Below are 57,671 nucleotides of genomic sequence, written 5' to 3' on the forward strand. Positions count from 1 at the left end.
CGCCCCCTACCGGGCGGCCCGCTACACTTGGCCCCTTGCTGCGAAAAGTGCCCGCGCCCACGCCCGGCACTGCGCGCCGGCGCGCCGCAGCCCAAGAGCCTGTTCATTCAAAGAGAGAGGGACCCGATCTATGCGCAAGACTTCACTTCAGATGATGCTGGCCGCCGCGCTGGCCCTGGGCGCCCTGGGCGCCGTGCAGGCCCAGCCCCAGTGGCAATGGCTCGATGCCAGCGGCCGCAAGGTCTACAGCGACCGCCCGCCCCCGCCGGACGTGCCGCAAAACCGCATCCTCAAGGCGCCGCGCGATGCTGCCCCGGCTGCGCCCGCAGCGGCCGCGCCGGCCGGCGCCGAGGACGGCGATGGCGCCCAAGCCCAGAGCAGCGCCGGCGAGGACGCCGAGCTCAAGGCCCGCGTCGACGCGCAAGCCAAGGCCAAGGCCGAAGCCCAGGCGCGCGAGCAGACGGCGCAAGACGAGGAGAACGCCAAGATCAAGCAAGAAAACGAGCGCATCGCCCAGGAAAACGAGCGCATCCGGCGCGAGAACGCCGAAAAGCGCAAGGCCCAGTGCGCCGCCGCCCAGGCCACGCTCAAGCGCCTGGAGCCTGGCCGCCGCGTCATGACCACCGACGCCAAGGGCAACGCCGGCTACATGGACGACGCCACGCGCGAGGCCCAGCGCCAGCGCGCCCAGACCATCGTGCGCGAGAACTGCTGATGCACCACCGCCGCCAGGCCGCAACGCGCGCCACCACATCGGCATGACGGCCGCTGCCGATGCCGCTGCCCCGCCGCTGGCCCTGCGCCTGCCGCTGCAGGGCAGCCGCCTGATCGAGGCCAGCGCCGGCACGGGCAAGACCTGGACGATTGCCGCGCTGTACCTGCGGCTGGTGCTGGGCCACGGCGGCGCGGCCCATGCCCCCTGCGATGCGCCGCCCTTCGGGCCGCTGACGCCGCCGCAAATCCTGGTGCTGACCTTCACCCGCGCCGCCACCCAGGAGCTCAGCGCCCGCATCCGCGAGCTCCTGCACGAGGCCACGCGCTTTTTTCGCGGCCAGCTCGACCAGGCCGACGCGCTGCTGCAGGCGCTGCGCGCGCATTACCCGCCCGGCGCGCAGCGCGAGCTGGCCGCCTGGCGGCTGGAGCTGGCCGCCCAGAGCATGGACGAGGCGGCCATCCACACCATCGACGCCTGGTGCCACAAAGTCCTGCAAGACCACGCCGCGCTCACCGGCCAGCTCGGCCAGGCCCAGCTGGGCAGCGACAGCGCCCAGCTGTGGGACGTGGCGGCGCTGGACATCTGGCGCAACCACGTCTATCCGTTGCAGGGCGAGACGCTGCAGTACGTGCAGGCCCTCTGGCCTGACGCCCAGCATTGGCTGGCACAAAGCCGCCGCCAGCAAAAAGCCCCCCTGCCCCCGGCGCCCCCATACCAGCCCGCTGCCAACGCCGCGCTGGCCAGCCAGGCCCTGGGCGACTGGCTGGCGCAGGCCCTGCAAGAGCAGCAGGCGCTGCTGACGCAATGGGCCGCCGGCTGGGACGAAAAAGCCGATCGGCTGCAGGAATGGCTGGACGCGCAAATCGCTGCGGGCAGCCCCCACAAAAGCCACTGGGATGGCCGCAAGCTGCAGGCGCGCTTTTACCAGCCCTGGCTGCAAGCGCTGCGCCAATGGGCGCGGCAGCAGCCACCGCCGCCGCACATTGCCGGCCTGAGCGACTCCGCCGCTGCCCGGTATCGCCTGAGCCTCGAAGGCTTGCAGCAGGCGCGCCGCCCGCAGGCCCCGCCGCTGACACCGCAAGAGCTGCCCGAGGAAATCGCGCAATTGCAAGCCCTGCTGCAGCGCCTGGAGCAACTGCCCAAACTGGACTTGGCCACGCAAACCTTTGCGCTGGCGGCCACGCACCAGCGCTGGCAGCAGCTCAAGGCCCAGCAGGGCGTGATGGATTTTGACGACCTGCTGCTGCGCGTGCAGCAGGCCCTGGACAGCGCGCATGGCGCGGCGCTGCGCGCGCAACTGCTGGCGCAGTACCCGGCGGCCATGATCGATGAGTTCCAGGACACCTCGCCCGGCCAGTACCAGATCTTCAACACCCTCTACCAGCCCGAGCGCGACCTGGCCGAGCACGCCCTGCTGCTGATTGGCGACCCCAAGCAATCCATCTACGGCTTTCGCGGCGCCGACATCCACAGCTACCTGGCGGCCAAGCGCCAGACCCAGGGCCGCCACGACGCGCTGGACACCAACTTCCGCTCCAGCCAGGCGCTGGTGCAGGCCGTCAACCACGTCTTCAGCCAGGCCGAGCAGCGCCCCGGGCCGGGCGCATTTCGCTTTCGCGACCATGAGGGCGACCCGCCCAGCCCGCTGCCGTTCGAGCCCGTGCAGGCCCAGGGCCTTGCCCAGTGGCTGGGGCCGCAGCAGAGCGCAGGCGCGCAGGCGCTCGCCGCGATGACGCTGTGCGCGCCCGAGCAGGCCCTGCCCAAGGACGAGGCCTGGGAGCACTTCGCCCAGCTCTGCGCCGAGCAAATCGTCACCTGGCTGCAACGCGAGCGGCTGACGCTGTACGAGGCCGGCGCTGACGGCCCCCCCCGCGCCGTGCGCCGCCTGCAGCCCGGCGACATCGCCATCCTGGTGCACAACCAGAAGGACGCGGCGCTGCTGCAGCGCGCCTTGCGCCAGCGCCAGCTGCATGCGGTGTACCTCTCCGGGCGCGAATCGGTCTATGCCAGCGCCCAGGCGCGCGACCTGCTGCTGTGGCTGCAAGCCGTGGCCCAGCCCGGCGACGTGGCCCGCGCGCGCGCGGCCTTTGCCACGGCCCTGCTGGGCTGGCCCCTGCCCAGCCTGCTGGCCGGCGCCGAGCAGGAGGCGCTGCTGGACGCGCAACTGCAATTGCTGCAGCAGCTGCAGCACATCTGGCGCCGCCAGGGCGTGCTGCCCATGCTGCGCCACAGCATCCACCAGCTGGGCCTGGCGCGCCAATGGCTGGCCGCCGAGGACGGCCGCGGCGAGCGCACCCTCACCAACGTGCTGCACCTGGCCGAGCTGCTGCAGCAGGCCAGCGCCGGCTGCGAGACCGAGCACCAGCTCATCCGCCACTTCACGCAGCAAATCCAGCAGGCGCAGCAGGGCGCGAGCGGCGCCATGCAGGCCGAAGAGCAAATCGTGCGGCTCGAAAGCGATGCCCAGCTGATCCAGATCGTCACCATCCACAAAAGCAAGGGGCTGGAGTACCCGGTGGTCATGCTGCCCTTTGCCTCGCACGGCGAACGCGCGCCCAGCGCCTCCAGCGCCCGCACGCCCGCCGCGCCCGGCCCCGCCGGGCAGGACGCGGGCGAAGAAGAACGCCGCGAGGCGCTGCGCCTGCTGTACGTGGCGCTGACGCGGGCGCGCCACGCGCTGTGGCTGGGCGTGCCCATCTACCCCGGCACGCGCGCCAAGGTCAACGCCTTGCACCGCAGCGCCCTGGGCTATCTGGTGCACGGCGACAGCGAGCTGGATGACGCGCAATGGCTGCCGCAGCTGCGCGCCTGGGCCGCGCCCTGCGCCGCCATCCAGGTGCAGGCCGCCGCCGCGCAGGCGGACTGCACGCGCTACCAGCCCGAGCAGCCCCAGCGGCACTGGCGCGCGCCGCAGCCCTACCCCGGCCACACCGACCAGCACTTCGCCATCGCCAGCTTCAGCGCGCTGGTGCGCGAGCTGCAGCCGCCAGGGCCTGCCGCCGCCGAGGCAAAAGCGCAGGCTCAGACACAAGCACAGGCCGGGGCGGAGGCAGCGCCACATGCCCCGGCCGACACCCTGGCCCTGCTGGCACCGCCGGCCATCCCAGGCGCCCAGGACGAATGGCCCGCCATGCCGTCCAACCCTGCATGGGCCGCGCCAGCGCAGCCTACCGCCCCAGCCTGGCATGCACTGCGCGGCAGCGCCCAGCTGGGCACCTGGATGCACGAGGCGCTGCAATGGCTGCAGGCCGAGGGCTTTGCCGCGCAGCTGAGCCCGGCCCAGGCCGCGCGCCTGCAGCGCCAGGCCACGCTGGCGGGCATGCCGCAGCACTGGCCGGCGCTGCAGCAATGGCTCAACCGCCTGTTGGCCACGCCGCTGCCGCTGCAGGCCGCGGCCGCGCCGCGCCTGTGCGAGCTGGAGCACAGCCTGCCGGAAATGGAGTTCTGGCTGCCCGTGGCGCAACCGCCGCAGCTGGCCAGCGCCCAGGCCATCGACGCCATTTGCCGCACCCACCTCTGGCCCGGGCTGGATCGCCCCGCGCTGCAGCCACGCCAATGGCACGGCATGCTGATGGGCGCGGCCGACCTGGTGCTGCAACACCGCCAGCGCTTTTGGGTGCTGGACTACAAGAGCAACCGGCTCGGCCCCGGCCCGGCCAGCTACCACGCCGCGGCACTGCGCGAGGCCATGCTGGCGCACCGCTACGACGTGCAGGCCCTGATCTACGGCCATGCGCTGCACCGGCTGCTGCGCCAGCGCCTGCCCGGCTACGACAGCAGCCAGCACCTGGGCGGCCTGCTGTACTGGTTTCTGCGCGGCGCCGACCACGCCGATGGCGGGCTGCTGCACCTGCCGCTGCCAGCTGCGGCGCTGGCCGAGATGGACGCCCTGCTGGCCGCGCCCGAGTCGGTCTGAATCAGTCCGAATCAGTCCGAATCAGTCCGAATCGGCCTGGGCAGGCCTTGCCCCAAGGGAGCTCTGCCGCCTCCGGCGGTAGCACGGCGTGATACGCCCCGGGCCTGGCCGCGCCGCGCCGGGGCAGCTCTGCGATAAACCCCTCATTGACGCACAGGCGGCGCCCTGGGCACCATGCCCTGCGCCGCCTGCCTGCAAACTCAGCAAAACAGCCAAGAGGGCCAACGCCATGCAGCACCAGCTACCGCAGCAACCACAACCGGACCTGCCCCACCTGCCCAGCGACCCGGCGCAACACGATGCCCGCCCGACGGCGCGGCCCGTGCAGGAGCGGCGCTTTACCACGCACGACGGGCTGTCGCTGTTCTACCGGCACTGGCCGGCCGTGCAGCCTGCCGCGCCCGTGGCACAGGGCGATGCGGCCTACGGCGTGCAGGCCGCGGCGCCCACGCCCACCATCGTGCTGCTGCACCGCGGCCATGAGCATTCGGGGCGCATGGCGCACCTGGTCGAGGAGCTGGCGCTGCCGCAGTTCCAGTTCTTCGCCTGGGATGCGCGCGGCCATGGCCTGTCAGGCGGCGAGCGCGGCGACAGCCCGGGCTTTGCCACCAATGTGCGCGACCTGCAGGACTTTGCCCAGCACCTGCAGCAGCAGCACGGCGTGGCCCCGCAGGACATGGCCCTGGTGGCGCAAAGCGTGGGCGCGGTGCTGGCCGCCACCTGGGTGCACGACTACGCGCCGCCGATCCGCGCCCAGGTGCTGGCCGCGCCGGCCTTCGACATCAAGCTGTACGTGCCCTTTGCGCGCCCCGCGCTGAAGCTGCTGCACAGGCTGCGCGGCAAGTTCTTCGTCAACAGCTACGTCAAGCCGCGCTTTCTGACGCATGACCGCGAGCGCGCTGCCAGCTACGCCAGCGATGCGCTGATCACCCGGCCCATTGCCGTGAACGTGCTGCTGGATTTGTACGACACGGCCGAGCGCATCGTCGCCGACGCCCAGGCCATCCGCGCGCCCACGCAATTGCTCGTCTCGGGCAGCGACTTCGTGGTGCGCACCGGCGTGCAGCAGCGTTTTTTCGAGCGCCTGGGCGCCAGCCTCAAAGAGCACATCGTGCTGCCGGGCTTCTACCACGACACCCTGGGCGAGCGCGACCGCGCCCACGCTGTGGCCCAGGCGCGGCGCTTCATCCTCGCCGCCTGGGATGCGCCCGCGCCGCCCAGCCTGCGCCAGGCCGACCGCGCCGGCCCCGGCTGCGCCCAGGCCCAGGCGCTGGCCGCGCCGCTGCCGCCAGGCTCGCTGGCGCAGCGCTACTGGCAGCTGCAGCGCGCCGCGCTGCGCTGGGGCAGCCGCTTCTCCAACGGGCTGAAGCTGGGCTTCGAGACTGGCTTCGACTCCGGCAGCACGCTGGATTACGTGTACCGCAACCGGGCCGACAGCCCCAGCGCGCTGGGCCGCCTCATGGATCGCAACTACCTGAACTCCATCGGCTGGCGCGGCATCCGCCAGCGCAAGCGCCACCTCGAAGAGCTGCTGCACCTGGCCATGCAGCGGCTGCACGAGGCCGGCCAGCCGCTGCGCATGGTGGACATCGCCGCAGGCCACGGCCGCTACATGCTCGAAGCCATTGCCCAGCGCCCGGCCGGGATCGCGCTGCCCGAGCAGGTGCTGCTGCGCGACTACAGCGACATCAACGTGCGCGACGGCCAGGCCCTGATCGCCGCCAAGGGCTTGGCGGACGTGGCGCGCTTTGCCAAGGGCGACGCCTTCGACGAGCAGGACCTGGCCCAGCTGCAGCCGCGCCCCACGCTGGCCGTGGTCTCCGGCCTGTACGAGCTGTTTGACGACAACGCGCTGGTGGCGCGCTCGCTGGCCGGGCTGGCCCAGGCCGTGCCCCCAGGCGGCTACCTGATCTACACCGGCCAGCCCTGGCACCCGCAGCAGGAGCTCATCGCCCGGGCCCTGAGCAGCCACCGCGGCGGCCAGCCCTGGGTGATGCGCCTGCGCAGCCAGGCCGAGATGGACGAGCTGGTGGCCGCCGCCGGCTTTCGCAAGCTGACCCAGCGCATCGACCGCTGGGGCATCTTCAGCGTCTCGCTGGCGCAGCGCCTGGGCTGAGAGCCTGCTGCCAAGGACGCGCCATGGGCCACGCCATCACCCACAACGCCATCCCCAAAGCCACCCCCGCCGCCCTGCCGCCGCGCCCGCCCGGCCTGTGGCGGCAGGCGCTGTGGCGCCTGCTGGCGCTGGCCGTGTTGTTCTATACCAGCTATGGCCTGGCCAACTACGCGGCCGAGCAGCGCGCCCTGGGCCACTGGGGCAGCCAGGGCGTGGGCAGCGTGGTGTTCGACTGGGAGCGCCACATCCCGCTGTGGCCCTGGACCATCGTGCCCTACTGGTCCATCAACCTGCTCTACGCGCTGTCGCTGTTCGTCTGCCGCTCGCGCCAAGAGCTGCTGACGCACTGGCGGCGGCTGCTGACGGTGCAGGCCGTGGCCATCGCCTGTTTCTTGCTGTGGCCGCTGCGTTTTGCCTGGCAGCGCCCGGCCATCGACGGCGCCTTCGGCCTGCTGTTCGATGCGCTGATGGGCTTTGACAAGCCCTTCAACCAGGCGCCCTCGCTGCACATCGCGCTGCTGGTGGTGCTCTGGCTGCTGTACGGGCGCCACCTGCAGGCGCGCTGGGCCCGCTGGCTGCTGCACGGCTGGTTTGCGCTGATCGGCCTGTCGGTGCTGACCACCTGGCAGCACCACTTCATCGACCTGCCCACCGGCGCGCTGCTGGGCCTGCTGGCCGCCTGGCTCTGGCCCATGCCGCCACTGGCGCACGTCGCCCCCGGCCCGGCCCCGGCCGACGCCGCCCGGCGCCGGCTGGCGCGGCGCTACCTGCTCGGGGCGCTGGCCTGCGCGGCGCTGGCCGCGCTGCTGGCCCGCCTGGGCCAGCCCGCCGCCCTGTGGCTGCTGTGGCCGGCCACGGCGCTGCTGCTGGTGGCCGGCCATTACGCCCGGTGGGGCAGCGCGGGCTTTCAAAAGCGCCCCGATGGCCGCCACAGCACGGCCAGCCGCTGGCTGCTGGCCCCGTACACGCTGGCGGCCTGGCTGAACCGCCGCTGGTGGACGCGACGCCACCCGCAGCCGAACGCCATCGCCCCGGGCCTGTGGCTGGGCCGCATGCCGGCGCGGCCCGGGCCCGAGCTGCCGCCGCAATGCGCCGCGCTGATCGACCTGTGCGCCGAGCTGCCCTGCCCGCGCGCCGTGCACCGCCAGCTGGCCCATTACACCGCCCTGCCCTGGCTGGACTTGCTGACGCCCACGGCCGAGCAATGCCTGCAGGCGGCCGACGCCATCGAGGCAGCGCGCCGCCAGGCGCCCGGCCAGGCCGTGCTGGTGTGCTGCGCGCTGGGCTATTCGCGCAGCGCCATGGCCGTGGCCGCCTGGCTGCTGCGCTATGGCCACGCCGCCACCCCGGCCGAGGCCGTCGCCCGATTGCAGGCGGCCCGCACCCAGGCCGTGCTGCACGCCAGCCACCGCGCCGTGCTGGCGCAATTGACCATCAAGTTGGCCGGCAAGTTGGCCAACGAACCGGCCATCCGCCCGCAACCCAGAGCCTGTGCACATGACTGAAGAAAAGCCCGCCATGCCATGCCCGCCGTCATGCCCGCCATCGGCCCCCAGCGCTGCGGCCGAGGCCAGCGCGCAACGCTACCAATGGGCCGTGCTGGCGGCCGTGCTGCGCCAGGGCCGGCTGATCGATGGCTGCAGCAACGCCCTGGCCGCGCTGGCGCTGCTGCTGCTGGCGGCGCAGGCGACCACCGCCTGGCCCTGGCCCAGCCAGCCTGGCCTGTGGGCCGCGCTGGGCCTGGCCGTCAGCCTGTTGGCCGCATGGGCGCAAAAGCTCAGCGCCGCGCGCACGGCCATCGACGCGCAGCTGCTGCACTGGCTGGCCTGCCACGCCAGCGATGCGCAGCAAGCGGCCAGCCAGCTCGATGCCGCCCTGCAGGCCCTGGGCCTGCACCCCGGCCATGCCGCTGCGCCGCCGCGCCCCTGGCCGCAACGCCAGCGCGCCTGCCTGCAGCTGCTGCGCCGGCAGGCCGGCTGGCTGCTGCTGCAGGGCGCAGCCCTGGCGCTGGCGCTGCTGGCAGCGCGCATCACTTGATGGCTGCGCGGGGCCGGTGGCCGCCCGCCGATACAATCGCGCCCCATGCAAGCGACACTGAAACTGCTGCTGTGGCTGATCGCCGCAGTGGCTTTGCTCATGGCCGGGTTTGCCTTTCGCGGCTGGCCCGGCTTCATGCTGGCGCTGGGCGCGGTGGTGTTTTTCGTGCTGCTGCACCTGAGCCGGGTACTGCGCGTGCTGCGCGCGGCGGCCAGCTCGCCCAAGGGCTTTGTCTCCAGCGCCGTGATGCTCAACAGCCGCTTGCAGGCCGGCATGACGCTGCTGCAGGTCGTGCAGCACACCCGCGCGCTGGGCGAGCCGCAAGGCCCGCTGGGCCAGGCCGAGGAGGTCTACCGCTGGCAAGACCCGGGCGGGGCCTGGCTGGATTGCCGCTTTCGCGCCGGCCGCCTGCAAAGCTGGCAACTGGGCCGCGCGACCGACGTTGATGCCGGTGCGGCCACCGCAAGCGCAGCGCCATGAGAGCCTGCTCACGCGCTGGGCGCGCGCCGAAAAATTGCGGCCCGGCACGGGCCGCCGCTTGGCGGCGCGCCGATAATGGCGGGTTTTTGACGATGGTCGCGCCTGCGCTGCCGCCCCGCTGGCGGTTTGTGCCCTGCGCGCCCAGCCTTGCCACCGCCACTGTCCGCTAGCCCCTCGCCTTGCCTGCCCCACCATGGACCGCGAGCTGCCACATCCCCACGCCGCCCCCCTGGCCCCTGGCCGGGCACCTGCAGGTGCCCAGCGGCCCCGGCTGACCATCGCGGTACTGGCCTGCAATGAAGAGCGGCACATCGGCCAATGCCTGCAAAGCGCCGCCTTTGCCGACGAGGTGGTGGTGGTGGACGCCGGCAGCACCGACAGGACGGTGGAGATCGCCCGCAGCATGGGCGCGGCCGTGCATGTGCACGCGGACTGGCACGGCTTTGCCGTGCAGCGCAACCGCCTGCTGGAGCACGCCAGCGGCGATTTCGTCTTCTTCCTCGATGCCGACGAGGTGATCTCGCCGGCCTTCCAGCAAGAGCTGCTGGCCATCGTCGCGCAGGACGACCGGCAGGCCGTCTGGTGCATCCGCTGGCAGCTGGTGGCATTCGGCCGCGTGCTGCCGCGCAGCATGTCGCGCACCCGGGTCGTGCGCCTGTTCCCGCGGCAATTGATCGAACGCTTCGAGGGCGTGGTGCACGAGCAGGCCCTGCTGCGCGCGCCCGCACCGCGCAAGGACATCCAGGCCCTGCTGGTGCACTACACCAACCCCGACGTCAGCACCTCCATGGCCAAGGTGATGCAGTACGCCATGCTGGGCGCGACCAAGCGCAAGGCGCAGGGCAAGCGAGGCGGCGTGCTGCGCGGCCTGGCCGCGGCGCTGGTGGCCTTTGTGCGCTATTACCTGCTGCGCCTGGGCCTGCTGGGCGGCGGCGCGGGTTTTCTCTACTGCTTCTTCAAGGCGCTGGAGAGCTTTTTGCGCTATGCGGCGCTGCGCTACGACTACGAGCGCCTCAGTGACGATGTCCAGCGCCGCCGCCACTGAGCCCAGGCCACGCGCGCCGGCCGGGCGCTGGGAGCGCGCCAGCAGCGCAGCGGCCTTCCTGGTGCCGGCGCTGGCGCTGGCGCTGCCCTCGGGCTACTCCTGGGGGGCGCTGCTGCTGCTGCTGCTGGCGCTGGGCAATCTCTACCACTGGCCCAGAACCCTGCCGCGGCTGGATGCCGGCAGCTGGCTGCTGGCGGCCACCATCCTGGCCATGGGGCTGATGTGGGCCATCCAGGGCGATGCCCAGGCCGGCGCGGCGCGCTGGGACCGGTTCAGCAAATACGCCCTGGCCCTGCCCTGCCTGGGCTATGCGCTGGCCCACCCGCCCAGCGCCCAGGCGCTGGAAAAAGGCCTGCTGGCCGGCTGCCTGGGGGCCGGCGGCATCGCGCTGTGGCAGGTCTATGGCCTGGGCATGGCCAGGGCCGCGGGCCACACCAATGCCATCCAGTTCGGCAACCTGGCGCTGCTGCTGGCGGTGCTGGCGGGCATCGTGCTGGCCTGCCATTACCAGCGGCTGCGGCCGGGCATGCGGCTGGGGCTGGTGCTGGCCATTGGCGCGGCGTTCGGCGCCTCGGTGCTCTCGCTCACGCGCGGCGGCTGGCTGGCCTTGCTGCTGTTGCCGCTGCTGGCCTGGCCGCTGCTGCGCCGGCCCGGGCGGCCCGCCAGGCCCGCTTGGCCGGCTTGGCAATGGGCGGCCCTGCTGCTGGCCTTGCTGGCGCCGCTGGCCGTCAGCCTGCCGCAGGTCGTGCAGCGCCTGCAGCTGATGGGCACGGAGGTGGCCGCCTACCAGACCCAGGGCGATGCCAGCACCTCCATCGGCCACCGCCTGGAGCACTGGCGCCTGGCCTGGCACATGGGCCAGCAAAAGCCCTGGCTGGGCTGGGGCGACGCGGGCTACAAGCAGGAAAAGCTGCGCCTGGCGCAGGCTGGCCAGTTCGACATCAACACCACCTACTTCGACCACGCCCACAACGAGGTGCTGGATCTGTTCTCCAAGCGCGGGCTGCTGGGCGTGGCGCTGCTGCTGGCGTTCTACGGCGTGCCGCTGGCCTTGTTCTGGCCCAGCCGCGCGCGCCAGGCAGCGCTGCTGGCCGCAGCGCCGCCGCCATGGCAGCAGGCACAATGGTGGTCGCTGCGCCTGATGGGCTCGGCCATCGCCCTGATGTACATCGGCTTTGGCTGGACGCAGGTGTTCTTCGCGCACAACAGCGGCACCATGTTCTATCTGTTCATGCTCATGCTGTGCTGGGCCGCGCTGCGCCGCCTGGAGCAGCGCGCATGACCCTGCACATGCACTGGCCGGCCCGTTTTTCTTTTCGCTGCACTGCATCCCTGCCATGCACCACACCAAAGGCGCCCAGACCCTGACCCTGACCGGCCTGCGCTTTGATGCCAACCTGGGCATCCTGGCGCATGAGCGCAATGCCCCGCAGCCCATCCAGGTTGATGCAGAGCTGCACCAGGGCACGCAGCCGCTGCTGCCCGCCGACGACGACATCCACAGTGTGCTGGACTACCGCAAGGTGCGCCAGATCATCATCGACGAGTGCACGGCCGAGCACGTCAACCTGCTGGAGACCCTGATCGGCAAGGTCTCGCACCGGCTGATGCAGCTGCCCGGCGTCATCGGCGTGCGCGTGCGCATTGCCAAGCTGGCCATCTTCGACGACTGCGAGGTGGCCATCCGCATGGAAACCGGCCAGTGGTAACGCCGCCGCCCGGGCGCTGATCGCCGGGCGCCGATTGCAACCAATTGCAACATGGCGCCCAAAAGCCGTGGCACCCCATGGCGCGGCAGGGCACATGCGGCGCGGCTTGGGCCTGCCGGGGCCTTGCCAGCACAGGCCCCGCGCCCCGATGTGGCCGCGCAGGCCGCGCCCAGCCAGCATCTTGCAAAAAATCAACAAAGCGGCCAAAAACACTAGATGTAGTGTTTTGCTTGCAGAATGCCACTACATCTAGTGGCTGGGCCGCCGGGCTATGGTAGCATCGCCCGGTTTGCATCGGCGGCCCCAACGGGGCCACGCCACAGGCCCTGGCAAGGACCGCTGGATGGCCGCCCGCCATGCAATTTCGAGGGAGGAGACCCGCCGCACGGCCCGGCATGGGCAAACCGCTGCCGCGACCTGAGGGACGCCCCCTTGCGCACGCCACCCCATCGTCTGAAAGAAGGAGAGCCACCCATGCAGGTCACGGTCTACAGCACGCCCTCATGCGTCCAGTGCACCGCCACCTACCGCGCCCTCGATCGCCAGGGCATTGCCTATGAGGTCGTCGACCTGTCCCAGGACAGCGCCGCCATGGCGATGGTGAAAAACCTGGGCTATACCCAGGCGCCGGTGGTCGTTGCCAACGACATGCACTGGAGCGGCTTTCGCCCCGACAAGATCGCCAGCCTGACGGCCACGGCCTGAAGCGCCCATTCACGCTCTGCGCGCCGCTGCGCCGCCTCTTGCGCGCCGCCCCCCGGCTGCTTGCCCGGGGCTGCCACGACCGCATTGCCGTTGCCGCATGATCGTTTACTTCTCCAGCGTTTCAGAGAACACGCACCGCTTCGTCGAGAAGCTGGCCCTGCCCGCGCAGCGCATCCCGCTGAAGGCGGCGCAGGCCGAGCAGTGCCAGGCCAGCGGGCCCTATGTGCTGATCGTGCCCACTTACGGCGGCGGCAGCCTCAAGGGCGCCGTGCCCAAGCCGGTCATCGCGTTTCTGAACCAGCCTGAGAACCGCCGCCTGCTGCGCGGCGTGATCGCTGCGGGCAATACCAACTTCGGCACAGCCTACGGGCTGGCCGGGGCGGTGGTGGCGCAAAAATGCCAGGTGCCGCTGCTCTACAAGTTCGAGCTGCTGGGCACCAGCGACGATGTGCAGCGCGTGCGCCAGGGCATCAGCGCCTTCTTGCAGCAGGCCGCCCAGCAGCCCGCGCCTTTGCCGGAACCTGCGCCCGAACCTGCGCCACACCCGTAGCGCAACGGCCACGCGCCGCGGCCGCGGCCGCGGCTGCGGCTGCGCTGGGGCATGCGCCGCCCGCCTGCCTGCCTTTGCTCTTTTTGTTGACCCCTTTTTGACCCCTCTTTCCCGCCGAGCCCGCCATGCCAGCCACCTCTACCGAGACCGCCTACGCCCCTGCCCCCAAGACACAGGCCCCCGCCGCCCAGCCGCCCCAGCCCAGAGCGCCGCTGCAGGCCACGCCGGTGCACAAGGCGCCGGCGGCCACCAAGGAGGAGCTGGAGCTGGACTACCACGCGCTCAACGCCATGCTCAACCTGTTCGGGCCGAGGGGGGAAATTCAGCTCGACAAAGACCGGCTGGCCGCGCGGCAGTACTTTTTGCAGCACGTGAACCAGAACACGGTGTTTTTCCACAACCTGAAGGAAAAGCTCGATTACCTGGTGGAGAAAGGCTATTACGAGGGCCAGGTGCTGGCGCAGTACGACTTTGCCTTTCTGCAAAAGCTCTGGGATGCGGCCTATGCGCACAAATTCCGCTTCCCAACCTTCCTGGGCGCCTTCAAGTACTACACCAGCTACACGCTGAAAACCTTTGACGGCAAGCGCTATCTGGAGCGCTACGAAGACCGCGTGTGCATGGTGGCGCTGACGCTGGCGCGCGGCGACGAGGCCATGGCCATGGACTTGATGCACGAGATCATCAGCGGGCGCTTCCAGCCGGCCACGCCGACCTTTCTCAACTGCGGCAAGCAGCAGCGCGGCGAGCTGGTCTCGTGCTTTTTGCTGCGCATCGAGGACAACATGGAGTCCATCGGCCGCTCCATCAACTCGGCGCTGCAACTGTCCAAGCGCGGCGGCGGCGTGGCCTTTTGCCTGAGCAACATCCGCGAGGCGGGCGCGCCCATCAAGCACATCGAGAACCAGTCCTCGGGCGTGATCCCGATCATGAAGCTGCTCGAAGACGCCTTCTCCTACGCCAACCAACTGGGCGCGCGCCAGGGCGCGGGGGCGGTGTACCTCAACGCCCACCACCCCGACATCCTGCGCTTTCTGGACACCAAGCGCGAGAATGCCGACGAGAAAATCCGCATCAAGACCTTGTCGCTGGGCGTGGTCATCCCCGACATCACCTTCGAGCTGGCCAAGAACAACGAGGACATGTATTTGTTCTCGCCCTACGACATCGAGCGCGTCTATGGCCAGCCCATGGCCGACATCTCCATCACCGAGAAATACCGCGAGATGGTGGACGACCCGCGCATCCGCAAGAAGAAGATCAACGCGCGCGAGTTCTTCCAGACCCTGGCCGAGATCCAGTTCGAATCGGGCTACCCCTACATCATGTTCGAGGACACGGTCAACCGCGCCAACCCCATCAAGGGGCGCATCAACATGAGCAACCTGTGCTCGGAGATCCTGCAGGTCAACGAGCCTTCGCACTACGTGGACGATCTGGGCTACGAGAGCATCGGCAAGGACATCTCCTGCAATCTGGGCAGCCTGAACATCGCCAAGACCATGGACTCGCCCGACTTCGCCAAGACGGTGGAGATGGCCATCCGCGCGCTGACGGCCGTCTCCGACATGAGCGACATCCGCTGCGTGCCCTCCATCGCCAAGGGCAATGACGACTCGCACGCCATCGGCCTGGGGCAGATGAACCTGCACGGCTACCTGGCGCGCGAGAAAATCTTCTACGGCAGCGAAGAAGGCATCGACTTCACCGACATCTACTTCTACACCATCACCTACCACGCGCTGCGCGCCTCCAACCAACTGGCCATCGAGACCGGCAAGACCTTCAAGGGCTTCAAGGACTCCAAATACGCCAGCGGCGAGTATTTCGACAAATACATCTTCCAGAAGTGGGAGCCCAAGACCGCCCGCGTGCGCCAGCTGTTCGAGCAGGCCGGCATCGCCATCCCCACGCAGGAGGACTGGAAGGCCCTCAAGGCCAGCATCCAGCAGCACGGCATCTACAACCAGAACCTGCAGGCCATCCCGCCCACCGGCTCGATCTCCTACATCAACAACTCCACCAGCAGCATCCACCCCATCGTCGCCAAGATCGAGATCCGCAAGGAAGGCAAGGTCGGCCGCGTGTACTACCCCGCACCCTATCTGGCGCAGGACAACCTGCAGTACTACCAGGACGCCTACGAGATCGGCCCGGAGAAAATCATCGACACCTACGCCGCCGCCACGCGCCACGTGGACCAGGGCCTGTCGCTGACGCTGTTCTTCCGCGACACCGCCACCACGCGCGACGTGAACAAGGCGCAGATCTACGCCTGGCGCAAGGGCATCAAGACCATTTACTACATCCGCCTGCGCCAGATGGCGCTGGAGGGCACGGAGGTCGAGGGCTGCGTCTCCTGCACGCTGTAAGCGCCTGCTCCAAGAGCATTCGCTCTGACCATGCGAGAAAGCGCCAGCGGCATGTGCACCGCTGGCGCTTTTTGCATGGCGCCACAGGCCCGCGCCGGGCCCGTGGCGCAGGCCGATCACGAGCGGATCAGGTGGTCAAAAGCGCTCAATGCGGCCTTGGCGCCATCGCCAGCGGCAATGACGATTTGCTTGTAGGGCACGGTGGTGCAGTCGCCCGCGGCAAACACCCCGGGGATGCTGGTGCGGCCATGGGCATCGACGACGATCTCGCCCATGGGCGAGAGCTCCAGCGTGCCCTTGAGCCAATCGGTATTGGGCAGCAGGCCGATCTGCACGAAGATGCCCTCCAGCGCCAGCGTGCTTTCGGCACCAGTCTCGCGATTTTTGTACACCAGGGCGTTGACCTTGCCGCCCTGGCCCTGCACCTGCGTGGTCTGGGCGTTGAGCAGCACGTCAACGTTGGGCAGCGAGCGCAGCTTCTTCTGCAGCACGTCGTCGGCGCGCAGCTGCGGGGCGAACTCCAGCAGGCTGACGTGCTCGACGATGCCGGCCAGGTCGATGGCGGCCTCAACGCCAGAGTTGCCGCCGCCGATGACGGCAATGCGCTTGCCCTTGAACAGCGGGCCGTCGCAGTGCGGGCAGAAAGTCACGCCCTTGGTGCGGTACTCCTCCTCGCCGGGCACGCCCATGGCGCGCCAGCGCGCGCCGGTGGAGAGGATGACGGTCTTGGCCTGCAGGCGCGCGCCGCTTTCGAACTGCACCTCGATCAATCCGCCCGGCGCGCTGGGCGGCACCAGCTTGCTGGCCGTTTGCAGGTTCATGATGTCCACGTCGTAGTCCTTGACGTGCGCCTCCAGCGCGGCGGCGAACTGCGGGCCTTCGGTCTTGCGCACGGAGATGTAGTTCTCGATGTCCATGGTGTCGAGCACCTGGCCGCCAAAGCGCTGGGCCGCAATGCCGGTGCGAATGCCCTTGCGCGCGGCATACACGCCGGCGGCCGCGCCAGCGGGGCCGCCGCCGACGATGAGCACGTCGAACGGCGCCTTGCCGCTGATCTCCTGCGCAGCCTTCTCGGCGGCGCTGTCGTCGATGCGCGCCACGATCTCGGCCAGCGCCATGCGCCCCTGGCCGAAGTGCTGGCCGTTGAGGAACACCGTGGGCACGCCCATGATTTGCTTGTCCTCGATCTCCTGCTGGTAGAGCGCCCCGTCGATGGCCGTGTGCGTGATGTTGGGGTTGAGCACGGCCATCAGGTTCAGCGCCTGGATCACGTCCGGGCAGTTGTGGCAGGTGATCGAGTAATAGGTCTCGAAGTGAAAGCGGCCGCTGATGTCGCGGATTTGCTGCTGCAACTGCTCGGGCTCTTTCGAGGGGTGGCCGCCCACTTGCAGCAACGCCAGCACCAGCGAAGTGAATTCATGCCCCAGCGGCACGCCAGCAAAGCGCAGGCCGCTGTCCACGCCGGGGTTGGTGATCAGGAACGAGGGCGCGCGCGCATCGCTGCCATCGGTGCGCAGGCTGATCTTGTCGCTTTGCTCGGCGATCTGCTCCAGCAGCGCGCGCATGTCGCGCCCGCCCTGGCTGTCGTCGAGCGTGGCCACCAGCTCCACAGGCCGGGTCAGGCGCTCCAGATAGGCTTTCAACTGGGTTTTGAGTGCGTCGTCCAACATGGTTCATGTCCTCCTGGTCAGCGGTTCTTGTATGAGAAATTAGGCAAAAAAAAGCCCGAGCACCCGCGCGAGGTCTCGGGGCTGGATGGCAACCGCGCCTGGCCGATGGGCCAGGGCTTGCGGCTCTCAGGATACGTTCAGATCTTGCCGACCAGATCCAGCGAAGGAGCCAGAGTCTTGTCGCCTTCCTTCCACTTGGCCGGGCAGACTTCGCCCGGGTGCGCGGCCACGTACTGGGCGGCCTTGATCTTGCGCAGCAGGTCTTCGGCGTCGCGGCCAATGCCCTCGGCGGTGATTTCCACCGCCTGGATCACGCCCTGCGGATCGACGATGAAGGTGGCGCGGTCGGCCAAGCCCTGGCCTTCGCGCAGCACGTCGAAGTTGTTGGCCAACTGGAAGGTCTGGTCGCCCACCATGTAGTACTTGATCTTGCCGATGGTGTCGGAGGTGTCGTGCCAGGCCTTGTGCGTGAAATGCGTGTCGGTCGAGACGGAGAACACCTCAACGCCGAGCTTTTGCAGCTCTTCGTACTTGTCGGCCACGTCGCCCAGCTCGGTGGGGCAGACGAAGGTGAAATCAGCAGGGTAGAAGAAAAACACGGCCCACTTGCCCAGCACGTCCTTCTCGGTGATGTCGACGAACTGGCCGTTGCGGTAGGCGGTGGCCTTGAAAGGCTTGATGGGGGTGTTGACCTTTGCCATGGAAATACCTCTTACGTTTGCAGGGGAACAATGATGGGCCGCAGTGTACGGCCTGCAAGGCAATAGATCAAATTGAGTAAATTCATTTATAGGATAGAAAAAATAAATCAAACACCCTCCCAATACGGCGCAAACTCGATTGACGTCACATGTAAATTCAATAAAATCCATCACATGGAAAGAAAGTCGTCGGCCTACTACCAGCGCTTGCACCGCCAGCGCCTGCGCGAGAAGGGCCTGGTCAAGAAGGAGCTGTGGGTTCTGCCCGAATACGCGCAAGACCTGCTGGCATTGGAAAAACAGATGCGCCAGCCACGCGGCGCGCAGACATTCATCAAGGAGGGCATCATGAACACGGCAACACCCTGGACCATCCATGCCTTGCACCAGGCGCTGCTGGACAGCGACTGGGCCCGCAGCGGCAACGCGGCGCTGGAGCTGCTCGAAGGCGCAGAGGCCAGCATGCTGATCACCATGCACGACTACGGCCAGCTGCCGCTGTTCCTGGCCGTTGCCGGCGGGCAGATCGTGATCGAGGCCTACCTGTGGCCGGTCGAGCAGATCGCCGATCGCGCCGCCTTCAACGAGCAGGTGCTGCGCGCGCAAAAGGTGTTCCCGCTGGCCACGGTGGCCATCGAGCGCTTTGCCGACGGCCAGGATGGCTACATCGTCTTCGGCGCGCTCAGCGCCGCCGCCTCGCTGGCCAACGTGCTGTACGAAATCGAGACCCTGGCCGACAACGTCATCCAGATGACCGAGGCCTTCGAGCCGCTGCTGCGCCCGGCCGCGCAGCAGGCGGCGGGTTGATGGCCTTTTTGAACAGGTTCTTAACAACCGCCTTTTCACACTGAGCAAGGAGGAGACCGCCATGTCGGTATGGAACAAACTCATCACGGCGCTGCGCGGCGGCGCCCATGAAGCCGGCCAGGCCCTGGTCGATGGCCAGGCGCTGCGCATTCTGGATCAGGAGATCCGCGACGCCGATGCCGATCTGCGCAAGAGCAAGGAGGCGCTGGCCGAAATCATCGCCAAGGAAAAGCTCGCGCGCGGCAAGCTGGAGCAAAGCGCCAAGAAGATCGCCGAATACGAGGGCTATGCCGTCAAGGCGCTCGATGGCAGCGACGAGGCCCTGGCCCTGGAGGTGGCGGGCAAGATCGCCTCGCTGGAGACCGTGCGCGACGAGGAGCGGGCCCAGGCCGAGCAGTTCGCCCACAGCGCAGGCCAGCTGCGCCAGGCCATCGCCCAGGCCGAGGCGCACATCCGACGCCTGAAGCAACAGGCCGACACCGTCAAGGCCACGGAAAACGTGCAGCGCGCCCAGGCCACCGTGGCCGAGCGCTACAGCGGCGGGCAGTCGCGCGTGCAAACGGCGCTGGACTCGCTGGAGCGCATCAAACAAAAACAGGCCGAGCGCGGCGCGCGGCTGCAGGCAGCCGCAGAGCTGGCCCAGGAAAACGCCGAAGACGCCCTGGATGCCCGCCTGCGCCAGGCCGGCATCAGCCCCGACGCGCACAGCGCCAGCGCGGTGCTGGCGCGGCTCAAGGCCCAGCGCAGCGGGCAGCCCGCAGCCAGCCCTGCCAGCAGCCAAAACGATTGAGCCAGGCCACTGCCGGGGGTCTTGCCCCCCGGCCCCGCGAGCCCAAAGCGCGCGAGAATGCCTGCCCTGCGTCCGCGCCAACGGCATAGCCGCGCGGTGCGCCCGCCACCCACAAAAGCCCCGCTCAAGAGGTTCGCATGCACAGCTTTTTGCAGATCGTCACCAGCTTCCCCACCGTGGTCTTCAGCATCCTGCTGGCCGTGGTCGTGCTGTATTGGCTGGTCGTGGCCCTGGGCCTGCTGGAGACCGAGGTGCTCGACAGCCTGTTTTTTGACGCCGACGGGCTGGACGGCGCCGATGCCGGCGCGCTGGCGGGCCTGCTCTCGCGCCTGGGGCTGGGCGGGGTGCCGCTGACCGTCATCCTCAGCCTCATCGTGCTCTTTGGCTGGCTGGCGAGCTACTTTTCCGTGCTGATTGCGCTGCCGCTGCTGGGCCATCCGGCCGTGCATTTCGCGCTGGGCGCAGCGGTGTTTGCCGGCGCGGGCCTGGTTGCCATCGTGCTGACCAGCCTGGCGCTCAAGCCCGTGCGCGCGCTGCTGCGCAAAGTGCCGCAGGAAGAGCCCAAAACCGTGCTGGGCCGCGTGGGCGTGGTGCGCAGCGCCAGCGTCAACGCCCAGAGCGGCTATGCCGCCGTGGACGACGGCGGCGCGGGCCTGGTGCTGCAAATCCGCACCCACGGCGATGAGCTGCCGCGCGGCAGCCGCGTGGTACTGATCGAGCCGCTGCCCGAGCAGCGCGCCTGGCGCGTCGTTTCCGAAGAAGAATTCCACACCGGCGCGCCGCAATAACCCGCCCTGCGCCGCCCCCCTTTCCTTTCACACACCCTTGGGAGAACACCGATGAACTTGGCCTGGATCATGCCCCTGCTGCTGGGCATTGGCGTCGTCGTCGTCATCGTCGTCGCCTTGCTGGCGATGTTCAAAGCCTTCTACGTCAAAGTGCCGCAAGGCACGGCGCTCATCATCAACGACATGAGCTCCACGCCCAAGGTCAAGTTCACCGGCGGCCTGGTCTATCCGGTGATCCACAAAAAGGAGTTCATGAAGATCTCCCTCATCACGCTGGAGGTGGACCGCCGCGGCAAGGAAGGGCTGATCTGCAAGGACAACATGCGCGCCGACATCACCGTGGCCTTTTACCTGCGCGTCAATGAAACGCCCGAGGACGTGCTCAAGGTCGCCAAGTCCATCGGCGTCGATCGCGCCTCGGACAAGGCCGCCGTCAACGAGCTGTTCAACGCCAAGTTCTCCGAGGCCCTCAAGACCGTGGGCAAGCAAATCGAGTTCGTCAAACTGTTCGAGAACCGCCAGGAATTTCGCGACCGCATCGTGCAAGTCATCGGCGAAGACCTCAACGGCTACGCGCTCGAAGACGTGGCCATCGACTACCTGGAGCAAACCCCCAAGGCCGCGCTGGACCCCAACAACATCCTGGACGCCGAAGGCATCCGCAAAATCACCGAGCTGACCGCGGCGCAAAACGTGGTGACCAACGAACTCGAGCGCAACGAGGAAATGGCCATCACCAAGAAGAACGTCGAAACCAAGGAGGCCCTGCTGGCGCTGGAGCGCCAACAGGCCGACGCCGAGGCGCGCCAAAAGCGCGAAATCGCCACCATCCAGGCGCGCGAGGAGGCCGAAACCCGCAAGGTGCAGGAAGAAGAGCGCCTCAAGGCCGAGCAGGCCCGCATCGCCACGCAGGAGCAGGTGGACATCCGCGAGGAAAACCGCCTGCGCGAAGTGGAAGTGGCCCAGCAAAACCGCCAGCGGGCCGTGGTCATCGAGGCGGAAAAAGTCACCCGCGCGCGCGATCTGGAAATCGTCTCGCGCGAGCGCGAAGTCGAGCTGCAACGCATCGAGAAGGAAAAAGCCCTGGAAGTGGAAAAAACCCACATCGCCAACGTCGTGCGCGAGCGCGTGGCGGTGGAGAAAACCGTCGCCCAGGAAGAAGAGCGCATCAAGGAAGTGCGCCAGGTCTCCGAGGCCGACCGCCTCAAGCAAGTGGCCGTGCTGCAAGCCCAGGCCGAAGCCGAAGAGGCCCTGGTCAAACAGGTGAAAAAGGCCGAGGCCGACGAAGCCGCCTCACGCCACAAGGCGGTGGAAATCACCGTCGTCGCCCAGGCCGAGCTGGAAGCGGCCACCCAGCAGGCCGAGGCCAAGAAGCGCCTGGCCGAAGGCGTGCAGGCCGAGCGCGCCGCCCCCGGCCTGGCCGATGCCCGCGTGCGCGAAGTGGCCGCCGCCGCGCTGGAAAAAGAAGGCCTGGCGCAGGCCAAAGTCACCGCCGAGCAGCTCATGGCCGAGGCCAAGGGCCTGGAGGAAAAAGGCCTGGCCGAGGCGCGCGTGATCGACGCCAGGGCCGATGCCGTCGAAAAGCAAGGCCTGGCCGAAGCCAAGGTGGAAGCCGAAAAGCTCATTGCCATCGCCAAGGGCGAGCAGGAGCAAGGCCTGGCGCGCGCCAAGGTCACCAGCGAAGTGGGCAATGCCGAAGCCGCCGTGCTGCTGGAAAAACTCATGGCCGAAGCCCGTGGCCTGGCCGAGAAATTCGCCACCCTGGGCCAGTTGGGCGACACCGCCCGCGCGCACGAGGAATTTCGCATGCAGCTGGAAAAGAGCTTCGAGCAAGCCATTGCCGGCATCGAGGCCAGCAAGCACATCGCGCGCGAGCAGGCCGAGGTGCTGTCCTCGGCGCTGTCCAAGGCCAACATCGACATCGTCGGCGGCGAAGGCGCGTTCTTCGACAAATTCGCCAGCGGCCTGTCCATGGGCAAATTCCTCGAAGGCGCGGCGGGCAAAAGCCCCATCATCCACGACTTGCTGCAGAAATTCACCGGCGGCAGCAATAAAAATAATGCGACGCCCGAAGAGTAAAATGAAATCCGATTTCTTATATCAAGGATAAAATCATGACAACAAAACCAAGCGGCAAATTATCGAAAATAGTACGCATTCTTGGAATTTTTTTCAAAACCGAAGATACTGTTCGATGGGCGATATATGCTTTTCTTTCCATAATTTTTTACCAATTCGGAAATTTAAAGGAATTTATACAGACCGCCCGTCCAGGGATAGACACCGTAATATATATAGCCATTTTTTCTATTGTCGGCGCCTTAGCTATCTCACAGATAGAGAAATATTTAGGCAAAGACCATAAAGTATCCAGTGCGATTCTGGATGATGCCTCGGGCATCGCAAATATATTAATTGGAAATTATATTGGATTATTTGCAATAGCAATGTTTTCGAACACCGCCATCATTCTCGATACTTTGATCTTAGTTTCTATCTCTTTCATGATTTTTGCTATTCTGAAGGTTTGCAAAATTATTTTCTTTAATTGCTGCAATAGGAGTAGCCCGCCGCCCACGCCATGCCCCCGCACACACCCAGCCAAAAAGCGGTGATGGACATCACTGCGCAACTGCGCGCTGGCGCGGCCTGCGTGCAGTTGCCACTAGAACTCCAACACAACAGCCTTTGGCCGCGCTGGGGCCTGGAAATCCTGCTGCCCGTCCTGGCAGTTTTTGCGCTGGATCGCTGGGGCATCGCCTGGACTTTGGCCATTGCCGTCGCTGCGACCGTGCCGTTGGCGCTGTTGACGCGCCGCTTGCGTCGCCGCCAGCTTGCCAACGCCTCCATCCGCCGCCCCAACGCCCGCCATCCGGGCTGGCGCATGGAGTTCGCCCCTGCTCGCCTTTATCCCATCGGGCAGCCCCAAACGGCAACCCTCCAGGGACTGGATGCCGCCTGGAGCCTTGGCTGCTACCAGGTAGGCATGGACTTTCGCATCGAACTGCGCCACCAAGACCGCGGCCCCGTTGCCCTGCTGTGCACCGTGCTGCAAGATGCAGCAGACCCGCAAGCGGCTGCGGCATTGCCGCCTTTGACCGATACGCTGGTCGATCAACTGGCCGCCCGCCTGGGCGTGCGCCGCTCGGGCGGGCGACTTGCGTCTGCTGCAAATCCGAAGCTTGGGCGCTGCACCCAGACCCCTCTCCCGCCATCACCGACACCACCGCGCCATGTCCATGCCATCTCGCCCATCTCAATCGCCTAATCTTTCGCCCTGGACCACAGGAGCCATTGCCCTGGCAGTGGCCATCGCCGCCATTGGGGCTTACCACTTTCTGCTGCGCCAGTCCGAACGCGAAGCGGCAATGGAGACGGTGCGCGAAGCCGCCGCCGCCATGCAGGCGCAAAAAGAGCAGGAGCAAACCCAAGCCGTTGCCCAGGCCCTGCGCGAAGAGCGCTTGCGGCAAGGCTTTCTCATTGCCGCCGCCCTGCGCACCTGGATTGCCGAATACCTCGCCACCCAGGGCAGGCTGCCCCAAAGCCTGGACGAACTGCGCTTTGATCTGCCCTACGACCACGTTTTGCAATCGCTGGAAATCGGCCCCGGCGGCGCCATCGTCATGCGCTTTTTGCCCCAATTGGGCCTGGATGGCGCCGTCACCCTCACGCCCAATGCCAACTTGGCCAGCGGCATGATCCGCAACTGGGATTGCGTCAGCGCCGATTTCGACTTCATCTCCCGCGCCATGCCTGGTTGCATCCATATCGGCAGCCGCTGACAAAATACATATCAAAAGAAAATTCATTCCATATCCATCATGCCAAAATAATGAAATTGTTTTTCCTTTGATTTAGAAAACCATTCACCCCCTTGCCCGAGCATCTCGGAAGAAAACCCATCTGCCATGCCGCCCATCCCGTTTTTCAGCACGCTGAAAGAAAAGCTGTTTCCCAGCCCGCTCACATTCCAGACGGAAACCATTACCAACGAATGGTTCCGGGCACATTTTTTTACGCCGCCGATCTGATTCACGACTGGCTCAAACAGGATATTGATTTACCCGCAGCCAAAATGCTCAATTTCGGCTGCGGCGATGGCATCAGCGATTTGGCGCTGATGCTGCGCCACGGCGCCACCCAAATCCACGGCATCGATATTCGCCGCGAATATGAAAAACTCCCCGGCATTGCGCGCGAGCAAATCCAGCTCAAACGGCTGCCGCCGGGGCTGAGCTTTGAAACCATCCAGCCCGCCGCCCCCCTGGCGCCCCGGCACCAGGCCGTGGACGTCATCATGAGCTGGTCCACCTTCGAACACGTGCAGCGCGACCAGCTCACCCCCATTGCGAAAGACCTGTTCGAATGCCTGCGCCCCGGCGGGCTGTTTTTCCTGCAAATCGAGCCGCTGTACTACTCCGCCTGGGGTTCACACTTGCGCCGCTACATCCAGGAGCCCTGGGCACATCTGCTGCTGCCGGAGGACGAACTATGGCAACGCATCCAGGCCTACGACGGTGAACTGATTGCCGAAGAAGTCGATTTCGGCTTTGCCGATTTCGGGGTGGATGGCTACAAGCGCTTTGTTTTCAATGAATATCTGAACCTCAATCGCCTTGGCGCCGACGAACTCGTCCAGTTAATGCAAAGCGTGGGCTTTGTAGCCGAGCGCGTGCAGAAAAATCTCATGCAAGACATCGCCCCTCCCGCCCCGTTATTGGAGCAATACCCAAAAGAACTGTTGCTGAATAATGAAGTGATATTGCTGCTGCGCAAGCCCGGTTAACTGCCGATTGGAAACCGCGCCTGAAACCTGCAATTTCAGGCCATGATTCGCGAAACCCCTCCATGCACCACCCACCTGCTACCCGCAAGCCCTGGCCCCAAGCCCTGCTCTGCGCCAGCCTGGCCGCCTGCGCCTTGTTTGCCGCCCCCGCGTCGGCACATTTCAAATGCGTGAACGCGGCTGGCAAAACCATGTACCAGGACACGCCCTGCCCTGCGGGCACCCAACCCGTCACCCGCGCGTCCAAAGCCCCCGCTCCTGCGCCAGAAGCCGCCAAGGCCGCAGCCCCCCAAAAAACCCAACCCATGCGTGGCGGACCCAATGCTGGCGACAGCAGCGCAGACACAGCCATCTTGCCACTGGTGGCCCAGCAAGCCCTGTTCGACATTTGCTCCAGCGCCCATCCCGATCGCTATCTGGAAGCGCACAAGCTCTGGCGCGCCCAGCGCCAGGAAGCACTGGAGCAATACGAAAAAAGCGGCCGCTTCCAAGAGCTGCGCCGCAAAGCCGGCCAGCAGGCCCAGGAGCAATGGAGCCTCGCTGGCGCCGAGGCCAAAGCCGATTACTGCAAGGGCCAGGCGTTGCAGATGCTGGAGCAAGGGCTGAATAGTAAGCAACGTATCAAGGCCGGAACCCGATCATGAGCTCCGCTCCCCCTCAACTGGCGTTATTCATTGATGCTGACAATTTCCGTGATTGCGATGCACTCAAGCAGGCCATACGGAAAGTCTTCGCAGAAGGCGAGCCGGTACTCAAGCACGCTTATGGCGATGCAGTCAGCCTGAAAAGCCTTGAAGCACTGCTGGCTGAGTACGGCATTCGTCCTGTCTGCAATGTGTCGGTCAGTAAAAACACAACCGATGTGGCCCTTGCCATCGCGGCGATGGAGGCCGTTTGTCGCAATCCAGCCATCAAAACCGTCGTGATTTGTTCGGGTGATGCCGACTTCGCGCCACTGGCCATGCGCTTGCGGGAGCTTGGCTGCAAGATGATGTGCTACGGCATGGAGGGCATTGTGTTCAAGGCCGCCAGCCGGTTTTTTGATGAGGTGGAAGGCTTTAAATCGTCCAACGGAGATACCGCAGGATTGCCCAGCGCCCTTCAAGCATCGTCCCACACGCCAGCGCAGCCCCCCTTGCCCAAGCCTGTTACCGGTGCGTCCGCCGCCGATTTGCCATCGCATCCTTCCGTCCAGCAAGTGCTGCAAGCTTGGCCCGACTTGCGCAGCGGTCAGTGGCAACCCCTTTCGCAAGTTGTTGGGCACATGCGCAGGCTGGGGGTTCTGGGAGCTAACACCAAATTGACGCGATGGCTTACCCCCTTGCAACAGAGCTTCGAGGTGCAAACTGGAAGCCAAAAACCAAATCAGATTCGCTATCTGAAAGCTGGTGCACGGAGCGTGGCAAACGCTCCAGCGTTGACGAGAGCGCAGCTCTTGCAAGCCTGGCCTGATTTACACGACGGGCGCTGGCATCCTCTGCCTCCGGTGGTCTGCGCTCTGCGTCAGCGTGGCGATCTGGGCAAAAACAGCAAGATCGGGCGCTGGATCGGCCCAGAGTTCGAGTTGCACCCTGGCTACAAGCCAACACTGATTCGTTACCGAGTAGCCAATGCAGAGTTTGCAACCGCACAGAATGCTACAGACAAGAGTGGCAAACGCTCCCCCTTGCCCGTGCTGCCGGAAAAATTGCACCAGTTGCGACAAATACTGCTGCAATTGGCGGTCCAACGCACCAGTGACACGCTGGTATTGATTGCCGCGCCCTGCTTGATGGCTGGCAATTGGTGTACTTACACCACTGTCGCCAGCGATTTGCGTGCGCAAGGAGTCTTGCACCCAAGCGTCTCCTTGCTACGCGTTTTGCGCAACCGACCCGAGCGCTGGGAGCTAGCCCCTGTCGAGCAGCCCCAGCAATTGCGTTACCTGGGCCATGTGAGGATGCACAAAACGCCGTGAAGCACAGCCGCGCCACGCCCGCCCGCAACAACTTTCACACACGATCGTCACCGGCACCATTTGCGCCATTGACGCCAAGGACAAGCCCCCTCATGACTACCGACCAACACCACTCCGATCACGCCGTGGACCAGGCCGTCGCCAGCGGCGGCGCGTATGAGGTTTTGCGCAAGCGCCTGGCCGAGCAGGGCGCGGCCTTGCAGGCGCTGGCGGCGGATTTGAACGCGCAGCGCCTGGCCGAGTTCGGCGCCAGCCAGATGGGGCTGCTGGGGCGCGTGCGGGTGCGCACCGAGCACAACTGCGTGGGGCGCGACATCGTGCAGCTGGGCGAGCTGATGGTGTTTGGCTACAACGTGTTCCTGGGCATCAAGCAGGAGACACGCGTTGAGGATGTATTCGCCGTCTATCGCCTGCACGAAGGCGCGGCGGGCTCTGCGAGTTCTGCGGGCGATGGCAACGAAGGCGGCGCAGGCGGCGCGGGCTATGACGTGGTACCGGTCGATGCGGCGCAGACCTTTCTGGGCCAGCAGAGCTTTGTGCAGGATTTCCGCGAGCTCTACACCTACTACAAGGGCGCGCGGCTGCTGCAATTGCGCGTCAAGGACGGCAAGCTGCTGGCGGCGTTTCAGATTGGCGAGCGGCTCTCGGACGTGCGGGTGTTTCGCTGGTCGGTCTCGCCCGATGGCCGCCAGGTGCAGTACATCGACAACCGCGGCGAGCGCGACATCGCCCTGCCCGCACCCTACGATTTCGAATGGACAGCGGCGGGCCGCGCCGACGTGGTGCAGGGCCGCCACCCGCACATCAATGTGCTGGATACGGTGTTCATCGACACGCTGGGCGGCGAGCTGACCGTCAAGATCGAGAACAACACCAACGATGGCCTGGGCATCTGGCGCGAGGCCGTGCAGGACGCCACCCAGTCGCTGGACGACGCCAAGCTGGAATACGCCCGCGTGGGCAGCCTGATCCTGCTGAAGGTGCTGCCCTACCGCGAGGAGCAGTGGCGTTATCTGGTCTACAACACGCTGACACAGAAGGTGCAGCGCATTGATGCCATCGGCCTGGCCTGCATCCAGTTGCCCGAGGACCACGGCATCATCTTCCCCGGCGGCTACTACCTGCAAAACGGCGAGAGCCGCAGCTTCGGCCAGGACATGGGCGGCATGCGCTTCAAGCGCAGCTACCGCTCGCCCAACGGCGAGGACGTGCTCTACGTGTTCTACGAGCCCGAAAGCGGGCGCGTGGCGCTGTTCACCTACAACCTGATTGCGCGCGAGCTGCAAGCGCCGCTGATCGGCCACGGCTACGCGCTGCTGGAGGACGGGCGCATGGTGCTGTTCAGCTCCGAGTCCGACGAGCCCACGCGCATCCACCCGATGCAGATCTGGCGCACGCCATTCGCCACCGAAGAATACGCCGCGCGCCAGCCCGCGCGCCACACGCCGCTGGGGCGCATCGGCAATGCCGAGCTGGTGCGCGGCATCTCCGAGCTGTACAGCCTCACGCGCGAGATCGAGGCCCAGGACATCTCCAGCGGCCGCTACGGGCGGCTGATCGACACCACGCGCCGCCTGTTCGAGCGCTACCACTGGATGGAGCAGGGGCTGGGCGGCGCGCTGCCGACTCTGCCGCGCGTGCTGCACGAGATCGTCGCCAGCGGCGAGGCGGTGCTGGACGAATACGAAAAGGTCCAGAGCATCCGCAGCGACACGCAGCGCCAGATGAACGAGGCCGCCACGCGCCAGCGCAGCCTGCTGGGCGAGATCCGCCGCGGCGATTTGCGCCACACGCGCGATTACGTGCAGGCGCTGGCCAGCCTGGGCGCGCAGCGCGGGCGGCTGATGAGCGTGCGCGAACTGCGCTACGTCGATGCCGCCGCCGTGGATGCCCTGCAGGCCGAGCTGGACGCCGCCCATGCCGAGACGGCCCAGCGCACGGCCGAATTCCTCGCCAGCGACGAGGCCCTGGCCCCCTACACCGAGGGGCTCAAGCAACTGGATGAGCAGGTTGCCAAGGCCCAGACCACGCCCCAGTTGCAAGAGCCGCTGGCGGCCATGCAGGCCATGTCGGCCGAGCTGGACACGCTCTCCGAGCTGATGGCCGTGCTGCGCGTGGACGACCCCACGCAGCGCACCCGCATCGTGCAGGGCATCTCCGAGATTTATGCCGCGCTCAACCAAAGCCGCGCCCGCGCCGAGCAGAAAAAGCGCGGCATGGGCGCGGCCGAGCAGGTGGCGCAGTTCGGCGCGCAGTTCGCGCTGTTTGGCCAAAGCATCGCCAGCGCCCAGGCCCTGGCCACCGACCCGGAAAAATGCGATGAGCAACTGGCCCGGCTGCTGGTGCAGCTCGAAGAGCTGGAGAGCCAGTACGGCGAGCACGAGCAGTTCCTGACCGACATCATCGCCAAGCGCGAGGAGCTGCTGGAGACCTTCGAAACCCACAAACAGGCCCTGCTGGACGATCGCCAGCGCCGCGCCCAGGGCGTGTTCGACGCTGCGCTGCGCATTCTGGAAGGGCTGCCGCGCCGCACCGAGCGCATGGACGGGCAGGACGCGCTCAACGCCTTCTTCGCCGGCGATGCGCTGATCCTCAAGCTGCGCGAGCTGGCCGAGCGCCTGCGCGCGCTGCACGACCACGTCAAGGCCGACGACATCGAGGCGCGCCTCAAAGGCATCCGCGACCAGGCCCTGCGCGCGCTGCGCGACAAGAGCGATTTGTTCGAAGGCGACGGCAGCGTCATCCGCCTGGGCCGGCACCGCTTTTCCGTCAACACCCAGGCGCTGGATTTGACGCTGATGCCGCGCGGCGACACGCTGCATCTGCACCTGACGGGCACGGACTTCATGGAGCCGCTGCACGCGCCCGAGCTGGCCGCGCTGCGCCCGTTCTGGGACGTCTCGCTCGAATCCGAATCGCCCCAATTGAGCCGCGCTGAATACCTGGCCCTGCAAATGCTGCAAGCAGCGCGCCCAACAGGGGTGGGAGCAGTGGGCACCACAGGCACCACCAGCCAGGGCGGCGAGCCAGGCGAAGAAGCCAGCGCCGCCGCCCCCAGCCGAGACCAGCTCATGGCCTTGCTGCCCAAGCCCGAGGAGCTGGTGCGCGCCGTGCGCGAATTTGCCGCGCCGCGCTACCGCGAAGGCTATGAGCGCGGCATCCACGATCACGATGCCGCCCTCATCCTGCAAGCGCTGCTGCCGCTGCAGGAGCAGGCCGGCGTGCTGGCCCACGACGCCCGCGCCCGCGCCCTGGCCGTGCTGCTGTGGAGCAGCCTGAGTGCGGGCCTGGATGGCGGCGCGGAGCCGGGCTTCAAACTGGCCGCCCAAGCGCGCCATTGGCCCAGCCGCGCCCAGGGCGCCGCCGCCATGCAGCAACTGCTGGGCAGCGCCCAGGCGCGCACCGCGCTGGAGCAGGAGATGGCCCAGGCCCTGCTGGCCTTTGCGCGCAGCCAGCAGCTCGAAGCCGTGTTTGCGCCGGCCGACGACCTTGACCATCCGGTGCAGCCCGGCCCAGCCGAGCACCCGCCGGGCCATGCCGCATCGAATGCCACACCGACTGCCGCGCCGACTACCGCCCTGCAATCCCTGGCCGCCCAGGCCGCGGCCTATCTGGCCGAGGAGCTGGCCGGCCCCGCCAGCGGCGGCGCGGCGCGGCTGCACTTCTCCAGCCAGGCCGCGGCCCTGCTGCACAGCCTGCAAGAGCGCCTGCAATCCCAGGGCCGCTGGGCCGAGCTGCACGCCACCTTGCACGATGCCGAGCAGCCACTGGCCGTGCGCTTTGCCCTGGCCGCCCAGTGGCTGAGCGCCATCGCCCATGCCGAGGCCAGCACATCCGCCAAAAACGCCCAGGCCGCGCTGGACTACGTGCCCGAAGCCGCCGCCCTGGCCCTGCTGCACGAGGGCACGGCGCACGAGGTGCTGCACGTGCCGCTGCGCACCACCGTCACCGGCCTGCTGGGCCAGCACCCGCGCATCCACGATGGCGCGCTGGAGCTGGGCGTGGACGACTTCGCGCGCCGCGCCCACTGGCACACCAACCACTTCGTGCCCGGCCTGCGCCGCTACCAGCAGTTGCGCCAGGACATCCTCACCGAGCAGCGCGCGGCCATGCGGCTGGACGAGTTCAAGCCCCGGCCGCTGGCCAGCTTCGTGCGCAACCAGCTCATCAACGACGTGTACCTGAGCGTCATCGGCGACAACCTGGCCAAGCAAATGGGCACCGTGGGCGAGCACAAGCGCACCGATCTGATGGGCCTGCTGATGATGATCTCCCCGCCCGGCTACGGCAAAACCACGCTGATGGAATACGTCGCCAGCCGGCTGGGGCTGATCTTCATGAAGATCAACGGCCCGGCGCTGGGCCACGAAGTGCGCAGCATCGACCCCGCCCAGGCACCCGACGCCACCAGCCGCCAAGAGCTGGAAAAACTCAACCTCGCGCTGGAGATGGGCAACAACGTCATGCTCTACATCGACGACATCCAGCACACCCACCCGGAGTTTTTACAGCGCTTTATCTCGCTGTCGGACGGCACGCGCCGCATCGAGGGCGTCTGGCGCGGGCGCACCAAGACCTACGACATGCGCGGCAAGAAGTTCTGCATCGTCATGGCCGGCAACCCCTACACCGAATCGGGCGAGGTCTTCAAGATCCCCGACATGCTGGCCAACCGCGCCGACGTCTACAACCTGGGCGACGTGCTCGGCGGCATGGAGGAGACCTTCAAGCTCAGCTACATCGAAAACAGCCTGACCAGCAACCCCACCCTGGCCCCGCTGGCCACGCGCGATCTCAAGGACCTGTACCTGCTCATCGGCAAGGCGCAGGGCCGGGAATTCTCCGCCGGCGATCTCAGCCACGACTACAGCGCCGCCGAGCTGCGCGAGATCGACGCCGTGCTCCAGCGCATGCTGGCTGTGCGCGAAATCGTCTACCGCGTCAACCAGCAATACATCGCCAGCGCCGCCCAGGCCGACGCCAACCGCACCGAGCCGCCCTTCAAGCTGCAAGGCTCCTACCGCAACATGAACAAGCTGGCCGAGAAAATCACCAGCGTCATGAACGAAGCCGAAATGCAGCAACTGCTGGACGACCACTACCTGGGCGAAGCGCAGCTGCTGACCACCGGCGCAGAGGAAAACCTGCTCAAGCTCGCCGAGCTGCGCGGCCACATGAGCCAAGCGCAGCAGGCGCGCTGGCGCGAAATCCAGCTCAACTACCAGCGCACGCAAGCCATGGGCGGCGCCGATGCCGACACCGGCGGCCAAATCGTCGCCCAACTCATCGACCTGGTGCGCGCCACCCGCGCCCAGGCCGAAGCCAGCGCCAACCAGCCCGCCGCCCCCTGGGCCGAACTGCTGGCCAGCCTGCAACAACTGGCCGCCGCGCAGCCGCCTGCCGCACAGGCTGACGCCGCCAGCCCAAGCCAGGCAGAAAAAGACCTGGCCGAACAAACCAGCCGCCTGCTGGCCGCGCGCGAGCTGGGCCACCTGGTGGCCAGCGCCCTGCAACCCGTGCAAGACCACCTGGCCAACAGCCGCCGCCAGCAGCTGGGCCTGCACCGCGTCATGCTGCAAATCGCCGCCGCCATCCAGGAGCAGCTCGATCTGCTCAACGCCCAAGCCACCCCAGGCCACAAGGAGCGCGTGCGCCACACCGAAGTGGTGGACAAGGCCTTCGACAAAATGACGCGCACCGAGCCCCACAGCCCTGCGCCATAGCGAAGCAAAACCATCTGGAGGCCACGCTCATTCCCAAGATCAAGTGATCTGCGGTGCAAGCAAAACATGGCCAATGGCATGGGTTATTGGCCGTGTTTTGCGCCTTGCTGCCCACGTCACGCCCATAGCCAAGGCTGGCGCTGGCGAGCTTGTTCAAAATCTCTGCGCAGTAAAAAGTGGGCGCACCAGCGCCCACCCAAGGGCCGAGCGCAGCGATGGCCCGAACAAAGCCCCTTTCTGCCTGCGGCACAGGTCGCCCCGGCGCGCAGCGCCGGGGTCGCAGGCAGCAGGGTCGTTTTTCTTTGGTCACTTTCTTTTTTCGACAAAAAAGAAAGTGACTGCGCCGCCGGGCGCACATCCCGGCCTCGGCCCTCAAAGCCGGCACAGCCGGCAACTACCGGGCGCAATCCTCCAAAGAGGCAGAGGACGCTCAAGCACCAAACGCCTCAAGCCCCCTCGAAGCGAAAGCGCAAATGCGCCCGCAACTGCTGCGGGCTGACGCGGTACAGCGCCGCCAGACGCTCGGCCGTGGCCACCTCGCGCGGCAGGCCAGGGCCGACCAGGCCGCCCTGATGCAACAGCATGATGCGGTCGGCCACGGCCATGGCGTGCTCGGGCTGGTGGGTGCACAGCAAAATGCCCATGCCCTGCTGGCGCAGCTGCTGCAAATGCTCCAGCACGCGCAGCTGATTGCCGAAATCCAGACTGGCCGTGGGCTCATCCAGGATCAGCAAGGCCGCCTGCTGCGCCAGCGCGCGCGCCATCAGCGCCAGCTGGCGCTCGCCGCCGCTGATGGCTTGCATGCTGTGCCCGGCCAGGTGGGCAATGCCCAGCCGCTGCAGGCAGGCCGTGGCGATGCGCCGATCGGCCGCGCCGGGCTGGGCCAGCAGCGGCAGATGGGCCGCGCGGCCCATCAGCACAGTGTCGTGCACGCTGTAGCCAAAGTGGCTGGCGTAGGCCTGCGGCACATAGCCAATGCGCCGCGCCAGCGCCGCGCGCGGCATGTGCGCCAGGGGCCGGCCATCGAGCAGCACCTGCCCGGCCCGCGGCGCATGCAGGCCCAGCAGGGTGCGCAGCAGCGTGCTCTTGCCGCTGCCGTTGGGGCCCAGCAGCGCCAGGATTTCGCCGGCCTGCAAGCCAAACTGCAGGCCGCTGGCCAGCTGCCGCGCGCCATGGCCTATGGCCAGGCCGCAGGCCTGCAGCGTGGCCGGCGGCTGGCTCATGGCTGGCCCCCGCGCCGCGCCAGCAGCCAGAGGAACACGGGCGCGCCAATGCAGGCGGTGACCACGCCCAGCGGCAGCTCGATGCCCACCGTGCTGCGCGCCAGGGTGTCGGCCAGCACCATCAGCCCGGCGCCCAGCAGCAGGCACACGGGCAGCAGGCGGCCGAACTCCGGCCCGGCCAGCAGCCGCGCCGCATGGGGCACGACCAGGCCGACCCAGCCGATGACGCCGGTGATGGACACGGCCGCCGCCGTCATCAGCGTGGCCGCCACGATCAGCCACAGGCGCAGCCGCGCGGCGGGCACGCCCAGGGCCTGGGCCTCCTCATCGCCCAGGCTCAGCAGGTTGATGCGCCAGCGCAGCAGCGCCATGCACAGCAGGCCCAGCGCCATGGCCGGGGCGGCACCCAGCAAGTCCTGCAAGGTGACGCCGTTGAGGCCGCCCAGCAGCCAGAAAGTGATGGAGGACAGCTGCGTGTACGGATCGGCCAGCACCTTGATCAGCGCAATGCCCGCGCCCGTCAGCGTGCCCATGGCCATGCCGCTGAGCACCAGCACCAGCACGCTGTCGTGGTGGCGCACCCAGCGCGCCGTGAGCACGACCAGGGCCACGGTCAGCAGGCCTCCAGCGAAGGCCATGGCCTGCACGACGGCCATGGCGCCGCCGAGAAAAATGCCCAGCGTGGCGCCCAGGCCCGCGCCGGCTGAGACGCCCAGGATGTCGGGCGAGACCAGCGGGTTGCGAAAGATGTTCTGGTAGCAGGCGCCGGCCGCAGCCAGGGCCGCGCCCACCAGGCAAGCGGCCAGCACGCGCGGCAGGCGCACTTCCCAGAGCACGATGCGCGCCGTGTCATCGACGGCCGCGCCGCCAGTCATCCCCCACAGCGCCGCCCAGAGCTGGGCCAGCGACAAGGGGTATTTGCCCAGGGCCAGGCCTGCGGCCAGCGCCAGTGCGCAAAACAGCGCCGCAGCCAGCAGGGCGCCGGCGCCGCGCGCGCCGCTGTGGGCAGGGGCAGGGGCGGAGGTGGGGGCGGCCGGCGGGCTCAAGGCAAGGCCCCTGGCGGCAGGGCGACGCCTGCGGCGCAGCCGTAGAACAGCTGGTAGAACGCGCGCGCCTGCGGCTCGATGCGCCCGCGCAGCGCAGCGGCATCCAGGGCGGTGGCGCCGTCCCAGTGCTGCAGCAGCAGGCTCAGCCAGCGCAACCCGATCAGGCGGTTGATGCCCGGCGGGCCATCCACCCAGCCAAAGGGCAGGTGCGGGATTTGCAGCACCAGGCCCTGGCGCACGGCCTGCACGCTGCGCCACTGCGACTGTTGCCGCAGCTGCTCGGCCAGCCCGGGCTGCTGCGTGACGATGAGCTGCGGATTCCACTGCAGCAGCTGCTCCAGCGGCACGCGCGGCGTGCCGCCGCCCTGGCGGCCCGGCCGGCCCGGCTGGCTGGCCGGCGGCGCGGCCACGTTGTGCGCGCCCAGGTATTCGAGCAATTGGCTGTTGATGGAGCCGCGCCAGCCCGTCTCCAGGCCATCGGCGCCGCGCGCCAGGTAAAAGCGCGGCGGCTGCGCCTGCAGGCGCTGGCGCAATTGCTGGGCCTGGGCCAGGGCCTGATCGGCGTACTGGGCCAGCTGCGCTGCGCGCTGGGCCACGCCCAGCAGCTGGCCCACTTCGCGCAGCTGCTGGGCGCTGTGCGGCAGGCTGCCATCGACCAGCACGTAGGGGATGCCCGTTTGCTGCGCCAGGCGCTGGGCCTGCGAGCGGTAGTAGTCGTCGGTGCTGCCCACATCCACGATGAGCTCGGGGCGCAGGGCCAGCAGGCCTTCGGTGCCCAGCGTGCTGCCGCGCCCGGCCAGGCGCCCGATCGTGGGCAGCCGCGCCAGGCCGGACGCGAGCAGGGCGCGCGCGGCATCGGGCAAGGGCATGGGCCAGCCCAGCAATTGCGCCGGGGCCAGGGCCGCCACCAGCACGGCCGCTGGCGGGCCGGCAGCCACGACGCGGCGCGGCGCGGCGGCCAGGGGCGGGCCGAAGTGCTGCAGCAGCGAGGCGGGCGGTGATTCGGCCTGGATTGGCTGGGCCGGCTGTGCGGCAGGCTGGGCGGCGGGCTGACCCTCGCCCCGGGCCGGGCGGGCCCAGGGCGCCAGCAGCCCGGCGCCAGCGCCGCCGGCCAGCGCCTGCAACAGGGCGCGGCGGCGCAGCATCACGCGGCCTCCGGCCCGCAGGCCTGGGCCTGAACATCCGGGCGCGCCTGCTGTTGCCACCACTGCTCCAGCGCCTGCACCTCGGGCGGCAGTTGCACGGCCAGGCCGCCGCAAAAGGCCTGCCATTCGGGCAGAAAGCGCTGATCGACGGCCGTGAGCAGCGGGATGCCGGCAGCGGCTGCGGCGGCGATTTCCTGCCGCAGGCCCGAGCCTTCGATCTCGATCTTGCCGAAGCGGTTGGCCACGATCAGCTCGGGCTGCTCGTGCAGGGCGCGGCGCAGCACCACGCTGGCGGCGGCCACGCCCGCCGCGTCCAGGCAGCAGGCCTGCGAGCCCTTGCCCAGCGCTTGCGAGATCAGGTAGCGCTGGCCGTTTTGCACGTCCACCAGCTCCATGTGGCGCTGGCAGGCGCTGCCGGCCTCGGCGCCTGGCAGGGTGTCGACGGCGCTGTCTTGCAGCAGGCCGCGCACGCGCACGCCGCGGGCCTGCAGGCGCTCGACGAAGGCCTTGAGCACGGGCTCGGCAATGCCGTGCCCGTCGTGCAGCACCGCCGCCAGGGGCGCGCTCGGGCCGGGGGATGGGGTTTGGGCTGTCGTCATGGCGAGATCCTTGTGTGCCAGGCCTGCGGCGCTGCGGGCCTGGCCCGCGCCCCAGAGCTGGCGCTGCGCTCTCAGAACGGGTAGCGCACTTGCACGAAGTAGTTGCGGCCGGGCATGGGGTAGCCCTCGCTGTAGGCGTAGAGTCTATCGCCCAGGTTGCGCACGCCCAGCTCCAGCTCGGCGCCGTTGCCCAGGCGGTAGCCGCCCTTGAGGTTGTAGACGGCAAAGCCGGCGGCGATTTGCTGGCCATTGGAGGCCGAGTGGCGCTGCGAGGCCGCCTCCACGCTGGCCGTCACCGTCCACGGGCCCTGCGCCCAGCTGCCTGCGGCAAAGAGTTTGTGGCGCGGCGTGTCGGTGGCAAACACGCCCGGGGCGCTGAGGTTTTTGCGGCGCAGCAAGGTGTAGTTGGCCTGCAGCGACCAGGGCCCCTGGCCGCCGTGCAGGCTCAGCTCCAGGCCGCTGTGGCGGGCGCGGGCCACGTTCTGCGGCTGCTCGCAGCTGGTGCTGCTGCACTGGGCCGCGGGCACGGTGACGTTCTGGATCGAGTCGCGCACGTCGCTGCGAAACACGGCGGCATCAAAAGCCCACTGGCCCGGCAGTTGCAGGCCATAGCCCAGCTCGTAATGGCGCGCGCGTTCGGATTTCAGATCGGGGTTGGGGATGACGCGGCCAAAGCGGGTTGAGTAGCGCTCCATCATCGTGGCAAAGCGGCTCTTGCTGGCCACGCTGGCGCGCAGCTGGCCCCAGCGGGCCTGCTGGCCCAGATCCTGGTACAGGCCCAGCTGGGCGTCCACGGCATCGTCCTGGCCGCGGGGCTCCTCGTACAGGCCGGGCACCTCGGGCGAGCCGGCATGGGTGCCGTGGTTGCGCGCCGAGAGGCTTTTGCGCTGGTGGTAGGCCAGGCCGGCCACCGCGGTCAGGCCGGGGCCGAGCGTGGCGCTGTGCTCCAGCGCCAGCGATTGGGTGCGGTCCTTGAACAAGGTCCACGGCATGCCGTCGTCGCTGGAGCGGTGCACGTCCTGCTTGAGGTGGTAGGCCAGGCGCGTGCGCTGGCGCGCCAAGAAGTGCATGTCCGCCTCCAGCGACAGGCCGTTGCTGTGGTCGTCGTAGCGGCTGGGAAAGCCCGCCTGCACGCCGCCGACCACGCCATTGCGGTAGTCGTAGCCCACCAGCGTGTTGGCAAAACGGTCATGAAACAGCCGCGCCTTGAGGCTGTGCCCGCCCAGCTGGGTGCGGCTGCTGAAGTAGTAGCTGGTCTTGTCCCACTGCGGCCACTGCCAGTAGCGCGTGCGCGATCGCGCGCCCTGGCCGCGCAGCGGCAGGCTGCCGGCGTAGGTGGGCTGGCCTTTCTCGCCATCCTGGCGCACCAGGCCCAGCACGTATTCGTCACTGGCGTTGGGGGTCAGGCCGATCTTGGCGCTGAGCTTGCTGTCCTGGCGCAGGCTGTTCACGCGCCGCCCTGCGGGCTGCTGCGCGTGCGGCGCAAAGTCGCCGGGCAGCTCAAAGCTGCTGGTCTTCAGGTGCGAGGCCCCGATCTGGTACCACCATTGCGCCTGCCGGCCGCCCAGGTTGGCGTAGGCGCGGCGGCTGTCGAGGCGACCGCGCGCGCTCAGCCCCAGGCCGCCGCCGACCTCGCCCTCGAAGGCGCGCGTGGGCTGGCGCGTGATGAGGTTGATGGCGCCGCCCAGCGCGTTGGGGCCGTAAGTCAGCGGGGAAAAGCCCTTGGTCACCTCGACGCGGGCCAGGTCGTAGCTGGTGAAGTGGCCCAGGTCGATGCGCCCGTCGTAGGGCACGTAGGTGGGCACGCCGTCGATGTAGATGGGCACCTGCAGGCGGTCGAAGCCGCGCACGTAAAACAGCTGCTCGCCGCGCGCGCCGGAATAGGCCGTATGCACGCCGGGCAGCAGGTTCAGCGCCTGGCCCAGGCGCTCCTGGTCGTGCTGGCGCAAGTCCTGCTGCGTCAGGCTGTCGCCGCTGGGCAGCAGCGTTTGCGCCATGGGCGCCAACACGGTGACTTCACCCAGCGTGAAGGCATCGTCGCCAGCGGCGGGCGGGGGCTGGTCGGCCGCGCTCGCTCCCAAAGGGGCAAGCAGGGCCAGGGCAAGGTAGCGGTAATTCATGGTGAGGGCCTTTCGTCTCGGGCCCCTGCAGCACGCGCAAAGAAAGAGGTGCAAAGAAAGAAGTGCAAAGGCCCTGTGGTGGTTCCAGCGCTGTATTTTTACAGATACAACGAGTGGCAAAAGTTGGATGGGGCCTTTTTTCGCAGCGCGGCTGCGCCATCGGGGCTGCGGCGCTGCCCTAGCCGCAGACTCGAAAAGGGCTCGAAAAGGGGGCGCGCTCAGGCGCGCGGCTCGGCCACGATCAGCATGACGCGCGCCACGCTGCGCCCGATGTTGCGAAAGCGGTGCGCCACGTCCGCGCGCAGCGTGGCGGTGTCGCCCGGGCCCAGGCGCACGGCCTGGCCTTCGAGCTCAATTTCCACCGTGCCCGAGACGACGTGGAAGGTCTCGCGCGTGCCCGGCCCATGGGGCGCAAAGGCGCTGGTCTGCGCGCCCACGGGCAGCGTGTAGGCCACCCATTCCACTCCCGGGGCCGGGCGCGCCAGCGCCTGGCGCTGCACGCCCGTGGCCGGATCGACGTAGCGCACCCCATCGGCCGCGCGGCTGATGTGCTGATCGGCCGGCCCGCCCTGGCCCAGCAGCTCGGGCAGCTCGCGCCCCAGCGCCTGGGCGATGGCCAGGCCGTAGTTCAGGCTGGTGGCCAGGGCGCCGCGCTCGATGCGCGAGAGCGCGCTGCGCGAGATGCCGGTGGCCTCGGCCAGTTGCTCCAGGGTGATGCCGATCTCCGCGCGGCGCGCGCGCACGGCCGCGCCAAAGGCCGCGTCGTGGCGGCCAGGCCCAGGCTGGGGCTCCTGGGGTTCATGGGGCTCGCCCGGCGGGGGGCTCATCAGGGTATTTGCCATGTTCTTTGAGTTTCTTATCAGCAACTAAAATTGCAGATAAGGAATTTCAGGAGGTGCGTGTCATGTGGTCCCTGGCGGCATTGTTACCCGTTCTGGCGGTGCTGGGCGCCTTGCTGCGCGGCTGGCCTTCATTGCACGCGGCGCTGCTGGGCTTGGCCGTGGCGCTGGCCCTGGCAGCGGCCCAGCCCCTGACGGGCGGCGGCCTGCCGGATGCGCCAACGCTGGTCGCAGCCGCCCGGCATTGGCTGCCGGTGGTGCTGGAGGTGGCGGGCATCATCGGCGGCGGCCTGGCGCTGAGCCAGCTGCTGCAGGCCAGCGGCGCGCAGGCGGCGCTGGCAGGCTGGCTGCACCAGCGCGCTGGCCAGGGCGTGGGCGCGGCGCTGCTGGTGGTGCATGGAGTGACGCCATTTGCCGAATCGGTCACCGGCTTTGGCATCGGCGTGACGGTGGGCATTCCGCTGCTGCTGCACCTGGGCCTGGCGCCAGCGCGTGCGGCGCTGCTGGGCCTGCTGGGGCTGTGCGCCGTGCCCTGGGGGTCGATGGGGCCGGGCACGCTGATTGCCGCGCGCATGGCCGGTCTGCCGTTTCAGGCGCTGGGCGAGGCCTCGGCCTGGCTGAGCCTGCCACCCTTTCTGGTGGCGGGCTGGGGCGCGGCCTGGCTGGCCGGGCAACCGGGGCAGCGTGGCCGCGCGCTGGGGCTGGCCACGGCCTCGGCGCTGGCGCTGTGGCTAGCCGTGTGGGCCTGCAACCGGCTGGCGGGCACGGCGCCGGCCGGGGCTTTGGGGGCCTTGCTGGTGATGCTGCTGCATCTGCTGCGCCAGCGCGGCGCCTGGCCGCCGCTGTCGCAGGCGGCGCGCCTGGCGCTGCTCGCCTATGCGGTGCTGCTGGGGGGCCTGCTGCTGGCCGCGCAGGGCCTGCGTGCCGCAGGGCTGGCGGGCAGCGCCTGGATGGCGCTGGCATCGCCCGCGCTGTGGCTGTGGCTGGCCACGGCGCTGGTGGCCTGGCGCGTGCAGCGCGGCAGCGCGCCTCTGCCCGCGCCGCAGTGGCGCAGCCTGCGCGCCGGTGTGCTGCGCAGTTGGGGCCTGGTGGCGGCGGTGGCGGTGTGCTACATCCTGCTGGGGCTGGTGATGGCGCTCTCGGGCATGGCCGCCCGCCTGGCCCAGGCGCTGGCCGGGCTGGGCAGCGGCTATGCGCTGGCCGCGCCGTTCGTGGGCGCGCTGGGCGGCTTCATCACCGGCTCCAACACCGGCGCCAATGCCATGCTGGCCGATACGCAGGCGCGCATCGCGCTGCAAATGGGCCTGCCGCTGCTGCCCTTCATGGCGGCGCACAACGTCAGCGCGGCGCTGCTGCTCATGGCATCCCCGGCGAAGGTGGAAATGGCCGTGCAGCTGTGCCCGCCCCAGGCCGCCGGCCAGCGCGCCTGGGTGCAGCGCAGGGTGCTGCTGGCGGCGCTGCCCTCGGTGCTGGCCCTGGCGCTGTTTTGCGTGGCGCTGCTGTGGTGGTGAGCGCTCGGGCCGAGGCCATGAAAAAGCCACGGCAGGGCCGTGGCTGTGGCTGTGGGGGCGAAGGAGCACGCGGGGCGCGGCAGGCGATCACACCTGGCCGCGCACTCGCGCGCTGAACGCAGCGAACGTGCTCAGTAGCGGTAGTTGACGCTCAGGCGGAACTCGCGGCCTGGCTCGGGCAGGGCGTTGTTGCCCGAGCGCTGGCTGTGGCTGCGGTAGAGCTTGTCGGCCACGTTGTGCACGGCGAAGTTCACGTGCAGCGTGTCCTTGCCCAGCGGCAACCAGGTGGCGTGCAGGTCGTGCACGCCATAGCCGCTGCGCGAGACGGGCGTGCCGCTGCCGCGGGTGGCGTTGATGTAGCTGCCCTTTTGCGCATAGCGGCCGCGCCAGCCCAGCTCCAGGTTGAAGGGGCGGTAGTGGTAGCTCAGGCCGGTGGTCCACTGGCGGCCCATCGGGATGGCCGTGGCCACCGAGTCGTAGGTCGCGCCGTTGAGCTTGGGCTTGCTGTGCGCCACGCCCAGGCGGGCCGTCAGATCGCGCCAGCGGTAGCTGCTGTTGAGCTCGTAGCCGCGGTTGGTCAGCTCGCCGTCGTTGCGCACCAGCCGATACTCACAGACCCGCTCCACACAGTTCATGCCGGTGAAGTTCTGCAGATCGCGGATTTTTTGCTGGAAGTAGCTGCCCGAGACGGCCAGGCCGCCATCGACCCAGTCAAAGCCCACTTCCGAGTTCTGCGAGCGCTCGGCCTTCAGATTGCTGTCGTAGCGCAAAGGCGTGCTGGCCAGCAGCACTTCGTAAAAGCGCGGGCTGCGGCTGGCGCGGTTGTGGCTGATGTTGAAGGACAGGCTGTCGGTGGCGTCCCAGATCAGGCCGACGCTGGGGTTGACGTTGCCGTCCGAATGCTTGGCGCCCTCGTTGGACTTGAGGCTGAAGCGGTCATAGCGCAGGCCGGTGGTCAGCGTGATGGGGTGCCAGCTCCAGATGCCTTCGACGTACAGGCCGGTGTCGGTTTTCTCCTGCTTGCCCAGCCCGGCGGCCTGGGCGCGCGTGGAGCCGGCCTGTTGCTGGCGCAGGTTCACGCCGTACTTGATGCGGTGCGCGCCCAGGCGGCTGCTCAGGCGCAGGTTGCCGGCATTGGTGTCGATGTTCACCGTCGAGGCCTGCAGGCGCCGGCCAGCGCCGCTTTCCTGCTCGGAGCGGATCATCGAGGCATTCAAGTCCAGGGTATCGATGAAGCCCAACTGGCTGCCGCGCAGCGCCGCTGTGGTGCTGTCCACCGTGCGGCGGCGGTGCGAGGGGTCGTCGTTGGCGGTGTCGAAGAAGAACTCCTCGCGCAGATTGCGCAGGCCCGACTCCTGCTCGCGGCGGTGGCTCAGCGTCAGGCGCAGGTCTTCGCTGAAATTCACCCCGGCCTTGGCCATGAAGCTGCGGCCATCGAGCGCGCTGTTGCCGATCTCGCGGCCGCTGCCGTCCTTGTAGTTCTGGTCATCGACCCGGTTGCCCACGAACAGGCCATCGAAATTGCCGCTGCGGCCATAAACGGACAGGCCGCCGTTGCGGCCCTTGTTGGTGTTGATGCCGCCATTGACGCGAAAGCCCACGTCCTGGCCCTCGCGCAGCAAGTCCAGCGCATCGACCGTGGTGGCCTCGATCTTGCCGCTGGTGGCGCCAATGCCCGAGCTGGCCGAGCCCGTGCCCTTCTCGATGCCGATGATCTTCACCAGCGCCGGATCCATCATGAAGCGGCCCTGGTGGTGGAAGATCTGCGCATCGCTGGAGGCGTCATCGACCACGTAGTCGATCTGGTCCTGCCCCATGCCGCGGATCGTGACCCACTGCGAGGCGCCATTGCCGCCGCCGAACTGCACCGCCGCCTGGTCGGCCAGGATCTCCTTCAGATCGGTGTCAGTGCTGCGCTCCTGCGCGCGCCAATCCTCCACGGGCTCGGCCGTGGGCGCCTGGCCTTGCACCTGCACGGCGGGCAGCTCGGCGTCTTTTTTGGGCGTATCGGCAGCCTGCTGGGCATGGGCCAGGCCAGCGAGCAAAGCCATTTGCAAAATGCTCAGGCGAAACAAGGGGGTGCTTTTCAGCGTGGACATGAAAACTCCTCGATGAGAAAAAAATTTCTGCAAATCTGCACTTGCCCCGCATGGCAGCGAAGGGGCATGTGCGGGCTGCAAAAGACGAAACGGTGCGCAACGGCGTCTCCATCCCCCTGCGTGCACGGCCTGCGCGGCCCGGCCACCGCGGCCAGGCCACAAAAACGGCGCAGTCGAAAACCGCGCCGAACACACCGTGAACCACAGCCCCAACGGGGCATTGCTGCAGGCCTGCCTGCCAGATGGGGCGGCCTGCTGCACAGGCCAGGGCCCCTGCGGCTGGACGCCATCAAACCCAAATAAGAATGGAAACGATTCGTTTCATTATAATGGCGCCCAGCATATCCCGATCCTGCATACGCCATATCCATGGCCGATGTAAGGACTCCACGCCGCCTGGCTTCATGCTCCAGGCACCGGGCAGAAGGCGCTTGTCGGCGCCTTTTTCCGTTGCGCCAGCAGGGTTTTGACGCCCCATGAAAAGCGTGGTTTTTGCGTTGAAAGCACAGGCGCACCCAAACCGCCATTGCCGCACTGCGCTTGATTTATGACAGATCAATGACAATGGCGCGAAAAAATCCAGCGCCATGCCCGGCACTGAAAGCGCCAATCTTTACCGAACAGCCCCACAAATTTGAAGTTGTTTTACGCCCATGGCCTCTGGCACGGGGCAAACCCCAACCCAGTAACAACACCACGCGCACAGTGCAGTGCTGCCAGGCCGATAAATCGTTTAAACAGCCACTGCTTTTGCGATACAATCGCCGAAAAATTGATTAACCCCTCATTCATAAACCTAGTGGAGATTCCTGATGTCTGAATTAACCGCACTTCTTCAACAGCGCGAAGAGCTGGAGCAACGCATTCAAAAAATCCGTGAGCAAGAACGCGCACAGGCCATTGAACAAGTGCGTGCCATCGTGCAGAAAAACGATTTGAGCATGACGGACGTGTTCGGCAACAGCAAGGTTGCGCGCCAGCCCGGAGCCACCAAGAAAGTGGCCATCAAATACATGAACAAGGCCACGGGCGAAACCTGGACTGGGCGCGGCAAACCCCCCCGCTGGATTCAAGGCCTGGACCGCGAACAATTCAAGGTTTGACGCTGCGCGGGGCCAGCCCCGCAAAGCCGCGATGCCAGCACGGCCACCTTTGCACAAGGTGGCCGTGCTGTTTTTTTGAGCCCCTGCGCAGCACCGCCCGCAGGCGAGGCGCTTTTGCGCCAATGCCCGCCGCGGCCTGCTGCGCCTGCCCGCCGCCCGCTGTCGCATGGGCTGCAAACCCCGCTTCGGCAGGCGCGGGCAGGCGCAAAGGGCATAACACGCTCTAGAATCAGAGCCCGCCCTGGCCCATGCCTGGCCGCCCCTTTGCCGAAGGCTTTTTGTCGATTCAAGGATTTTTATGTCACGCATTCCCGCTGTGTTGCAGAACCTGCGTCTGCCCGTCATTGGCTCGCCTTTGTTCATTATCAGCAACCCCAAACTGGTACTGGCCCAGTGCAAGGCTGGCATCGTGGGCTCCATGCCGGCGCTCAATGCCCGGCCTGCTTCTGTGCTGGAAGATTGGCTCCAGGAAATCACCGAAGGGATTGCCGAGCACAACGCCAAAAACCCGCAGCGGCCAGCCGCGCCCTTTGCCATCAATCAAATCGTCCACAAAAGCAACAACCGGCTTGAGCAGGATATGGAGCTGCTGGTCAAGTACCGCGTGCCCATCGTGATTACCTCGCTGGGTGCGCGCCCTGAAATCAATGAGGCCGCGCACAGCTATGGTGGCATCGTGCTGCACGATGTGATCAACAACGCCTTTGCCAAAAAGGCCATTGAAAAAGGCGCCGATGGCCTGATTGCCGTGGCCGCTGGCGCTGGTGGCCATGCCGGCGTGAAAAGCCCGTTTGCCCTGGTGCAGGAAATCCGCGAATGGTTTGACGGGCCTTTGGCGCTGTCGGGCTCCATGGCCACGGGCGATGCGATTTTGTCGGCCCAGGCCATGGGGGCGGACTTTGCCTATATCGGCTCGGCATTCATCGCCACCGACGAGGCCAATGCCTCGCAAGAATATAAACAAGCCATCGTCGATCACACTTCGGACGACATCGTGTATTCCAGCCTGTTTACCGGCGTGCACGGCAATTACCTGGCGCCCAGCATCCGCAATGCCGGGCTGGATCCGGACAATCTGCCCGAAGGCAATCTGAAGGACATGAGCTTTGCCACCACCAGCGATGGCCAGGCGCAGAAAACCAAGGCCTGGCGCGACATCTGGGGCTGCGGCCAAGGCATTGGCGCCATCAAGGCCGTGACCTCCACCGCCGCCCTGGTCGATCGGCTGGAGCGCGAGTACCAGGCGGCGCGCCAACGGCTGCAGCTGGGCTGAGATCTTGAAAAGACCTGCGGCCGGTACAATCCGCGCCCGAGCCAGACCCTCCCCGTAGTTCAATGGATAGAACGAGCGCCTCCTAAGCGCTAGATACAGGTTCGATTCCTGTCGGGGGGACCAGCCCACGGCGCAAACACAGGCACACGCAAAAAACCGCCTCGCCCTTTCAGCGGCCAGGCGGATTTTTTTGCCCCGCATTGGCCCCGGCATGGCGGCCAACTTCAAGCACAATCGGGGCCTATGGCAATACAGTCCCCACTTTCTTTTCTGAGCAACATCGCCAGCAGCATTGGCAAAAGCATCACGCTGCCGGCCTGGCTGATCGAAGAAATGCAGCGCCGCATGGTGCTGCTGCTCAACCACATGCTGCAGCAAGAGCCCCAGGCCCAGCAGCGCCTTGCCAAGCAACAGGGCAAGACCATCTACCTGAGCTGGCGCCAGTTCAACGGTCAGGTGCGCATCACCCCGGCGGGCCTGCTGGATCTGGACAGCACCCAGCAAAGCAGCGATCTGCTGGTCGAGGTGGCCGAGCCCTCCATCAGCCAGCTGGCCCGCCATGCCGCCCAAGGCGAGCGCCCGCCGATCCGCATCGCCGGCGACGTGGCCCTGGCCAGTGAGCTGAACTGGGTCATCGACAACGTGCGCTGGGACGTGGAAGACGATCTGGCGCGCCTGATCGGCGACGTGCCGGCGCACAAGCTGGCACAACTGGGCCGCATCGTGGCCGATGCGCTGCGCAAATTCGCCCAAGGCGCACTGGCCACCTGGGACGGCCTGAGCGGGAGCGGCCGCGCGGGCACCGGCGCAGCCCCCGCACCGACCGCCGCCCAGGGCCGCCATGCCGCCGACTACCCGGTCGCCGTCGTGCGCACCGCGCCCGCCAGCGATGCGCCAGCGCCTGCAGCGGCCGCGCCCAATTCACCCGATTCACCCGACACGCCCACCCAGGCCCCGCAAGCCTGAGCGCCGGGGCAGCATCACCATGAGCAAATTGCTGCGCGGCTGGGCCATCGTCTGGGTGGTATTGCGCTATGGCCTGGATGAAATGGTGCTCACCCAACTGCGCAGCCGCTGGGCGCAGGCGCTGGTGCGCCTGCTCTCGCGCGGGCGCAACCTGCAAGCGCCGCGCGGCCAGCGGCTGCGCCTGGCGCTGGAGCAGCTCGGGCCGATCTTCGTCAAGTTCGGCCAGGTGCTCTCCACGCGGCGCGACCTGATGCCGCCGGACATCGCCGACGAGCTGGCGCGGCTGCAGGACCGCGTGCCGCCATTTGACAGCGCCCTGGCCGTGGCCATCATCGAAAAAGCCTTTGGCCGCCCCATCGACGCCGTCTTCACCAGCTTCGAGCGCCAGCCTGTGGCCAGCGCCTCCATCGCGCAAGTGCACTTCGCCACCTTGGTGGACAAGCACGGCCAAAGCCATGACGTGGCCGTCAAGGTGCTGCGCCCGGGCATGCTCAAGATCATCGAGAAAGACCTGGCGCTGATGCACATGCTCGCTGGCTGGCTGGAAAAACTCTCCGCCGATGGCAAGCGCCTCAAGCCGCGCGAAGTCGTGGCCGAGTTCGACACCTACCTGCACGACGAGCTCGACCTGATGCGCGAAGCGGCCAACGCCGCCCAGCTGCGGCGCAACATGCAGGGGCTGGACCTGGTGCTGATCCCCGAAGTCTTCTGGGACTTCTGCCACACCGACGTCATGGTCATGCAGCGCATGACGGGCGTGCCCATCAGCCAGACCGAAACCCTCAGGCAGCACGGCGTCAACCTGCCGCAACTGGCGCGCGACGGCGTGACCATCTTCTTCACCCAGGTGTTTCGCGACGGCTTCTTCCACGGCGATATGCACCCGGGCAACATCCAGGTCAGCCTGGACGCGCGCAGCTTCGGGCGCTACATCTCGCTGGACTTTGGCATCGTCGGCACCCTCACCGACTTCGACAAGGAATACCTGGCGCAGAACTTCACCGCCTTCTTCCGCCGCGACTACAAGCGCATCGCCGAGCTGCACGTCGAAAGCGGCTGGGTGCCGGCCAACACCCGCGTGGCCGAGCTCGAAGCGGCCATCCGCACCGTCTGCGAGCCCTACTTCGACCGCCCGCTCAAGGAAATCTCACTGGGCGTGGTGCTGATGCGCCTGTTCCAGACCTCGCGGCGCTTTCACGTCGAAATCCAGCCGCAGCTGGTGCTGCTGCAAAAAACCCTGCTCAACATCGAAGGCCTGGGCCGCCAGCTCGACCCCGACCTCGACCTGTGGAGCACCGCCAAACCCTTTCTGGAAAAGTGGATGGTCGAGCAAGTCGGCCCCAAGCGCCTGTGGCAAGAGCTGCGCAACGAAGCGCCGCGCTACGCGCAAATCCTCCCGGCCCTGCCGCGCCTGGTGCAGGACTTCCTGCAACACAGCGTGCAGCAACGCGACCAGGAACTGCGCCGCCTGATCGAAGAGCAAAAACGCACCAACCGCCTGCTGCAATCGCTGCTCTACGGCAGCCTGGGCTTCGCGCTGGGCCTGTTGCTGCTGCAGGTCTACCTGCGCATCCGGCTTTGGGGGTGACTGGCTCAAAGCCAGTTCAAAGCCTCGATACGAGAGAAGCTCTACAAGGCACTTCTCCTGGCACATGCAGCGCACAGCCGGCGCTGCCCCGGCCGGCGTTGCAAGCCAAGCCACAGGCTATACCCGCCCCAACTTGGAGTTCGCTTGGGCCAGGCTGTGCGCAGGACTTCCCAGACGCTTTGAAACCTCCTGGGCGCAGGCCCGCACGGCAGTGGCCTGTGGGCCATTCCAATGGGCGTCAAAGGAGCGCGTGCGCCCCATCAAGGTCATACCGAGCACGATGTTGCCGGAGTAGTCAAACACTGGCGCGGCAAACGAGCACACGCCAGGGGTGGGGTTGTTCACGGCACGCGAGACGCCGTGCCTGCGCACCTGTTTGAGCATCTCCTGCAGCTCATCGGCATCGATGGGTTTGGCAATGTCCGGCCCAAGGCGACGCTCATCTTCGAGCAGTGATTCCTCAATCAGCTTGGCCGGCAGATAGGCAGCAAACAAACGCCCTGTGGCCGTGCCCGCCAAAGACATGACGGTGCCGGTGCGGATATTGGTGTGCAGTGGATAGATCGCATCGAAGAGAAACACCATGGTCGGGCCTTGATTGCCCCAAACGGACAGCCCGACGCTGTGACCGGTCTCCCGTGCCAGGGCTTGTGCGTAGGGCGTGGCCTCACGCACGGGATTGAGCATGCGCAAAGTCACCAGGCCAAGCTGCATGGCCGTCGGACCGAGCCAGTAATAGCCGGTGGATGGCTCCTGCGTGACCAGGCCCAGCTTGGCAAAACTCACGAGATAGGGGTGGGCCTTGCCCGGGGCCATGTCCGCCGCCTTGGCCAACTCCCTCAATGGCATCGGCCGGCCCTGGGCACCAAGGGCCAGCAACAGCTGCCCACCGACCTCGATCGACTGAATGCCACGGCGCCCCTTTTCGGGCGCGAGCCCACTGCTTGCTGCATCGGCTGCAGGCATGCCTTTCTCCTAACGGTTGGGTTGAATCCATCGCGCTTACATGACGCCGCTGGCGCACGGCACTACTGCCGCGCCAATATACAGCCCCCAGCCACGTTTTCTGTAGCCACCAACCTCCCGGCCTCAATGCTGCTGTGCGCCGCTTTGACACCCAGCCTGAGCCCTCTGACTTCATCAAACAATATCAAGTACATACATCAAGGGTAAACCATTAGTAAATAAAACATGGATTAGTATTAAGCTAATTTACACGACCAAGCCCGGGCTGACCGGTGATGGCAAGGGGTGAAGCAATGAGCGAACAGGAATCCATGTACGACGTTCTGGTGATTGGCACCGGCGCTTCCGGTATGTCAGCGGCCATCACGGCCGCGCACCAAGGCTTGAAAGTATTGGTCGTGGAGAAAGCCTCCGTCTATGGCGGCACAACGGCACGCTCGGGCGGCTGGCTATGGATTCCTGGCACCGAGCTGGCCAAGCAGCAAGGCATTCATGAGCCTGCGGATGCGGCACGCAGCTATTTGCAGCATGAGGCAACGACGCATTTTGATGCCGACCGCGTGGCCGCCTTCATCGAGAACGGGCCCCAAGCCATTGATTTTTTTACGAACAAGACCTGCGTCCAGTTCGACATGCCTGCAGTGTTTCCGGACTATCACGCCGAAGCACCTGGCGGTCAGCCCGGTGGACGCTCCATGGTGACGCGCCCTTTCGATGCCAGAGAACTTGGGCAACACGTCGCGCAACTGGCACCGCCCGTGCCTGAGTTGACGGTGTTCGGCATGATGCTGGGCTCCGGCAAGGAGCTCTGGCACTTCCTGCGCGCCTTCAAATCTTTGGAGTCTTTCTGGTATGTCGCCAAGCGTTTTGGCAGGCACTTCGCCGACGTGCTGCAGCACGGCAGAGGCATGACGCTGACCAATGGCAATGCGCTGGCTGGCAGACTCTTCAAGGCCGGTCTGGATCTGGACATTCCCGTTTGGCTGAACGCCCCGGCGCAAAAGCTCATCACCGATCAGGGCCGGGTCGTGGGCGCGACGGTGGTGCGCGAGGGCCAGCCGATAGACCTGCGCGTGCGCCGTGGGGTCGTACTTGCCTGCGGCGGTTTTCCCCATGACATCGAGCGCCGCAAGCAATTGTTCCCACATGCGCCCACCGGCCATGAGCATTTCACTCCGTCACCGACGCCCAATACCGGCGATGGCTTGCGCCTTGGCGAATCCGTCGGCGGCTGGGTAGACCCGACCATCCCCAATGCCGCCGCCTGGTGCCCTACATCGATCGTCAAGCGCAAGGATGGCACCGATGGGGTCATGCCGCACTTCATCGATCGCGCCAAACCGGGGGTGATTGCCGTCACGCCCCAGGGCAGGCGCTTCACCAACGAGGCCCTGTCCTACCACGACTTCATCCAGGACTTGGTCAAAGCCTGCGCCGGCAGCCCTGCCGTGCGCTGCTGGCTGGTGTGCGACCACGCGCATTTGCGTGAATACGGCATGGGCGCAGTGGCCCCATTTCCGCTGCCCATTGGCAAGCATTTGAAAAGCGGCTACCTCAAGCGCGGGCGCAGCCTGCAGGAGCTGGCGCAGGCCATCGGCGTCCCTCCAGATGCCTTGCAAGAGGAGGTCGAGGCATTCAACCGCGATGCCATATCCGGCACCGATACCCGATTCGCCAAGGGCAGCACTGCCTACAACCGTTACCAGGGCGATGCACTGGTCAAGCCCAACCCTTGCATGGCGCCAATCCAGCATGGCCCGTTCTATGCCATCCAGGTCGTTGTCGGGGACATTGGCACTTTCGCCGGTCTGGCCACGGACCGGCATTGCCGAGTCTTGCAAAAAGACGGGCAACCTGTGCGGGGGCTGTTCGCGGTCGGCAACGACGCCGCCAGCATCATGGGTGGAAATTACCCCGGCGCGGGCATCACGCTCGGCCCGGCCCTCACCTTTGGCTACATCGCCGGGCGGGCATTGGCCGACCAGGCCGAACTGCCCACGGGCGCTTGAGCAGAGCATCCAAGGAGCGGCCCAATGGAAATCACCGCATGCATGGCGCCCAGAATCCTCGAAGGGCGCATTGCCCTAGTCACCGGAGCAGGCCAGGGCAATGGCCAAGCCATTGCGCAGGGCTTGGCAAAAGCCGGCGCCCTCGTCATCGTGACGGACTTGAATGCCCACAACGCGCAGACTGTTGCAGCGCAAATTCATGCTGCAGGCTCTCAGGCAGTGGCCCATCGGCTGGACGTGACTTCTCAGGGCGAATGCCAGGCGCTGGCAGCGCAAGTGGGCGGCATTGACATCCTGGTCAACAACGCCGGCATGCTCATTCGCGAAGGTATGGACAGCCAGCAGGCTGCAGCAAACCTGCAACGCACACTGGATGTCAACGTGATGGGAAGTTTTTTCCCGACCCAGGCCTGGCTGGACGCGCTCAAGCGCAGGCGAGGCGTGGTCATCAACGTGGCATCCATCGCCTCTTGCGTCGGTATTCCCAATGTGGTGGGCTATTCGCCATCCAAGGGCGCCATCAGGCTGATGACCCAGGCCCTGGCAGTGGAGCTGGCCCAGCATGGCGTGCGGGTCAACGCGATTGCGCCCGGGGTGATCGACACCCCGATGACGGCCTACACGCGCGGCGCTCCCGAGCGCCTGGCCCCATTCATGCAGCGCACACCCATGGCCCGCGTCGGGCAACCACAGGAACTGGTGGGCCCAGTGGTATTTCTTGCCTCGGACATGGCCAGCTATGTCACAGGCGTCACCTTGCCCGTGGACGGCGGATTCCTTGCCGCTTAGCGCATGGGCCTGTTCACTTCTGAATCACAACATCCAACAAGGAGACAAGCAATGCGCATTTCTCAAATTTTCAAGCGAACCGTGCTCGCAGCCGGCCTGGTGGCCACGGCCATGGCCAGCGCGCAAAACATCAAGCTGGGCTACAACGGGGATTTGTCGGCCTCCCCCTCTGCCCAAAGCGGGCAAGCTGCGGTGCTGGGCATGGAAGCGGCCATCGCGGACCTCAACGCCAAAGGCGGCGTATTGGGAAGAAAGCTGGTGTTGGTCACCCGTGACGATGCCTCGGCGCCACCGAAGTCGATCCAGAACATGAGCGAATTGATCGACAGCGAGAAGGTTGCCGCCGTGTTCGGCCCAACCAACTCCGGCAACGCCATGGCCTGGAAGCACATTGCCAATCAGAAGAAGATCCCTGTCATCGGCAATGTGGCGTCCGGCACCGACATCACCAAGCCCATGAGCGCCAATGCCGAAAACTACATGTTCCGCATCTCCATGGTGGACCGGGAACAGGTGGCAGCCCTGATGGCCTATGTGAAGAAGAATGCGCAGCAATCCAAGCGCATCGGCTTGATGGCAGAGACAACGGGCTATGGGCAAGGCGGCCTCAAGGATCTGGAGGAGATTGCCAAGCTGCAAGGCATCACCGTTGCCGCGACTGAGCGTTTTGGCGTGGGCGATACGGATATGACTTCCCAGCTGAACAAAATGAAGTCCGCCGGCGTGGACACGGTGGTGGTCTGGGCACAGGGCACACCAATCGCACAATTGGTGCGCAGCATGGAAAAGATCGATTACTTCCCGTTGGTGCTCACCTCCTGGGCAGCGGACAACATCACTTTCTATGACGCCGCAGGCAAGAGCCTGGCAGAAAAACCCATCTTCATGCGCACGGTGGCCGATGCCTACACCCCTGCGCAGCAGGCCCTCTTCGAGCGTATCTCGGCCAAGCTCAAGGCGCCCGGCTCCTTCTCCTTCGCCCTGCATGGTTACGACTCCGTGATGCTGTATGCCGCCGCAGTCCGGCAGGCTGACAGCACCGATGGCAAGGCCGTGCGCCAAGCGCTGGAGGATTTGCAAGCGCCCGTGCAAGGCCTGCTCAAGACCTACGAAAAGCCTTTCAGCGCCACCAATCACGAAGCCTTGAAGGCCCAGGACTTCGTCTGGATTCGCTGGAAGGACGGCAAGCTCGCGCCCTACTCGGATTCGGTCATTGAAGCGCTGAGCAGCGCTGACTTCAAGAAATAAGCGCCCACCAAGATGCCCTACGCCACCAGGTTGCAACGTGCCACCCGGGGGCCCTCGCTCTGGAGTCCACCATGACAGAAGCGATCTTGCAGTCCATTCTCAGCGGCCTGGCCGTGGGCGGTGCCTACGCCCTGGTCGCCCTGGGTTTCAGCATCACGTTCACGACCACCAAGACCTTGAACTTCGCGCATGGGGAGTTCGTCTCGGCAGGGGCATTCATCAGCATGAGCGCCTTGTTCCTGCTGCTGGGCATGCCCGTGACCTCAACCACCTTCGGCCAGACGCAGCCTGGCACAGGGGCTCAGCTATTGGCCTTGGCAGCCGCACTGGGTGTCATGGGTGCTCTTGGCTGGCTGCTGTACATCGTGGGCGTGCGCCCCTTTGCGGGCCGCCCCGGCATGGCCTGGGTCATGAGCACCCTGGGCTTTGGCGTCATTTTGCAAAGCATCGGCCTGGCCATCTGGGGCCCCAAGCCTGTGGTCGTGCCCAGCCCCTTGGGTGATTCGGTCATCCGCGTGCTGGGAATTGGCGTGCGCCCGCAAGAGCTGCTGACGCTGGGTGTGGCCGTAGTCATCACGCTGGGGTTGGACTGGGTGATGAACCACACCATGGCCGGCAAGGCCATGCGCGCAGTGGCCGCCAATGGCCAAGTGGCCAGCCTCATGGGCATCAACACCAACGCGATGATGGCCGGCGCGTTCGTGATGAGCTCTGCACTGGCGGGCCTGTCGGGCTTTCTGCTGGCGCCGATCGCCCAGGCATCGCTGTTCCTGGGCCTGGCCGTAGGGCTCAAAGGCTTTTCAGGCGCGATCATCGGAGGGCTGAACAACCCCCGCGGCTGCGTCATCGGCGGCTTTGCGTTGGGCGTGCTGGAGTCGCTCGTGAACCTCTGGTCTGCACAGTGGCGAGAAGTGGCCGTGTTCGCTCTCGTGATCCTGGTGCTCGCGCTGCGTCCAACCGGGCTGTTTGGCAAAGCGATGGTGGAGAAAGTATGAAGCGCTATCGACACTTGGTGGGCACGGCCCTGGTGGCTGCCACGCTGGCCGGCCTCATTGCTTTGCTGCAAAACGACTATTACCTGCGCATCATCTTCATGATGTGCGTCTATTACCTCTGCGCTGCCGGCATGAATGTGCTGGTGGGGTATGCAGGGCAGAAATCCCTGGGGCAGGCTGGGCTGTTTGCTGCAGGCGCATACACGGCGGCGCTGCTCACCACGCGCACGGACATCAACCCATGGCTTGCATTGGTTCTTGCCGCAGGCATATCCGCCGCTTGCGGCGTGCTCATTGCCCTGCCTTCGCTGCGCGTGAAAGGCCCATACCTTGCCATGGTGACGCTGGCATTTGGCATCGTGGTGGAAAAGCTGGTGAGCGAGTGGACCGAAGTGTTTGGCGGCGCACAAGGGATTTATGGCATCAAGCCCTTGACCTGGAATGCACAGCCTCTGACCTCACAGCAATGGGTTTGGCTGGGCATTGGCCTGTGCGCACTGACGCATTGGCTGCTGCGCAATGTGCTGCAGGGGCGCTTTGGTCGGGCCCTGCAATCGCTGCAGGCCGATGAGATCGCCGCTGCGTCGGTCGGTGTGCGGGTCTATCGCGCCAAGGTCATGGCCTTTGTCATTGCGGCCGTGACCTGTGGCATCGCAGGGGCTCTGGTGGCCCAGCAAAACCAGTACATCAACTCGGACTTCATCACATTCCATCTGTCGATCTTCATTTTGCTGCTGGTGCTCTTTGGTGGCCCCGGGTCGCAATATGGCCCATTGATCGGTGCCGTTGTGCTGACATTGGTCGATGCCATGCTGGCGCGCTGGCCATCGGTGCAGCACTTGCTCTACGGCGTTTTGCTGCTGTTTGCGCTCTACGTGATGCCAGGCGGCGTGGCGGGCCTGTTCTCCAGGTGGCTTGCCCCCAAGCCCGACGCACCCGCTGCCAACCAAGAAGGCAGCGCCTCGCCCTTGCAATCTGACACGGACCTCGGCAGCGCATTGCTGGTTGCGCAGGGCGTGACCAAGAATTTTGGCGGCGTCAAGCCTGCGCAGGACGTGTCCTTTGAGCTGCAGCGCGGGCACATCCATGCCTTGATCGGCCCCAATGGCGCTGGCAAGAGCACCATGATCAACATGCTCACCGGCCTGCTCAAGCCCTGTGCAGGTTCGATCCGCTTTCTCGGGCAGGAAATCTCCGAGCACCCGGTACATGCCATTTGCCGCATGGGCATGGGCCGCACCTTCCAGAACCTGCGGCTGTTTGGCGACTTGTCGGTTCTGGACAATGTGATGTTGGGGCACCACTGCCGCATGGGCAACGGTTTTTTTGCCTCGCTGCTGGCCTTGCCCAGCGCCATGCGGCAGGAGGCTGCCACGCAAGCCTTGGCCCTGCAGCTGCTGGATCTGGTGGGCCTGCGGCATTGGGCCCACCATCGGGCGGCCAGCCTGCCCTACGGCCTGCAGCGCCGCGTTGAATTGGCCAGAGCCCTGGCCACGCAGCCGCAGCTTCTCCTGCTCGATGAGCCCGCTGCCGGATTGAACCCTCAGGAGACGGCGGAGTTGGGCGAGCTGCTGGTGCGCATTGGCCAGCATGGCGTGACCATTCTGATGGTCGAGCACCACATGGACTTGGTCATGTCGATCTCCGACCATGTGATCGTGCTGGACTACGGCGTCAAGATCGCGCAAGGTCAGCCTGCACAAGTACAGGCCGACCCCCGTGTCATTGAGGCCTATCTCGGCATCGATGAGCCAGGGCCCCGCCCCGCCGTGGCATGAGCAACAGGGGGGCAATATGCTGAAACTCGAAGCAGTCCAAGTGGCCTACGGCGCGATCCAGGCCATCAAAGGCGTCAACCTGCAGGTCCATGCCGGCGAGGTGGTCACGATCATCGGCGCCAACGGCGCAGGCAAGAGCACGCTGCTGAAATGCATTTGCGGCCTGGAGCCCGCCGCCGCAGGCCGCATCCGCTTCAATGGCAGCGACATCACCAAAGTCAAGGCGCATGAGCGCGTCGGGCTGGGCATCGCCATGTCACCTGAAGGGCGTGGCGTTTTTGCAGACCAGACGGTGCGGGAAAACCTGCTGCTGGGTGGCTACACGCGCCGCAGAAACACGGCACAGATTGAAGCCGACCTGGAGCGCGAATTCCAGCGCTTTCCCCGCTTGCGCGAACGCCAACACCAGCTGTCCGGGACTCTGTCTGGTGGAGAGCAGCAAATGCTGGCCATTTCGCGCGCACTGATGAGTGCACCCCGACTGCTGCTGCTCGACGAACCATCGCTTGGGCTGGCGCCGCTGGTCATCCAGGACATCTTCCGCGCCATCGAGCAGCTGCGTGCATCGGGCCTGACCATTTTGCTGGTGGAGCAAATGGCCAAGCAGGCCCTGGGCGTGGCCGACCGCGCCTACGTGCTTGAAACCGGCCGCATCACGCTAGAGGGCACAGGGCCTGAACTGCTGAACAACCCCAAGGTCAAGGCAGCCTACCTGGGCACGCACTGAAACCATCAACGCACTGTACAAGGAACACCCATGAGCCAGACTAAGCAATTTGCTTCACAAGCCGACCTGGATGCAAAGCAGGTCAGCTTCAGTCAGATCTCAGAGCACGCCTGGGCCTACACGGCCGAGGGCGACCCCAATACCGGGGTCATCATTGGCGATGACGCCGTGCTGGTGGCAGACACACAGGCCACGCCAGCCATGGCGCAGGATGTGATCCGCCGTATCCGGCAAGTCACCGACAAGCCCATTCGATACGTGGTGCTCACGCACTACCACGCCGTTCGCGTGCTGGGTGCCAGCGCCTACGGCGCAGACCATGTCCTGGCCAGCCAAGACACCTACGACCTGATCGTTGAGCGTGGCGAGCAGGACAAGGCCAGCGAGATCGCCCGTTTTCCACGCCTGTTCGCCGGGGTAGAAACTGTGCCCCCCGGGATGACTTGGCCCACCATCACCTTCACGGGCAAGATGACTCTCTGGCTTGGCAATCTTGAGGTGCAATTACTGCAGTTGGGGCGCGGCCACACCAAGGGCGATACCGTCGTGTGGCTGCCGCAGGAGCGGGCCTTGCTGTCTGGGGATTTGGTCGAATTCGGTGCGACGCCCTACGCTGGCGACGCCTACTTCAAGGATTGGCCGCAAACGCTCGATCGCCTGGCCGCACTGCAGCCCCAGGCGTTGGTGCCGGGCCGGGGCGCGGCGCTGACGACGCCAGAGACGATTGCCCAAGGCATCGGGCAAACGCGCAGCTTCATTACCGACGTGCGCGCCTGTGTG

Annotated in this window: 47 protein-coding genes, 1 tRNA gene and 1 pseudogene (1 of these 49 cut by a window edge); 37 read left to right on the forward strand and 12 right to left on the reverse strand. The window is 66.6% G+C overall.

What is annotated here, in order from left to right; translation table 11 throughout:
- The first annotated feature begins 130 nt into the window (after positions 1–130).
- From CK625_RS08635 to nrdE, 12 genes are all read left to right on the forward strand, one after another.
- Positions 131–715, forward strand: a complete 585-nt coding sequence (locus CK625_RS08635) for a DUF4124 domain-containing protein (protein WP_238945591.1) — start codon at positions 131–133, stop codon at positions 713–715.
- A gap of 43 nt (positions 716–758) precedes the next feature.
- Positions 759–4,631, forward strand: a complete 3,873-nt coding sequence (recB, locus tag CK625_RS08640; RefSeq protein ID WP_095539911.1) for an exodeoxyribonuclease V subunit beta — start codon at positions 759–761, stop codon at positions 4,629–4,631.
- Between the two features lie 229 nt (positions 4,632–4,860).
- Positions 4,861–6,747, forward strand: coding sequence for a bifunctional alpha/beta hydrolase/class I SAM-dependent methyltransferase (locus tag CK625_RS08645; protein ID WP_095539912.1), 1,887 nt, complete (start codon positions 4,861–4,863; stop codon positions 6,745–6,747).
- Positions 6,748–6,770: 23 nt separating this feature from the next.
- Positions 6,771–8,252, forward strand: a complete 1,482-nt coding sequence (locus CK625_RS08650) for a phosphatase PAP2/dual specificity phosphatase family protein (protein WP_095539913.1) — start codon at positions 6,771–6,773, stop codon at positions 8,250–8,252.
- Complete coding sequence (locus tag CK625_RS08655) at positions 8,245–8,784, forward strand: hypothetical protein (protein ID WP_095539914.1); 540 nt, start codon at positions 8,245–8,247, stop codon at positions 8,782–8,784. The genes CK625_RS08650 and CK625_RS08655 overlap by 8 nt, the downstream gene beginning before the upstream one ends.
- 45 nt (positions 8,785–8,829) lie before the next feature.
- Entirely contained in the window at positions 8,830–9,264 is a 435-nt protein-coding gene (locus CK625_RS08660; protein WP_095539915.1) for a glycerate kinase, read from the forward strand.
- Positions 9,265–9,457: 193 nt separating this feature from the next.
- The gene (locus tag CK625_RS08665; protein WP_095539916.1) at positions 9,458–10,309 is read left to right on the forward strand and encodes a glycosyltransferase family 2 protein; all 852 of its coding nucleotides are present in this window, start codon (positions 9,458–9,460) and stop codon (positions 10,307–10,309) included.
- Entirely contained in the window at positions 10,287–11,591 is a 1,305-nt protein-coding gene (locus CK625_RS08670; RefSeq protein ID WP_095539966.1) for an O-antigen ligase family protein, read from the forward strand. Before CK625_RS08665 ends, CK625_RS08670 begins: the two co-directional genes overlap by 23 nt.
- 55 nt (positions 11,592–11,646) lie before the next feature.
- The gene (locus tag CK625_RS08675) at positions 11,647–12,018 is read left to right on the forward strand and encodes a dihydroneopterin aldolase (protein WP_095539917.1); all 372 of its coding nucleotides are present in this window, start codon (positions 11,647–11,649) and stop codon (positions 12,016–12,018) included.
- 474 nt (positions 12,019–12,492) lie between these two features.
- A complete protein-coding gene (gene nrdH / locus CK625_RS08680) occupies positions 12,493–12,723 on the forward strand; it encodes a glutaredoxin-like protein NrdH (protein ID WP_095539918.1) in 231 nt (76 codons plus the stop codon).
- A 97-nt stretch (positions 12,724–12,820) separates the two neighbouring features.
- Positions 12,821–13,273 (forward strand): class Ib ribonucleoside-diphosphate reductase assembly flavoprotein NrdI, encoded by a 453-nt coding sequence (nrdI, locus tag CK625_RS08685; RefSeq protein WP_095539919.1) that lies wholly within the window; start codon positions 12,821–12,823, stop codon positions 13,271–13,273.
- 125 nt (positions 13,274–13,398) lie between these two features.
- Positions 13,399–15,645 carry a class 1b ribonucleoside-diphosphate reductase subunit alpha gene (gene nrdE / locus CK625_RS08690; protein ID WP_095539920.1) on the forward strand — a complete coding sequence of 749 codons (2,247 nt, stop codon included), beginning with the start codon at positions 13,399–13,401 and terminating at the stop codon, positions 15,643–15,645.
- 116 nt (positions 15,646–15,761) lie between these two features.
- On the opposite strand, the gene ahpF is transcribed toward nrdE, so the two are convergent.
- Together ahpF and ahpC are read right to left on the reverse strand one after the other, a co-directional pair.
- Complete coding sequence (gene ahpF / locus CK625_RS08695; RefSeq protein ID WP_095539921.1) at positions 15,762–17,315, reverse strand: alkyl hydroperoxide reductase subunit F; 1,554 nt, start codon at positions 17,313–17,315, stop codon at positions 15,762–15,764.
- Between the two features lie 137 nt (positions 17,316–17,452).
- Entirely contained in the window at positions 17,453–18,016 is a 564-nt protein-coding gene (gene ahpC, locus CK625_RS08700; protein ID WP_095539922.1) for an alkyl hydroperoxide reductase subunit C, read from the reverse strand.
- 174 nt (positions 18,017–18,190) lie between these two features.
- Here ahpC and CK625_RS08705 point away from each other — a divergent pair, with 174 nt between their 5' ends.
- The 7 genes from CK625_RS08705 to CK625_RS08730 all read left to right on the forward strand — a co-directional run bounded on the left by CK625_RS08705 (position 18,191) and on the right by CK625_RS08730 (position 24,183).
- The gene (locus CK625_RS08705; RefSeq protein WP_095539923.1) at positions 18,191–18,823 is read left to right on the forward strand and encodes a YjfI family protein; all 633 of its coding nucleotides are present in this window, start codon (positions 18,191–18,193) and stop codon (positions 18,821–18,823) included.
- A gap of 61 nt (positions 18,824–18,884) precedes the next feature.
- Complete coding sequence (locus tag CK625_RS08710) at positions 18,885–19,613, forward strand: PspA/IM30 family protein (RefSeq protein ID WP_095539924.1); 729 nt, start codon at positions 18,885–18,887, stop codon at positions 19,611–19,613.
- A 137-nt stretch (positions 19,614–19,750) separates the two neighbouring features.
- Positions 19,751–20,401 (forward strand): ubiquinone biosynthesis protein UbiH, encoded by a 651-nt coding sequence (locus CK625_RS08715; RefSeq protein WP_095539925.1) that lies wholly within the window; start codon positions 19,751–19,753, stop codon positions 20,399–20,401.
- 51 nt (positions 20,402–20,452) lie between these two features.
- Positions 20,453–22,480 carry a hypothetical protein gene (locus CK625_RS08720; RefSeq protein WP_095539926.1) on the forward strand — a complete coding sequence of 676 codons (2,028 nt, stop codon included), beginning with the start codon at positions 20,453–20,455 and terminating at the stop codon, positions 22,478–22,480.
- 35 nt (positions 22,481–22,515) lie between these two features.
- Positions 22,516–23,016 (forward strand): hypothetical protein, encoded by a 501-nt coding sequence (locus tag CK625_RS13720; protein ID WP_143326237.1) that lies wholly within the window; start codon positions 22,516–22,518, stop codon positions 23,014–23,016.
- Positions 22,983–23,669: a hypothetical protein gene (locus CK625_RS08725; protein ID WP_095539927.1), complete on the forward strand. Its 687-nt coding sequence runs from the start codon at positions 22,983–22,985 to the stop codon at positions 23,667–23,669. Before CK625_RS13720 ends, CK625_RS08725 begins: the two co-directional genes overlap by 34 nt.
- Entirely contained in the window at positions 23,635–24,183 is a 549-nt protein-coding gene (locus CK625_RS08730; protein ID WP_143326238.1) for a pilin, read from the forward strand. Before CK625_RS08725 ends, CK625_RS08730 begins: the two co-directional genes overlap by 35 nt.
- 23 nt (positions 24,184–24,206) lie before the next feature.
- Here the strand turns inward: CK625_RS08730 and CK625_RS13915 are convergent, their stop codons facing one another.
- A complete protein-coding gene (locus CK625_RS13915; protein WP_172425125.1) occupies positions 24,207–24,386 on the reverse strand; it encodes a hypothetical protein in 180 nt (59 codons plus the stop codon).
- 9 nt (positions 24,387–24,395) lie between these two features.
- Between CK625_RS13915 and CK625_RS08735 the strand changes: the two genes are divergently transcribed.
- The 5 genes and pseudogenes from CK625_RS08735 (at position 24,396) to CK625_RS08750 (ending at position 32,867) form a co-directional block, all read left to right on the forward strand.
- A complete protein-coding gene (locus CK625_RS08735; RefSeq protein WP_238945592.1) occupies positions 24,396–25,187 on the forward strand; it encodes a class I SAM-dependent methyltransferase in 792 nt (263 codons plus the stop codon).
- A 62-nt stretch (positions 25,188–25,249) separates the two neighbouring features.
- Positions 25,250–25,462: pseudogene (locus CK625_RS14290) on the forward strand (DUF4124 domain-containing protein); the annotation flags it as partial.
- Positions 25,463–25,492: 30 nt separating this feature from the next.
- On the forward strand, positions 25,493–25,831 hold the full coding sequence (locus CK625_RS14115; protein WP_238945593.1) for a hypothetical protein: 339 nt from the start codon (positions 25,493–25,495) through the stop codon (positions 25,829–25,831).
- Positions 25,828–27,144, forward strand: coding sequence for an NYN domain-containing protein (locus tag CK625_RS08745; protein WP_095539930.1), 1,317 nt, complete (start codon positions 25,828–25,830; stop codon positions 27,142–27,144). Before CK625_RS14115 ends, CK625_RS08745 begins: the two co-directional genes overlap by 4 nt.
- Before the next feature lie 92 nt (positions 27,145–27,236).
- Complete coding sequence (locus tag CK625_RS08750; RefSeq protein ID WP_095539931.1) at positions 27,237–32,867, forward strand: DNA repair ATPase; 5,631 nt, start codon at positions 27,237–27,239, stop codon at positions 32,865–32,867.
- A 446-nt stretch (positions 32,868–33,313) separates the two neighbouring features.
- On the opposite strand, the gene CK625_RS08755 is transcribed toward CK625_RS08750, so the two are convergent.
- From CK625_RS08755 to CK625_RS08780, 6 genes are all read right to left on the reverse strand, one after another.
- Entirely contained in the window at positions 33,314–34,090 is a 777-nt protein-coding gene (locus CK625_RS08755; RefSeq protein WP_095539932.1) for an ABC transporter ATP-binding protein, read from the reverse strand.
- Complete coding sequence (locus CK625_RS08760) at positions 34,087–35,136, reverse strand: FecCD family ABC transporter permease (RefSeq protein ID WP_429001306.1); 1,050 nt, start codon at positions 35,134–35,136, stop codon at positions 34,087–34,089. The genes CK625_RS08755 and CK625_RS08760 overlap by 4 nt, the downstream gene beginning before the upstream one ends.
- Complete coding sequence (locus CK625_RS08765) at positions 35,133–36,281, reverse strand: ABC transporter substrate-binding protein (RefSeq protein WP_095539933.1); 1,149 nt, start codon at positions 36,279–36,281, stop codon at positions 35,133–35,135. The genes CK625_RS08760 and CK625_RS08765 overlap by 4 nt, the downstream gene beginning before the upstream one ends.
- Positions 36,281–36,880 (reverse strand): DUF2478 domain-containing protein, encoded by a 600-nt coding sequence (locus tag CK625_RS08770; protein ID WP_095539934.1) that lies wholly within the window; start codon positions 36,878–36,880, stop codon positions 36,281–36,283. Before CK625_RS08770 ends, CK625_RS08765 begins: the two co-directional genes overlap by 1 nt.
- A gap of 71 nt (positions 36,881–36,951) precedes the next feature.
- The gene (locus CK625_RS08775) at positions 36,952–39,000 is read right to left on the reverse strand and encodes a TonB-dependent receptor plug domain-containing protein (RefSeq protein ID WP_095539935.1); all 2,049 of its coding nucleotides are present in this window, start codon (positions 38,998–39,000) and stop codon (positions 36,952–36,954) included.
- Between the two features lie 218 nt (positions 39,001–39,218).
- Positions 39,219–39,827 (reverse strand): helix-turn-helix domain-containing protein, encoded by a 609-nt coding sequence (locus tag CK625_RS08780; protein ID WP_095539968.1) that lies wholly within the window; start codon positions 39,825–39,827, stop codon positions 39,219–39,221.
- A 77-nt stretch (positions 39,828–39,904) separates the two neighbouring features.
- On the opposite strand from CK625_RS08780, the gene CK625_RS08785 reads away from it, so the two are divergent.
- Positions 39,905–41,350, forward strand: a complete 1,446-nt coding sequence (locus tag CK625_RS08785; RefSeq protein ID WP_095539936.1) for an L-lactate permease — start codon at positions 39,905–39,907, stop codon at positions 41,348–41,350.
- Between the two features lie 131 nt (positions 41,351–41,481).
- Here the strand turns inward: CK625_RS08785 and CK625_RS08790 are convergent, their stop codons facing one another.
- Together CK625_RS08790 and CK625_RS13725 are read right to left on the reverse strand one after the other, a co-directional pair.
- On the reverse strand, positions 41,482–43,449 hold the full coding sequence (locus CK625_RS08790; protein WP_095539937.1) for a TonB-dependent receptor domain-containing protein: 1,968 nt from the start codon (positions 43,447–43,449) through the stop codon (positions 41,482–41,484).
- A 289-nt stretch (positions 43,450–43,738) separates the two neighbouring features.
- Positions 43,739–44,038, reverse strand: coding sequence for a hypothetical protein (locus tag CK625_RS13725; protein WP_143326239.1), 300 nt, complete (start codon positions 44,036–44,038; stop codon positions 43,739–43,741).
- A gap of 223 nt (positions 44,039–44,261) precedes the next feature.
- Between CK625_RS13725 and CK625_RS08795 the strand changes: the two genes are divergently transcribed.
- The 5 genes from CK625_RS08795 (at position 44,262) to ubiB (ending at position 48,379) form a co-directional block, all read left to right on the forward strand.
- Entirely contained in the window at positions 44,262–44,552 is a 291-nt protein-coding gene (locus CK625_RS08795) for an H-NS family nucleoid-associated regulatory protein (RefSeq protein ID WP_095539938.1), read from the forward strand.
- A gap of 298 nt (positions 44,553–44,850) precedes the next feature.
- Positions 44,851–45,825, forward strand: a complete 975-nt coding sequence (locus CK625_RS08800) for an NAD(P)H-dependent flavin oxidoreductase (protein WP_095539939.1) — start codon at positions 44,851–44,853, stop codon at positions 45,823–45,825.
- Between the two features lie 48 nt (positions 45,826–45,873).
- A tRNA-Arg gene (locus CK625_RS08805) sits at positions 45,874–45,948 on the forward strand.
- 120 nt (positions 45,949–46,068) lie between these two features.
- Complete coding sequence (locus CK625_RS08810; protein WP_238945594.1) at positions 46,069–46,791, forward strand: hypothetical protein; 723 nt, start codon at positions 46,069–46,071, stop codon at positions 46,789–46,791.
- Between the two features lie 19 nt (positions 46,792–46,810).
- The gene (ubiB, locus tag CK625_RS08815; protein WP_095539940.1) at positions 46,811–48,379 is read left to right on the forward strand and encodes a ubiquinone biosynthesis regulatory protein kinase UbiB; all 1,569 of its coding nucleotides are present in this window, start codon (positions 46,811–46,813) and stop codon (positions 48,377–48,379) included.
- A gap of 117 nt (positions 48,380–48,496) precedes the next feature.
- Here the strand turns inward: ubiB and CK625_RS08820 are convergent, their stop codons facing one another.
- On the reverse strand, positions 48,497–49,345 hold the full coding sequence (locus CK625_RS08820) for an IclR family transcriptional regulator (protein WP_095539941.1): 849 nt from the start codon (positions 49,343–49,345) through the stop codon (positions 48,497–48,499).
- Between the two features lie 293 nt (positions 49,346–49,638).
- On the opposite strand from CK625_RS08820, the gene CK625_RS08825 reads away from it, so the two are divergent.
- The 7 genes from CK625_RS08825 to CK625_RS08855 form a co-directional block, all read left to right on the forward strand.
- The gene (locus tag CK625_RS08825; RefSeq protein ID WP_095539942.1) at positions 49,639–51,354 is read left to right on the forward strand and encodes an FAD-dependent oxidoreductase; all 1,716 of its coding nucleotides are present in this window, start codon (positions 49,639–49,641) and stop codon (positions 51,352–51,354) included.
- A gap of 24 nt (positions 51,355–51,378) precedes the next feature.
- On the forward strand, positions 51,379–52,143 hold the full coding sequence (locus CK625_RS08830) for an SDR family NAD(P)-dependent oxidoreductase (RefSeq protein ID WP_238945595.1): 765 nt from the start codon (positions 51,379–51,381) through the stop codon (positions 52,141–52,143).
- 3 nt (positions 52,144–52,146) lie between these two features.
- A complete protein-coding gene (locus tag CK625_RS08835) occupies positions 52,147–53,391 on the forward strand; it encodes an ABC transporter substrate-binding protein (protein WP_238945596.1) in 1,245 nt (414 codons plus the stop codon).
- Between the two features lie 71 nt (positions 53,392–53,462).
- Positions 53,463–54,386: a branched-chain amino acid ABC transporter permease gene (locus CK625_RS08840; protein ID WP_095539944.1), complete on the forward strand. Its 924-nt coding sequence runs from the start codon at positions 53,463–53,465 to the stop codon at positions 54,384–54,386.
- Entirely contained in the window at positions 54,383–56,164 is a 1,782-nt protein-coding gene (locus CK625_RS08845) for an ABC transporter permease subunit (RefSeq protein ID WP_095539945.1), read from the forward strand. The genes CK625_RS08840 and CK625_RS08845 overlap by 4 nt, the downstream gene beginning before the upstream one ends.
- 16 nt (positions 56,165–56,180) lie before the next feature.
- Positions 56,181–56,891, forward strand: a complete 711-nt coding sequence (locus CK625_RS08850; RefSeq protein ID WP_095539970.1) for an ABC transporter ATP-binding protein — start codon at positions 56,181–56,183, stop codon at positions 56,889–56,891.
- Between the two features lie 30 nt (positions 56,892–56,921).
- Positions 56,922–57,671 carry the 5' portion of an MBL fold metallo-hydrolase gene (locus tag CK625_RS08855; protein WP_095539946.1) on the forward strand. It continues 210 nt past the right edge of the window, so 750 of the gene's 960 nt are visible here — the first part of the coding sequence; the start codon lies at positions 56,922–56,924; its stop codon lies off the right edge, out of view.

It is taken from the genome of Vandammella animalimorsus (assembly GCF_002285265.1).
Classification (GTDB): Bacteria; Pseudomonadota; Gammaproteobacteria; order Burkholderiales; family Burkholderiaceae_C; genus Lampropedia.

Bases quoted from the DNA above. Each gene is read 5' to 3' on its own strand.
- CK625_RS08635 (WP_238945591.1), top strand. From the start codon at position 131: ATGCGCAAGACTTCACTTCAGATGATGCTGGCCGCCGCGCTGGCCCTG.
- recB (WP_095539911.1), top strand. From the start codon at position 759: ATGACGGCCGCTGCCGATGCCGCTGCCCCGCCGCTGGCCCTGCGCCTG.
- CK625_RS08645 (WP_095539912.1), top strand. From the start codon at position 4,861: ATGCAGCACCAGCTACCGCAGCAACCACAACCGGACCTGCCCCACCTG.
- CK625_RS08650 (WP_095539913.1), top strand. From the start codon at position 6,771: ATGGGCCACGCCATCACCCACAACGCCATCCCCAAAGCCACCCCCGCC.
- CK625_RS08655 (WP_095539914.1), top strand. From the start codon at position 8,245: ATGACTGAAGAAAAGCCCGCCATGCCATGCCCGCCGTCATGCCCGCCA.
- CK625_RS08660 (WP_095539915.1), top strand. From the start codon at position 8,830: ATGCAAGCGACACTGAAACTGCTGCTGTGGCTGATCGCCGCAGTGGCT.
- CK625_RS08665 (WP_095539916.1), top strand. From the start codon at position 9,458: ATGGACCGCGAGCTGCCACATCCCCACGCCGCCCCCCTGGCCCCTGGC.
- CK625_RS08670 (WP_095539966.1), top strand. From the start codon at position 10,287: ATGTCCAGCGCCGCCGCCACTGAGCCCAGGCCACGCGCGCCGGCCGGG.
- CK625_RS08675 (WP_095539917.1), top strand. From the start codon at position 11,647: ATGCACCACACCAAAGGCGCCCAGACCCTGACCCTGACCGGCCTGCGC.
- nrdH (WP_095539918.1), top strand. From the start codon at position 12,493: ATGCAGGTCACGGTCTACAGCACGCCCTCATGCGTCCAGTGCACCGCC.
- nrdI (WP_095539919.1), top strand. From the start codon at position 12,821: ATGATCGTTTACTTCTCCAGCGTTTCAGAGAACACGCACCGCTTCGTC.
- nrdE (WP_095539920.1), top strand. From the start codon at position 13,399: ATGCCAGCCACCTCTACCGAGACCGCCTACGCCCCTGCCCCCAAGACA.
- ahpF (WP_095539921.1), bottom strand. From the start codon at position 17,315: ATGTTGGACGACGCACTCAAAACCCAGTTGAAAGCCTATCTGGAGCGC.
- ahpC (WP_095539922.1), bottom strand. From the start codon at position 18,016: ATGGCAAAGGTCAACACCCCCATCAAGCCTTTCAAGGCCACCGCCTAC.
- CK625_RS08705 (WP_095539923.1), top strand. From the start codon at position 18,191: ATGGAAAGAAAGTCGTCGGCCTACTACCAGCGCTTGCACCGCCAGCGC.
- CK625_RS08710 (WP_095539924.1), top strand. From the start codon at position 18,885: ATGTCGGTATGGAACAAACTCATCACGGCGCTGCGCGGCGGCGCCCAT.
- CK625_RS08715 (WP_095539925.1), top strand. From the start codon at position 19,751: ATGCACAGCTTTTTGCAGATCGTCACCAGCTTCCCCACCGTGGTCTTC.
- CK625_RS08720 (WP_095539926.1), top strand. From the start codon at position 20,453: ATGAACTTGGCCTGGATCATGCCCCTGCTGCTGGGCATTGGCGTCGTC.
- CK625_RS13720 (WP_143326237.1), top strand. From the start codon at position 22,516: ATGACAACAAAACCAAGCGGCAAATTATCGAAAATAGTACGCATTCTT.
- CK625_RS08725 (WP_095539927.1), top strand. From the start codon at position 22,983: ATGCCCCCGCACACACCCAGCCAAAAAGCGGTGATGGACATCACTGCG.
- CK625_RS08730 (WP_143326238.1), top strand. From the start codon at position 23,635: ATGTCCATGCCATCTCGCCCATCTCAATCGCCTAATCTTTCGCCCTGG.
- CK625_RS13915 (WP_172425125.1), bottom strand. From the start codon at position 24,386: ATGGTTTCCGTCTGGAATGTGAGCGGGCTGGGAAACAGCTTTTCTTTC.
- CK625_RS08735 (WP_238945592.1), top strand. From the start codon at position 24,396: ATGGTTCCGGGCACATTTTTTTACGCCGCCGATCTGATTCACGACTGG.
- CK625_RS14115 (WP_238945593.1), top strand. From the start codon at position 25,493: ATGCGTGGCGGACCCAATGCTGGCGACAGCAGCGCAGACACAGCCATC.
- CK625_RS08745 (WP_095539930.1), top strand. From the start codon at position 25,828: ATGAGCTCCGCTCCCCCTCAACTGGCGTTATTCATTGATGCTGACAAT.
- CK625_RS08750 (WP_095539931.1), top strand. From the start codon at position 27,237: ATGACTACCGACCAACACCACTCCGATCACGCCGTGGACCAGGCCGTC.
- CK625_RS08755 (WP_095539932.1), bottom strand. From the start codon at position 34,090: ATGAGCCAGCCGCCGGCCACGCTGCAGGCCTGCGGCCTGGCCATAGGC.
- CK625_RS08765 (WP_095539933.1), bottom strand. From the start codon at position 36,281: ATGCTGCGCCGCCGCGCCCTGTTGCAGGCGCTGGCCGGCGGCGCTGGC.
- CK625_RS08770 (WP_095539934.1), bottom strand. From the start codon at position 36,880: ATGACGACAGCCCAAACCCCATCCCCCGGCCCGAGCGCGCCCCTGGCG.
- CK625_RS08775 (WP_095539935.1), bottom strand. From the start codon at position 39,000: ATGAATTACCGCTACCTTGCCCTGGCCCTGCTTGCCCCTTTGGGAGCG.
- CK625_RS08780 (WP_095539968.1), bottom strand. From the start codon at position 39,827: ATGAGCCCCCCGCCGGGCGAGCCCCATGAACCCCAGGAGCCCCAGCCT.
- CK625_RS08785 (WP_095539936.1), top strand. From the start codon at position 39,905: ATGTGGTCCCTGGCGGCATTGTTACCCGTTCTGGCGGTGCTGGGCGCC.
- CK625_RS08790 (WP_095539937.1), bottom strand. From the start codon at position 43,449: ATGTCCACGCTGAAAAGCACCCCCTTGTTTCGCCTGAGCATTTTGCAA.
- CK625_RS13725 (WP_143326239.1), bottom strand. From the start codon at position 44,038: ATGGCGCTGGATTTTTTCGCGCCATTGTCATTGATCTGTCATAAATCA.
- CK625_RS08795 (WP_095539938.1), top strand. From the start codon at position 44,262: ATGTCTGAATTAACCGCACTTCTTCAACAGCGCGAAGAGCTGGAGCAA.
- CK625_RS08800 (WP_095539939.1), top strand. From the start codon at position 44,851: ATGTCACGCATTCCCGCTGTGTTGCAGAACCTGCGTCTGCCCGTCATT.
- CK625_RS08810 (WP_238945594.1), top strand. From the start codon at position 46,069: ATGGCAATACAGTCCCCACTTTCTTTTCTGAGCAACATCGCCAGCAGC.
- ubiB (WP_095539940.1), top strand. From the start codon at position 46,811: ATGAGCAAATTGCTGCGCGGCTGGGCCATCGTCTGGGTGGTATTGCGC.
- CK625_RS08820 (WP_095539941.1), bottom strand. From the start codon at position 49,345: ATGCCTGCAGCCGATGCAGCAAGCAGTGGGCTCGCGCCCGAAAAGGGG.
- CK625_RS08825 (WP_095539942.1), top strand. From the start codon at position 49,639: ATGAGCGAACAGGAATCCATGTACGACGTTCTGGTGATTGGCACCGGC.
- CK625_RS08830 (WP_238945595.1), top strand. From the start codon at position 51,379: ATGGAAATCACCGCATGCATGGCGCCCAGAATCCTCGAAGGGCGCATT.
- CK625_RS08835 (WP_238945596.1), top strand. From the start codon at position 52,147: ATGGGCCTGTTCACTTCTGAATCACAACATCCAACAAGGAGACAAGCA.
- CK625_RS08840 (WP_095539944.1), top strand. From the start codon at position 53,463: ATGACAGAAGCGATCTTGCAGTCCATTCTCAGCGGCCTGGCCGTGGGC.
- CK625_RS08845 (WP_095539945.1), top strand. From the start codon at position 54,383: ATGAAGCGCTATCGACACTTGGTGGGCACGGCCCTGGTGGCTGCCACG.
- CK625_RS08850 (WP_095539970.1), top strand. From the start codon at position 56,181: ATGCTGAAACTCGAAGCAGTCCAAGTGGCCTACGGCGCGATCCAGGCC.